The organism is Campylobacter sp. CNRCH_2014_2849 (genome assembly GCF_025772845.1).
In the GTDB taxonomy this organism is placed as follows: Bacteria; Campylobacterota; Campylobacteria; order Campylobacterales; family Campylobacteraceae; genus Campylobacter_D; species Campylobacter_D lari_D.
In genome coordinates, this window is record NZ_JAKMSW010000006.1 from 57,672 (window position 1) to 112,360 (window position 54,689).

73 protein-coding genes and 2 tRNA genes (2 of these 75 cut by a window edge) are annotated in these 54,689 nt (G+C 28.5%); 46 read left to right on the plus strand and 29 right to left on the minus strand.

The window, feature by feature from the left end; translation table 11 throughout:
* On the minus strand, positions 1-198 hold the 5' portion of the coding sequence (locus L8X33_RS05250) for a c-type cytochrome (protein WP_263666734.1). It extends 147 nt beyond the left edge of the window; the window shows 198 of its 345 coding nt (coding positions 1-198); its start codon is at positions 196-198; its stop codon lies off the left edge, out of view.
* Positions 199-279: 81 nt separating this feature from the next.
* Between L8X33_RS05250 and folD the strand changes: the two genes are divergently transcribed.
* From folD to L8X33_RS05275, 5 genes are all read left to right on the plus strand, one after another.
* Positions 280-1,128, plus strand: coding sequence for a bifunctional methylenetetrahydrofolate dehydrogenase/methenyltetrahydrofolate cyclohydrolase FolD (folD, locus tag L8X33_RS05255; RefSeq protein ID WP_263670148.1), 849 nt, complete (start codon positions 280-282; stop codon positions 1,126-1,128).
* Positions 1,125-1,973, plus strand: coding sequence for a signal peptidase I (lepB, locus tag L8X33_RS05260; protein ID WP_220566758.1), 849 nt, complete (start codon positions 1,125-1,127; stop codon positions 1,971-1,973). The genes folD and lepB overlap by 4 nt, the downstream gene beginning before the upstream one ends.
* A 161-nt stretch (positions 1,974-2,134) precedes the next feature.
* Entirely contained in the window at positions 2,135-3,301 is a 1,167-nt protein-coding gene (locus L8X33_RS05265; RefSeq protein WP_263670149.1) for a pyridoxal phosphate-dependent aminotransferase, read from the plus strand.
* An 89-nt stretch (positions 3,302-3,390) separates the two neighbouring features.
* On the plus strand, positions 3,391-4,512 hold the full coding sequence (gene tgt / locus L8X33_RS05270; RefSeq protein WP_263670150.1) for a tRNA guanosine(34) transglycosylase Tgt: 1,122 nt from the start codon (positions 3,391-3,393) through the stop codon (positions 4,510-4,512).
* A complete protein-coding gene (locus L8X33_RS05275) occupies positions 4,506-5,264 on the plus strand; it encodes a CorA family divalent cation transporter (protein WP_133319282.1) in 759 nt (252 codons plus the stop codon). The genes tgt and L8X33_RS05275 overlap by 7 nt, the downstream gene beginning before the upstream one ends.
* A 1-nt stretch (position 5,265) precedes the next feature.
* On the opposite strand, the gene L8X33_RS05280 is transcribed toward L8X33_RS05275, so the two are convergent.
* Positions 5,266-5,342, minus strand: a tRNA-Arg gene (locus L8X33_RS05280).
* A gap of 118 nt (positions 5,343-5,460) precedes the next feature.
* Between L8X33_RS05280 and L8X33_RS05285 the strand changes: the two genes are divergently transcribed.
* From L8X33_RS05285 to L8X33_RS05310, 6 genes are all read left to right on the plus strand, one after another.
* Positions 5,461-6,903, plus strand: a complete 1,443-nt coding sequence (locus tag L8X33_RS05285; RefSeq protein WP_220566761.1) for an acetyl-CoA carboxylase subunit A — start codon at positions 5,461-5,463, stop codon at positions 6,901-6,903.
* The gene (locus L8X33_RS05290) at positions 6,900-7,160 is read left to right on the plus strand and encodes a hypothetical protein (protein WP_012661304.1); all 261 of its coding nucleotides are present in this window, start codon (positions 6,900-6,902) and stop codon (positions 7,158-7,160) included. Before L8X33_RS05285 ends, L8X33_RS05290 begins: the two co-directional genes overlap by 4 nt.
* The gene (locus L8X33_RS05295) at positions 7,160-7,879 is read left to right on the plus strand and encodes an arginyltransferase (protein WP_133319279.1); all 720 of its coding nucleotides are present in this window, start codon (positions 7,160-7,162) and stop codon (positions 7,877-7,879) included. Before L8X33_RS05290 ends, L8X33_RS05295 begins: the two co-directional genes overlap by 1 nt.
* A gap of 18 nt (positions 7,880-7,897) precedes the next feature.
* Positions 7,898-8,704 (plus strand): adenylosuccinate lyase, encoded by an 807-nt coding sequence (locus L8X33_RS05300; RefSeq protein WP_133319278.1) that lies wholly within the window; start codon positions 7,898-7,900, stop codon positions 8,702-8,704.
* 69 nt (positions 8,705-8,773) lie between these two features.
* Complete coding sequence (gene ftsW / locus L8X33_RS05305; RefSeq protein WP_220566762.1) at positions 8,774-9,937, plus strand: putative lipid II flippase FtsW; 1,164 nt, start codon at positions 8,774-8,776, stop codon at positions 9,935-9,937.
* Positions 9,938-10,127: 190 nt separating this feature from the next.
* Positions 10,128-10,886 carry a basic amino acid ABC transporter substrate-binding protein gene (locus L8X33_RS05310; protein ID WP_263666731.1) on the plus strand — a complete coding sequence of 253 codons (759 nt, stop codon included), beginning with the start codon at positions 10,128-10,130 and terminating at the stop codon, positions 10,884-10,886.
* On the opposite strand, the gene L8X33_RS05315 is transcribed toward L8X33_RS05310, so the two are convergent.
* Positions 10,887-12,152: an aminotransferase class V-fold PLP-dependent enzyme gene (locus L8X33_RS05315; protein ID WP_263666730.1), complete on the minus strand. Its 1,266-nt coding sequence runs from the start codon at positions 12,150-12,152 to the stop codon at positions 10,887-10,889.
* A gap of 58 nt (positions 12,153-12,210) precedes the next feature.
* Here L8X33_RS05315 and L8X33_RS05320 point away from each other — a divergent pair, with 58 nt between their 5' ends.
* The 4 genes from L8X33_RS05320 (at position 12,211) to L8X33_RS05335 (ending at position 15,594) form a co-directional block, all read left to right on the plus strand.
* A complete protein-coding gene (locus L8X33_RS05320; RefSeq protein ID WP_263666729.1) occupies positions 12,211-13,062 on the plus strand; it encodes a DUF234 domain-containing protein in 852 nt (283 codons plus the stop codon).
* Between the two features lie 2 nt (positions 13,063-13,064).
* A complete protein-coding gene (locus L8X33_RS05325) occupies positions 13,065-14,081 on the plus strand; it encodes a sensor histidine kinase (RefSeq protein ID WP_263659366.1) in 1,017 nt (338 codons plus the stop codon).
* A gap of 42 nt (positions 14,082-14,123) precedes the next feature.
* A tRNA-Arg gene (locus tag L8X33_RS05330) sits at positions 14,124-14,200 on the plus strand.
* A 182-nt stretch (positions 14,201-14,382) separates the two neighbouring features.
* Positions 14,383-15,594, plus strand: a complete 1,212-nt coding sequence (locus L8X33_RS05335; protein WP_263659367.1) for a tyrosine-type recombinase/integrase — start codon at positions 14,383-14,385, stop codon at positions 15,592-15,594.
* On the opposite strand, the gene L8X33_RS05340 is transcribed toward L8X33_RS05335, so the two are convergent.
* The 14 genes from L8X33_RS05340 to L8X33_RS05405 form a co-directional block, all read right to left on the minus strand.
* Entirely contained in the window at positions 15,587-15,766 is a 180-nt protein-coding gene (locus L8X33_RS05340) for a DNA-binding protein (RefSeq protein ID WP_039625719.1), read from the minus strand. The two genes, L8X33_RS05335 and L8X33_RS05340, sit on opposite strands and share 8 nt — an antisense overlap.
* 10 nt (positions 15,767-15,776) lie before the next feature.
* Positions 15,777-16,436, minus strand: coding sequence for a pentapeptide repeat-containing protein (locus L8X33_RS05345; protein ID WP_263670152.1), 660 nt, complete (start codon positions 16,434-16,436; stop codon positions 15,777-15,779).
* Between the two features lie 44 nt (positions 16,437-16,480).
* The gene (locus L8X33_RS05350; RefSeq protein ID WP_263670154.1) at positions 16,481-16,900 is read right to left on the minus strand and encodes a YopX family protein; all 420 of its coding nucleotides are present in this window, start codon (positions 16,898-16,900) and stop codon (positions 16,481-16,483) included.
* Positions 16,897-17,376, minus strand: a complete 480-nt coding sequence (locus L8X33_RS05355) for a hypothetical protein (RefSeq protein WP_263670155.1) — start codon at positions 17,374-17,376, stop codon at positions 16,897-16,899. The genes L8X33_RS05350 and L8X33_RS05355 overlap by 4 nt, the downstream gene beginning before the upstream one ends.
* A gap of 54 nt (positions 17,377-17,430) precedes the next feature.
* Entirely contained in the window at positions 17,431-17,871 is a 441-nt protein-coding gene (locus L8X33_RS05360) for a hypothetical protein (RefSeq protein ID WP_263661552.1), read from the minus strand.
* 146 nt (positions 17,872-18,017) lie between these two features.
* Positions 18,018-18,248, minus strand: coding sequence for a hypothetical protein (locus L8X33_RS05365; RefSeq protein WP_263670156.1), 231 nt, complete (start codon positions 18,246-18,248; stop codon positions 18,018-18,020).
* 292 nt (positions 18,249-18,540) lie between these two features.
* Entirely contained in the window at positions 18,541-19,218 is a 678-nt protein-coding gene (locus L8X33_RS05370; RefSeq protein WP_263670157.1) for a hypothetical protein, read from the minus strand.
* Positions 19,215-19,397 carry a hypothetical protein gene (locus L8X33_RS05375; protein ID WP_263670158.1) on the minus strand — a complete coding sequence of 61 codons (183 nt, stop codon included), beginning with the start codon at positions 19,395-19,397 and terminating at the stop codon, positions 19,215-19,217. The genes L8X33_RS05370 and L8X33_RS05375 overlap by 4 nt, the downstream gene beginning before the upstream one ends.
* 11 nt (positions 19,398-19,408) lie before the next feature.
* The gene (locus L8X33_RS05380; protein WP_263670159.1) at positions 19,409-20,104 is read right to left on the minus strand and encodes a hypothetical protein; all 696 of its coding nucleotides are present in this window, start codon (positions 20,102-20,104) and stop codon (positions 19,409-19,411) included.
* Positions 20,088-20,804: a hypothetical protein gene (locus tag L8X33_RS05385; protein ID WP_263670160.1), complete on the minus strand. Its 717-nt coding sequence runs from the start codon at positions 20,802-20,804 to the stop codon at positions 20,088-20,090. The genes L8X33_RS05380 and L8X33_RS05385 overlap by 17 nt, the downstream gene beginning before the upstream one ends.
* Before the next feature lies 1 nt (position 20,805).
* Positions 20,806-21,666, minus strand: a complete 861-nt coding sequence (locus L8X33_RS05390) for a lambda-exonuclease family protein (protein ID WP_263670161.1) — start codon at positions 21,664-21,666, stop codon at positions 20,806-20,808.
* The gene (locus tag L8X33_RS05395; protein ID WP_039625727.1) at positions 21,656-21,907 is read right to left on the minus strand and encodes a hypothetical protein; all 252 of its coding nucleotides are present in this window, start codon (positions 21,905-21,907) and stop codon (positions 21,656-21,658) included. The genes L8X33_RS05390 and L8X33_RS05395 overlap by 11 nt, the downstream gene beginning before the upstream one ends.
* The gene (locus L8X33_RS05400; RefSeq protein WP_039625728.1) at positions 21,907-22,110 is read right to left on the minus strand and encodes a hypothetical protein; all 204 of its coding nucleotides are present in this window, start codon (positions 22,108-22,110) and stop codon (positions 21,907-21,909) included. Before L8X33_RS05400 ends, L8X33_RS05395 begins: the two co-directional genes overlap by 1 nt.
* Positions 22,111-22,713: 603 nt before the next feature.
* The gene (locus L8X33_RS05405; RefSeq protein WP_257939477.1) at positions 22,714-22,989 is read right to left on the minus strand and encodes a hypothetical protein; all 276 of its coding nucleotides are present in this window, start codon (positions 22,987-22,989) and stop codon (positions 22,714-22,716) included.
* 50 nt (positions 22,990-23,039) lie between these two features.
* On the opposite strand from L8X33_RS05405, the gene L8X33_RS05410 reads away from it, so the two are divergent.
* The gene (locus L8X33_RS05410; protein ID WP_167348867.1) at positions 23,040-23,189 is read left to right on the plus strand and encodes a hypothetical protein; all 150 of its coding nucleotides are present in this window, start codon (positions 23,040-23,042) and stop codon (positions 23,187-23,189) included.
* Here the strand turns inward: L8X33_RS05410 and L8X33_RS05415 are convergent.
* Positions 23,170-23,361, minus strand: a complete 192-nt coding sequence (locus L8X33_RS05415; RefSeq protein ID WP_066008559.1) for a hypothetical protein — start codon at positions 23,359-23,361, stop codon at positions 23,170-23,172. The two genes, L8X33_RS05410 and L8X33_RS05415, sit on opposite strands and share 20 nt — an antisense overlap.
* Positions 23,362-23,591: 230 nt before the next feature.
* Between L8X33_RS05415 and L8X33_RS05420 the strand changes: the two genes are divergently transcribed.
* Entirely contained in the window at positions 23,592-24,287 is a 696-nt protein-coding gene (locus L8X33_RS05420; protein WP_412175227.1) for a sel1 repeat family protein, read from the plus strand.
* 15 nt (positions 24,288-24,302) lie between these two features.
* Here the strand turns inward: L8X33_RS05420 and L8X33_RS05425 are convergent, their stop codons facing one another.
* The 7 genes from L8X33_RS05425 to L8X33_RS05455 all read right to left on the minus strand — a co-directional run bounded on the left by L8X33_RS05425 (position 24,303) and on the right by L8X33_RS05455 (position 28,154).
* Positions 24,303-24,590 carry a hypothetical protein gene (locus tag L8X33_RS05425; RefSeq protein ID WP_039625734.1) on the minus strand — a complete coding sequence of 96 codons (288 nt, stop codon included), beginning with the start codon at positions 24,588-24,590 and terminating at the stop codon, positions 24,303-24,305.
* Positions 24,581-25,096: a Panacea domain-containing protein gene (locus L8X33_RS05430; protein ID WP_263659379.1), complete on the minus strand. Its 516-nt coding sequence runs from the start codon at positions 25,094-25,096 to the stop codon at positions 24,581-24,583. Before L8X33_RS05430 ends, L8X33_RS05425 begins: the two co-directional genes overlap by 10 nt.
* Before the next feature lie 151 nt (positions 25,097-25,247).
* Positions 25,248-25,922 carry a DNA/RNA non-specific endonuclease gene (locus tag L8X33_RS05435; RefSeq protein ID WP_263670163.1) on the minus strand — a complete coding sequence of 225 codons (675 nt, stop codon included), beginning with the start codon at positions 25,920-25,922 and terminating at the stop codon, positions 25,248-25,250.
* Between the two features lie 6 nt (positions 25,923-25,928).
* Positions 25,929-26,351, minus strand: a complete 423-nt coding sequence (locus L8X33_RS05440) for a protein-export chaperone SecB (protein ID WP_257402316.1) — start codon at positions 26,349-26,351, stop codon at positions 25,929-25,931.
* A gap of 15 nt (positions 26,352-26,366) precedes the next feature.
* Positions 26,367-27,080, minus strand: coding sequence for a hypothetical protein (locus L8X33_RS05445; protein WP_263670165.1), 714 nt, complete (start codon positions 27,078-27,080; stop codon positions 26,367-26,369).
* Positions 27,064-27,444 carry a hypothetical protein gene (locus tag L8X33_RS05450; protein ID WP_257402314.1) on the minus strand — a complete coding sequence of 127 codons (381 nt, stop codon included), beginning with the start codon at positions 27,442-27,444 and terminating at the stop codon, positions 27,064-27,066. Before L8X33_RS05450 ends, L8X33_RS05445 begins: the two co-directional genes overlap by 17 nt.
* Before the next feature lie 8 nt (positions 27,445-27,452).
* Positions 27,453-28,154 carry an XRE family transcriptional regulator gene (locus tag L8X33_RS05455; RefSeq protein WP_257402313.1) on the minus strand — a complete coding sequence of 234 codons (702 nt, stop codon included), beginning with the start codon at positions 28,152-28,154 and terminating at the stop codon, positions 27,453-27,455.
* A gap of 149 nt (positions 28,155-28,303) precedes the next feature.
* On the opposite strand from L8X33_RS05455, the gene L8X33_RS05460 reads away from it, so the two are divergent.
* Together L8X33_RS05460 and L8X33_RS05465 are read left to right on the plus strand one after the other, a co-directional pair.
* Positions 28,304-28,525: a hypothetical protein gene (locus tag L8X33_RS05460; protein ID WP_220701497.1), complete on the plus strand. Its 222-nt coding sequence runs from the start codon at positions 28,304-28,306 to the stop codon at positions 28,523-28,525.
* Complete coding sequence (locus L8X33_RS05465; protein WP_087685558.1) at positions 28,522-28,704, plus strand: hypothetical protein; 183 nt, start codon at positions 28,522-28,524, stop codon at positions 28,702-28,704. The genes L8X33_RS05460 and L8X33_RS05465 overlap by 4 nt, the downstream gene beginning before the upstream one ends.
* Here the strand turns inward: L8X33_RS05465 and L8X33_RS05470 are convergent.
* Together L8X33_RS05470 and L8X33_RS05475 are read right to left on the minus strand one after the other, a co-directional pair.
* Positions 28,701-28,850, minus strand: a complete 150-nt coding sequence (locus L8X33_RS05470; protein ID WP_263659382.1) for a hypothetical protein — start codon at positions 28,848-28,850, stop codon at positions 28,701-28,703. The two genes, L8X33_RS05465 and L8X33_RS05470, sit on opposite strands and share 4 nt — an antisense overlap.
* Before the next feature lie 126 nt (positions 28,851-28,976).
* Positions 28,977-29,318 (minus strand): hypothetical protein, encoded by a 342-nt coding sequence (locus L8X33_RS05475; RefSeq protein WP_250325565.1) that lies wholly within the window; start codon positions 29,316-29,318, stop codon positions 28,977-28,979.
* Between the two features lie 32 nt (positions 29,319-29,350).
* Between L8X33_RS05475 and L8X33_RS05480 the strand changes: the two genes are divergently transcribed.
* From L8X33_RS05480 to L8X33_RS05610, 27 genes are all read left to right on the plus strand, one after another.
* Complete coding sequence (locus tag L8X33_RS05480; protein WP_263670167.1) at positions 29,351-30,337, plus strand: hypothetical protein; 987 nt, start codon at positions 29,351-29,353, stop codon at positions 30,335-30,337.
* 7 nt (positions 30,338-30,344) lie between these two features.
* On the plus strand, positions 30,345-31,010 hold the full coding sequence (locus L8X33_RS05485) for a hypothetical protein (protein WP_263659384.1): 666 nt from the start codon (positions 30,345-30,347) through the stop codon (positions 31,008-31,010).
* The gene (locus L8X33_RS05490) at positions 31,007-31,393 is read left to right on the plus strand and encodes an endodeoxyribonuclease RusA-like protein (RefSeq protein WP_039625747.1); all 387 of its coding nucleotides are present in this window, start codon (positions 31,007-31,009) and stop codon (positions 31,391-31,393) included. The genes L8X33_RS05485 and L8X33_RS05490 overlap by 4 nt, the downstream gene beginning before the upstream one ends.
* Entirely contained in the window at positions 31,383-31,760 is a 378-nt protein-coding gene (locus L8X33_RS05495) for a DNA-packaging protein (protein ID WP_257402309.1), read from the plus strand. The genes L8X33_RS05490 and L8X33_RS05495 overlap by 11 nt, the downstream gene beginning before the upstream one ends.
* Positions 31,751-33,043 (plus strand): terminase large subunit domain-containing protein, encoded by a 1,293-nt coding sequence (locus L8X33_RS05500; protein WP_257402308.1) that lies wholly within the window; start codon positions 31,751-31,753, stop codon positions 33,041-33,043. Before L8X33_RS05495 ends, L8X33_RS05500 begins: the two co-directional genes overlap by 10 nt.
* Positions 33,033-33,296: a hypothetical protein gene (locus L8X33_RS05505; RefSeq protein ID WP_039625751.1), complete on the plus strand. Its 264-nt coding sequence runs from the start codon at positions 33,033-33,035 to the stop codon at positions 33,294-33,296. Before L8X33_RS05500 ends, L8X33_RS05505 begins: the two co-directional genes overlap by 11 nt.
* The gene (locus tag L8X33_RS05510) at positions 33,286-34,782 is read left to right on the plus strand and encodes a hypothetical protein (protein WP_087685564.1); all 1,497 of its coding nucleotides are present in this window, start codon (positions 33,286-33,288) and stop codon (positions 34,780-34,782) included. The genes L8X33_RS05505 and L8X33_RS05510 overlap by 11 nt, the downstream gene beginning before the upstream one ends.
* A complete protein-coding gene (locus L8X33_RS05515) occupies positions 34,779-34,985 on the plus strand; it encodes a hypothetical protein (protein WP_047208152.1) in 207 nt (68 codons plus the stop codon). Before L8X33_RS05510 ends, L8X33_RS05515 begins: the two co-directional genes overlap by 4 nt.
* Complete coding sequence (locus L8X33_RS05520; RefSeq protein ID WP_263670170.1) at positions 34,975-35,616, plus strand: hypothetical protein; 642 nt, start codon at positions 34,975-34,977, stop codon at positions 35,614-35,616. Before L8X33_RS05515 ends, L8X33_RS05520 begins: the two co-directional genes overlap by 11 nt.
* Before the next feature lie 13 nt (positions 35,617-35,629).
* Positions 35,630-35,989: a hypothetical protein gene (locus L8X33_RS05525; RefSeq protein ID WP_263659387.1), complete on the plus strand. Its 360-nt coding sequence runs from the start codon at positions 35,630-35,632 to the stop codon at positions 35,987-35,989.
* 63 nt (positions 35,990-36,052) lie between these two features.
* Entirely contained in the window at positions 36,053-37,171 is a 1,119-nt protein-coding gene (locus tag L8X33_RS05530; protein WP_263659388.1) for a hypothetical protein, read from the plus strand.
* Positions 37,168-41,496, plus strand: coding sequence for a hypothetical protein (locus L8X33_RS05535; RefSeq protein ID WP_263670171.1), 4,329 nt, complete (start codon positions 37,168-37,170; stop codon positions 41,494-41,496). The genes L8X33_RS05530 and L8X33_RS05535 overlap by 4 nt, the downstream gene beginning before the upstream one ends.
* Before the next feature lie 88 nt (positions 41,497-41,584).
* The gene (locus tag L8X33_RS05540) at positions 41,585-42,601 is read left to right on the plus strand and encodes a DUF5309 domain-containing protein (RefSeq protein WP_257941563.1); all 1,017 of its coding nucleotides are present in this window, start codon (positions 41,585-41,587) and stop codon (positions 42,599-42,601) included.
* Positions 42,598-42,996: a hypothetical protein gene (locus L8X33_RS05545; protein ID WP_039625773.1), complete on the plus strand. Its 399-nt coding sequence runs from the start codon at positions 42,598-42,600 to the stop codon at positions 42,994-42,996. Before L8X33_RS05540 ends, L8X33_RS05545 begins: the two co-directional genes overlap by 4 nt.
* Positions 42,983-43,168 (plus strand): hypothetical protein, encoded by a 186-nt coding sequence (locus tag L8X33_RS05550; RefSeq protein ID WP_087685567.1) that lies wholly within the window; start codon positions 42,983-42,985, stop codon positions 43,166-43,168. Before L8X33_RS05545 ends, L8X33_RS05550 begins: the two co-directional genes overlap by 14 nt.
* Before the next feature lies 1 nt (position 43,169).
* Positions 43,170-45,236, plus strand: a complete 2,067-nt coding sequence (locus tag L8X33_RS05555) for a hypothetical protein (protein WP_263670173.1) — start codon at positions 43,170-43,172, stop codon at positions 45,234-45,236.
* A 10-nt stretch (positions 45,237-45,246) separates the two neighbouring features.
* Entirely contained in the window at positions 45,247-45,882 is a 636-nt protein-coding gene (locus tag L8X33_RS05560; protein WP_263670174.1) for a hypothetical protein, read from the plus strand.
* Positions 45,882-47,627 carry a radical SAM/SPASM domain-containing protein gene (locus L8X33_RS05565; RefSeq protein ID WP_263670176.1) on the plus strand — a complete coding sequence of 582 codons (1,746 nt, stop codon included), beginning with the start codon at positions 45,882-45,884 and terminating at the stop codon, positions 47,625-47,627. Before L8X33_RS05560 ends, L8X33_RS05565 begins: the two co-directional genes overlap by 1 nt.
* Before the next feature lies 1 nt (position 47,628).
* Positions 47,629-48,126 carry a hypothetical protein gene (locus tag L8X33_RS05570; protein ID WP_047208161.1) on the plus strand — a complete coding sequence of 166 codons (498 nt, stop codon included), beginning with the start codon at positions 47,629-47,631 and terminating at the stop codon, positions 48,124-48,126.
* Positions 48,107-48,481, plus strand: coding sequence for a DUF1353 domain-containing protein (locus L8X33_RS05575; RefSeq protein ID WP_263670177.1), 375 nt, complete (start codon positions 48,107-48,109; stop codon positions 48,479-48,481). The genes L8X33_RS05570 and L8X33_RS05575 overlap by 20 nt, the downstream gene beginning before the upstream one ends.
* The gene (locus tag L8X33_RS05580) at positions 48,478-49,824 is read left to right on the plus strand and encodes a hypothetical protein (protein ID WP_263670178.1); all 1,347 of its coding nucleotides are present in this window, start codon (positions 48,478-48,480) and stop codon (positions 49,822-49,824) included. The genes L8X33_RS05575 and L8X33_RS05580 overlap by 4 nt, the downstream gene beginning before the upstream one ends.
* Entirely contained in the window at positions 49,825-50,292 is a 468-nt protein-coding gene (locus L8X33_RS05585) for a DUF5675 family protein (protein WP_263666977.1), read from the plus strand.
* Positions 50,293-50,531: 239 nt separating this feature from the next.
* On the plus strand, positions 50,532-50,924 hold the full coding sequence (locus tag L8X33_RS05590; protein WP_263670179.1) for a hypothetical protein: 393 nt from the start codon (positions 50,532-50,534) through the stop codon (positions 50,922-50,924).
* Complete coding sequence (locus tag L8X33_RS05595) at positions 50,908-51,066, plus strand: hypothetical protein (RefSeq protein ID WP_250325510.1); 159 nt, start codon at positions 50,908-50,910, stop codon at positions 51,064-51,066. The genes L8X33_RS05590 and L8X33_RS05595 overlap by 17 nt, the downstream gene beginning before the upstream one ends.
* Positions 51,053-51,526: a hypothetical protein gene (locus L8X33_RS05600; protein WP_039625790.1), complete on the plus strand. Its 474-nt coding sequence runs from the start codon at positions 51,053-51,055 to the stop codon at positions 51,524-51,526. Before L8X33_RS05595 ends, L8X33_RS05600 begins: the two co-directional genes overlap by 14 nt.
* A complete protein-coding gene (locus tag L8X33_RS05605; protein ID WP_263670181.1) occupies positions 51,523-53,160 on the plus strand; it encodes a hypothetical protein in 1,638 nt (545 codons plus the stop codon). Before L8X33_RS05600 ends, L8X33_RS05605 begins: the two co-directional genes overlap by 4 nt.
* 183 nt (positions 53,161-53,343) lie before the next feature.
* Positions 53,344-53,811 (plus strand): tRNA (cytidine(34)-2'-O)-methyltransferase, encoded by a 468-nt coding sequence (locus L8X33_RS05610; RefSeq protein WP_257928077.1) that lies wholly within the window; start codon positions 53,344-53,346, stop codon positions 53,809-53,811.
* Here L8X33_RS05610 and L8X33_RS05615 read toward each other — a convergent pair.
* Positions 53,808-54,536, minus strand: coding sequence for an amino acid ABC transporter ATP-binding protein (locus L8X33_RS05615; RefSeq protein ID WP_133319271.1), 729 nt, complete (start codon positions 54,534-54,536; stop codon positions 53,808-53,810). The two genes, L8X33_RS05610 and L8X33_RS05615, sit on opposite strands and share 4 nt — an antisense overlap.
* A protein-coding gene (locus L8X33_RS05620) for an amino acid ABC transporter permease (protein WP_133319270.1) crosses the window boundary here: on the minus strand, positions 54,529-54,689 show its final stretch. Its footprint extends 592 nt past the window's final position; 161 of the gene's 753 nt are visible here — the last part of the coding sequence; its start codon lies off the right edge, out of view — the gene reads right to left on this strand; its stop codon occupies positions 54,529-54,531. Before L8X33_RS05620 ends, L8X33_RS05615 begins: the two co-directional genes overlap by 8 nt.

The window sequence follows — 54,689 nt, forward strand, 5'->3', positions numbered from 1 at the left end:
ACTTGGCACAATAAAAGGAATTTTTTCTCCATTTTTAGCGTAATAACCTAGTATTTGTTGACCTCCATCGCCATGACATTTAGCACAACTTATGCCTCTTGGATTTTTGTAAAGGGACTCTTGGTATTCTTTAGGAGAGATAAAATCTTCAGCCCAAGCACCATAAATTATAAAAAATAAAAATAATACAATTTTCATTCATTGCCTTTAACAAAAAAAGAAGTTTTGTTATGATACAATTTTTTAAGTTAAAGAAAGCTATAAAATTTAAGGAAAGAAATGACACTTTTAGATGGTAAAAAGCTAAGTGATAAGTTAAAAGAAAATTTAAAACAAGAAGTATTAGAACTTAAAGCTCAAAGTATAGAGCCTTGTTTGGCTGTAATTTTAGTAGGCGAGGATCCTGCTAGTGCTACTTATGTGGGTTCTAAAGCAAAAGCTTGCGAGCAATGTGAAATTAAGTCTTTAGTTTATAAACTTGATGTAAATACAACTCAAAATGAGCTTTTGGCTTTGATTAATACTTTAAATCATGATGATAGTATAGATGGAATTTTAGTTCAACTTCCATTGCCATCGCATATTAATAAAGATATAATCTTAGAAAGTATTAACTTTAATAAAGATGTAGACGGCTTTCACCCCTTTAATGTCGGAAATTTAAATCTTAATTTAAAAGGTGGTTTTTTACCATGTACACCTTTAGGCGTTATGAAAATTTTAGAACATTATGATATAAAATTACAAGGAGCTAGTGTAGTTGTAATAGGAGCTTCAAATATAGTAGGCCGTCCTATGGCTACTCTTTTGTTAAATGCTAATGCTAGTGTGAGTATTTGTCACATTTATACAAAAGATTTAAAAACTTATACAAAAAATGCTGATATTGTTATCGTAGCAGCAGGTTGTCCAAATCTTTTAAAAGAAGATATGGTTAAAGAAGGTGTGGTGGTAATTGATGTTGGGATTAATAGAGTTGATGGAAAAATAGTAGGTGATGTCGATTTTGAAAATGTTAGTAAAAAAGCTAGTTATATCACTCCTGTACCAGGTGGAGTAGGGCCTATGACTATTGCTATGCTTTTAGAAAATACTATAAAATCAGCTAAAAATAGGATAAAAAAATGAAATTTTTGAAGAAAATTTATAAATTTACACAATCTTGGACGGGAACTTTAGTAGTTGTTTTATTGATTATATTTTTCTTTATACAAGCTTTTACTATACCAAGCGGTTCTATGAAAAATACTTTATTAGTAGGGGATTTTTTATTTGTAAAAAAATTTTCTTATGGTATTCCAACCCCGCATATTCCTTGGGTGGAAATTCCTGTTTTACCTGATTTTAATAAAAATGGACATTTAGTAAGTGGTGAAGGTCCTAAAAGAGGGGATATTGTGGTATTTAGATATCCGCATGAGCCAAAAATCCACTATGTAAAAAGATGTGTGGCCAAAGGCGGAGATGAAGTAGTTTTTGCAAATAAAACCTTATATGTGCGTATGGTTGAGGGTGATGAATATATGAAAGATTATTATCCTAATAAAACAAAAATTATAGGCGGAAGACTTTTTGTAAAAGAGCCTTTTGTGGAAAAAGGAATACATTATGATTCTAGAGTGGATATAGACAGTGTATTTTTTCGCTATTTAAATTTGGGGCAATTTGCTATGAAGCCTGCTTCTTTTGATGAATTAGGTGCTAATAATATTTATGGTTTTAATGCTTATTATTATAAAGTACCTGAAAATGAATATTTTATGATGGGCGATAACCGTGATCATTCTAGCGATAGTCGATTTTGGGGAAGTGTAGATTATAAATATATAGTTGGGCAACCTTGGTTTATTTATTTTTCATGGGATGAAAATAAAAAAGTTAGATGGGAAAGAGTAGGGCGTTTAGTTGAAACTATAGAAAAAGATGAACGCTTTATTCATCATAATGAAAGCGACATAGAAGCTTTAGAATAATTACCCAAAGAAACAAATAAAAATAGTTTGTGTAGAAAATGTATAGTTTCTACACAAAATTTTTAAAAATATACAATCTTGATTTTACTCGTAGAATTTTTTAAGCTCCAAGTTGTAACAATTACAAAAATTAAAATTAGTATAAGATAAAAGGATAGAAAATGCTAAGCCAAAGATCTCAAAATTTAGGAGAATCCTTAACTTTAGTAATGACTGATATAGCCAAAACTTTAAAAGCAAATGGTGAGAAAGTTATTAGTTTTTCGGCAGGTGAGCCTGATTTTGATACTCCAGAAATCATTAAAAAAGCAGCAATTGAAGTTATTGAAAAAGGTTGTGGAGCTTATACGCCAGTTGTGGGTATAAAAGAAGTTATAGAGGCTATACAATATAAATTTAAAAATGATAATAGTTTAGATTATAAAACAAGTGAAATCATTACCAATGTTGGTGCTAAACATTCTTTGTTTATGGCGATTGAGTGTTTAGTTGAAGAAGGTGATGAGGTTATCATTCCAAGTCCTTATTGGGTGAGTTATCCTGAAATGGTAAAATTTGCAGGCGCAACTCCTGTGTTTATAGAAGGTGAAGCAAAAAATGGATTTAAAATCACCCCAGAACAATTAAAACAAGCTATTACTTCAAAAACTAAGGTTTTGATGTTTAATTCTCCATCAAATCCTACAGGAGCTATATATTCTAAAGAAGAAATAAGTGCTTTAGCTAAGGTTTTAGAAGGAACTAAAATAGTAGTTTTAAGTGATGAAATTTACGAAAAATTAGTTTATGATGGAGAATTTTGTGCTTTTGCACAAGTTAGTGAAGATGCTTTAAATAGAACTGTAAGTATTAATGGTCTTAGCAAATGTGGTGCTATGCCAGGGTGGCGTTTTGGATACATGGCAAGTAAAATGAGCGAGTTTAATAATGCTGTTAAAAAACTACAAGGGCAAAGTACATCAAATATTTGTTCAATCATCCAACACGCAGCTTTACCAGCCTTACTTGGAAAAGCAGATAATGATATTGAAATGATGAGACAAGCCTTTTTAAAGCGTAGAGAATTAGCTTGTGAAATTTTAGCCAAAAGCGATAAGTTAAAATTAGAACAAATTCCACAAGGAGCTTTTTATTTATTTATATCTTGTAAAGAAGTTGATAATGATTCTATGAGATTTTGTAAAAGACTGCTAGAAGAGCAAAAAGTAGCTTTGGTGCCAGGTATTGGTTTTGGCATGGAAGGGTATTTTAGGCTCTCTTATGCAACTAATGAAAAAGATATTATTGAAGGTTGTGAAAAAATCGTTGAATTTGTAAAAAACTACTAATTTCTTAAGCCTGTTAAAAACAGGCTTTCTTTCAAAAAAACTTATAAGCAAGTCTTTGGTATGATTATGCAAAAAATATAGGAAAAATAATGGAATTTGAGGTTCAATATAAAAGTGCAAATGCTAGAGCTTGTCGTATAAAAACTACACATAGTGAAATTTTAACTCCTATTTTTATGCCCGTTGGAACTTTGGCTGCGATTAAAAGTTTAGATGCTGTTGATATGAGTGAGATTTTAAATGCAAAAATTATTTTAGCAAATACTTATCATTTGTATTTAAGGCCTGGTTCTAAAGTGATTAAGCAAATGGGTGGCCTGCACGGTTTTAGTAAATTTGAAGGCTCTTTTTTAACAGATAGTGGAGGTTTTCAAGCTTTTTCTTTAAGTAAAAATTCAAAACCTGATGAAAAAGGTATTCAATTTAAAAGTCATATCGATGGAAGTTTGCACTATTTTACCCCGCAAAGTGTTTTAGATGCACAATATGATTTTAATTCAGATATTATGATGATTTTAGATGATTTAGTGGCCTTACCTGCAAGTAAAGAAAGGATAGAACTTTCTCTAAAACGCACTATAAAATGGGCAAAAGAAGCTATTGATTATCATAAGTTAAAACAAAGTCAAGGTGTGGGAATAGGGCAAAATATCTTTGGTATTATCCAAGGTGGGACTGATTTTGAAGCTAGAAAAATTTGCTCTCAAGCACTTTGCGAGATGGATTTTGATGGACTTGCTATAGGTGGATTAAGCGTGGGAGAAGAAAATGAGGCTATGTATGATACGGTTGAAGCTATGATGCCTTATGTGGATAACAATCGCCCTAGATATTTAATGGGAGTTGGCACGCCTGAAGATTTAGTAGAAAATGTAGCAAGAGGTGTGGATATGTTTGATTGCGTGATGCCAACAAGAAATGCAAGAAATGGTACCTTATTTACTAGCTTTGGAAAATTTAATATCAAAAAAGCAGAACTTATCACTGATCATGCCCCTATAGACGGCAAATGTTCTTGCTATACATGTAAGAATTTTTCAAGGGCCTATTTAAATCATTTATTTAAAGCCAAAGAATTAACCTTTTTTAGACTTGCAAGTATTCATAATTTACACTATTATTTAAATTTGGTCAAGCAAATGCGTGAAGCTATTATTAAAGATGAATTTGAAAATTTTAGAAAAGAATTTTATAGGCAAAGAATGTGTTAAATGATACTTTAAAACAAATTATTAGCAATATTAATATATCAAATGCTTATTATGAATTTGATGATTTTGATATTTTCACTCTAGATATAACTAAAAATTCTAAAAGTGTATTTGTTTTTAAAGAAAATCAAATTTTTGAGTATAAAGATGAAAATTTGATTTTATTTTCTAATACGGAATTTATAGCTATATTAAAAGAAATTTTGCAAAATGAAAAAGAAAAAAATAATACCATTAACCTTTCTATAGAAAAAAGAGAGGAGTTGATTTTAGAAAATAAAAAAGTAAAGAATTTCTTGACAAAATATTTTATATTAAAAGTTAAGCTTAGTAAAAGTTATAACATGGTTTCTTCTGTTTTAGAAGCTTGTAAAATTTGTCATAGCAAGCATCATTTTATAAAGAAAAGTTTAAAAACAATTATTTTAAATTTAGCTGTTTTGGAAAAAAATATTAAAGAAAATATATCAAGATTAGAAGGGATTTACACTTATATTAATACCGCAAGAAATGAAAAAATAAATAAAAATATTTACTTTTTAAGTATTATGTCTGCAATTTTTTTACCTTTAAATTTAATCGTTGGATTTTTTGGTATGAATACCAAAAATTTATTTTTATCTGAAAATGAATACGGAACTTACTATATTTTAGCTGTGATTTTAACGATATTTTTTATTTTATTTTTATGGTATCAATTTAAAGATAAAAAAGAATTGGATTTGGATGAATTTTCTGTAAAAAAGAAATAAGTGGTACGCCCAAGAGGATTCGAACCTCTGACCTTTTGAACCGCAATCAAATGCTCTATCCAGCTGAGCTATGGGCGCAAAAATAAAGAGTAATTCTATCAAAAAATTCTTAAAATTAGCAAAAATAAATATTTTTATAGAATTTTTATATTTTTATGCTAATCTTCTTTTTAATATTTTAGCTTAAGGCAAAGTCATGATACATAAGATTTTAATAGCCAATAGAGGTGAGATTGCAGTAAGGGTGATCCGTGCTTGTAGAGATTTGCATATACAAAGTGTTGCTGTTTATACTGAACCTGATTATGAGTGTTTGCATGTAAAAGTTGCTGATGAAGCATATAGAATAGGAACTGATGCCATAAGAGGGTATTTAGATGGTAAAAGAATAGTTGAGATTGCTAAAGCTTGTGGAGCTGATGCTATACATCCTGGATATGGTTTTTTAAGTGAAAATTATGAATTTGCAAAAGAATGCGAAGAAGCAGGGATTATCTTTATAGGTCCAAAATCAGATGTTATCCGCAAAATGGGTAATAAAAATATAGCAAGATATTTAATGAAAAAAAATGGAATCCCTGTAGTTCCAGGTACTGAAAAATTAAATCATTGCACATTAGAAGAAATCAAACTTCAAGCTTTAAAAATAGGCTATCCTGTAATTTTAAAAGCTAGTGGTGGTGGTGGCGGTAGAGGCATACGCGTAGTACATAAAGAAGAGGATTTGGAAAAATCTTTTGAAGCATGCAAAAGAGAAGCACTAAGTTTTTTTAAAAATGATGAAGTTTTTATGGAAAAATATGTTATTAATCCAAGGCATATTGAATTTCAAATTTTAGCAGATAATTATGGTAATATCATTCATCTTTGTGAAAGAGATTGCTCAATACAAAGAAGACATCAAAAAATCATTGAAATAGCACCTTGCCCAAGTATTTCAGAAAAACTAAGAAAAACCATAGGAGTTACTGCAGTAGCTGCTGCAAAAGCTGTGGGCTATACGAATGTTGGGACGGTTGAGTTTTTACTTGATGATTATAATAGATTTTATTTTATGGAAATGAATACAAGAATTCAAGTAGAACACCCAATTACTGAAGAAATCACGGGGATTGACCTTATTACAAGACAAATTCGTATAGCAAATGGGGAAATTTTAGATCTTGAGCAAAGCGATATAAAACCAAGAGGTTTTGCGATAGAAGCTAGGATTACAGCAGAAAATGTGTGGAAAAATTTCATTCCAAGTCCAGGTAAAATCACAGAGTATTTTCCAGCTTTAGGGCCATCTGTGAGAGTGGATAGTCATTTATATAAAGACTATACTGTGCCACCTTATTATGATTCTTTACTTGCAAAATTAATTGTTAAGGGCTCAAGTTATGATAGTGCAGTTAATAGACTTGAGAGAGCTTTGAAAGAATTTGTGATTGATGATATTAGAACAACTGTTCCATTTTTGATTGCAATTACCAAAATAAGAGAATTTAGAAGAGGGTATTTTGATACTTCTTTCATAGAAACACATATGGAAGAGCTTTTGGAAAAGACAGAAGATAGACACCAAGAAAATAAAGAAGAAGTAATTGCTGCTATAGCTGCAGCCTTACAAAAGATAAAAGAAAGTAGGCAATCATGAGTTTTTTAGATGAATTAAAAGATATAAAAAAAGCACTCCAAAAAGAACAAGGTCAAACAAAAAAAGAAAAGGTTAAAGCGAGTAAAAGCGGAGTTAGTATGAAAAATACTGACTTAGATGCTATACAAAAAGACTTAGCTAAGCAAAATGAAGATAAAAAGCAAGAACAAGAATTTGAAGATATGTTTTTAAAAGAAGAGCGTTTAGCTAATGAATTTATGGAATTTGTAAAAAATAGTGATATTAAAAAGATCTAATGAATAATATTATTGGTTTTTGTACTTTAGAAGAAGAATGTCCTTATCTTGAAAATAGATATTGTAGAAATGAGTATAATTATATATCTTTTATTAACAAAGCGCAAAATCAAGAATTAGTTTCAAGAGGTTGGCGTCGCTTTGGATCATATTTTTCAAGACCAATATGTAATGATTGTAATGAATGTCAAAATTTGCGTATTTTGGTAGAAAATTTCCATTTTAGTAAAAGCTATCGTAGGGTTTTAAAAAAAAATATAGCTACTAAGATAATCTTACAAAAACCTTCTTTAAGTGATGAGCATTTACTGCTTTATGAAAAATACCACCATTATCAAAAAGATAAAAGAAATTGGAAAATTTATGATTTAAATTTTAGAAAATATTATAATCTTTATGTAGATAATGCAGGTACTTTTGGATATGAACTTGATTTTTATATAGATAATAAGTTAGTTTGTGTTGATTTGATTGATATTTTAGAAGATGGAATTTCTAGTATATATTGTTTTTATGATCCTGATTTTTCACATCTAAGTCTTGGAAAATACTCGCTTTTAACAGAAATCAAGCTTGCACAATTAAAAAAATTAAAATATATTTATTTAGGATATTTTGTAAAAGGGTGTCAATCTTTATCATATAAAGCCGATTATAGTCCAAATGAAATTTTAAAACACACTAGTGCTTTAGATGAACAGGCATTTTTGTGGAGTTAGGTTTATAGAGAGGATTTTATGCAAGTAGTGCAAACTTTAGAATCTGTTAGTGTTAATACTGATGATTTTTTAATGTTTAAATATTTTCAAGATCTTATCCGTAAAAATTTTTCTAAAGTTATAGGTAATAAAAATAAAACCCTATCTTTTTTTGTGGAAAATGAAATTCCTCAAAGAAGATATTTTTTAAAACTTGTTAATCACAAGTATAAAAAAAATACTGGAAACCAAATCGATAATCTTGCTTTTGCGCATTATAAGACCTTTAAATTAAATCTTGCTCAAGCAAATACTTTAAAGCCTGTAATCTTTGCTAAAATAGGTTTTGCACAAAAAAATATCTTAATAACTTTAAGTTCTAATGAAAAAATGTTTGCTGTATATTTAGAGCAATATTTTAAAGATCATAAAAGCATGTATGATGAGAAAAATTGTATTTTTTCAGTAGAATACAAAGATGATAATACTTTAAATCTTTTAGAAATTTTAGCAAGCGTAAATGAGCATTTAAAATATTGTGTGGATTTTACAATCAATGAAACTCAACTTTTAGAATTTAGAAATAAAATGAAAAATAAAGCCAATACTAATTGGAAATTTAATGCTTTGGCTAAACTTTTTGAGAATTATTTCCAAACTTTAGGATGTAATTCTAGTGATGATTTTGCTACTATTAGACAAAATTATCTTAATTTAGTTAAAATTTATCATCCTGATCGCCATCAAGGTAAAAGCAAAATCGAACAGGCTTATTGTCGTGAGGAATTTGAAAAAATTCAGCTTGCTTATGAGAGTTTAAAATCTTTATATAAAAACAACACATAATCTCCAAATAACATCATTTTAAGTTGCAATTTATTAAAATTAATTTTTATAAAATTCTAGGAAGAAATTTTGGTTGCTGATAGAAAATTATTTTTTTTAAGTTGCATTCTAATAACTATAGGGATACTTTTTTCATATTCTTTAAGTGCTTTTACTGTGCTTTATTTAGAATATAATGAATTTCATTTTTTCATCAGACAGCTTTTTTTTGGACTTAGTGGTATAGCTATTATTTATTTTGTTTCAAGATTAAATCCTGATAGTAAAATGGCACATTATTTAATGATAAGTGTTTTGTTAATCTCTTTTTTATTTATACTTATTTTGCCTTTTTTACCGACCTTTCTTGCTACTGCAGCAGGTGGTGCTAAAAGGTGGATCAGGCTTGGTCCTTTATCTATTTCTCCTGTTGAATTTTTTAAGATAGGTTTGATTTATTTCCTTGCTTGGTCTTATACAAGAAGAATTGATGATAGCAAAAAAGCAATCAAACACGAAGTTTTAATTTTAATTCCTTATTTTATTTTAGCTGCTTTTGTTATTGGCTATATTTATATGACACAAAATGATTTAGGCCAAAGTGTTATCTCTTTTTTCTTGGTTTTTGCTTTAGCATTTTTTGCAGGAGCTAGTAAAAGACTTTTTGCTTTTGGCGTGGTTATTGTTGGAATGATTGGGGTTTTGGTGATTTTAAGTAATCAAAGAAGAATTCAGCGTATTTCTGCTTGGTGGGGAAATATCCAAGATGCGTTTTTACCTTTTTTTCCTGATTGGCTAGCAAGTGCTTTAAGAGTAAGCCATAACTCAGAACCTTATCAAATTTCACATAGTTTAAATGCTATAGCTCATGGTGGATTTTTTGGAGAAGGGTTGGGTCTTGGAACTTTTAAATTGGGATTTTTAAGTGAGGTGCATACGGATTTTGTTTTATCAGGGATTACTGAGGAAATAGGATTGTTAGGATTGAGCATTATATGTTTGATTTATTTGATGGTCATACTTAGAATTTTTAGAATTGCTGGGCGCTGTGAAAATAAGGTCCATTTTTTATTTTGTTCAGGTGTAGCTTTACTTTTATTATTTTCATTTTTTATGAATGCTTTTGGAATTATTTCTTTAACTCCATTAAAAGGAGTTGCTGTGCCACTTTTAAGTTATGGTGGCAGTTCTATGTGGTCTATTTGTCTTGGAATAGGTTATGTTTTAATGATTAGTAAGAAGGTAAAAATTTAAACTCATTAATTAAAATATATAAAAATTAACTTAAATAAAAAATATTCTATAACAACTCTTTACAAAAAACTTTTTTCTGCTATAATTATGCTCACATTTATTATAAAGGAGGCGGATATGAAGAAATACAGGCGTTTAAACACATTATAATCATTTATCAATTTTATTTTAATTTTAACAAAGGAAAAAAATGAAAAAAATATTATATGTTGTTTTAGCGTTATTTGGTATATTAGCTTTAGGTGCTTGTTCAAGCGATAAAAATCAAGCTAGTGCTTCTAGTGAAAAAGTTTATAAAGTAGGTATAGCTGCAAATTATCCTCCTTTTGATTTTATTAAAGATGCAAAAATTACCGGCTTTGATGTTGATTTATTGGAAGAAATTGCTAAAAGAGAAAATTTAAAACTTGAATGGGTAAATATGAGTTTTGATGGTTTAATTCCTGCCTTAAAAGCTGGAAAGATTGATATGATAGCTTCTGCTATGAGTTCAACTCCTCAAAGATTAGCAAGTATGGATTTTAGTGATACTTATTTCAATACTAAAAATTTATATTTAAAATTAAAAACAGATTCTAGTATTAGCGATAAACAAAGTTTGGAAGGTAAAAAAATAGGTGTTCAACTTGGAACTATTCAAGAAAGTGCTGCTAAGACTATTCCAAATGCTCAAGTAGTTGCAAGCGAAGAAATGTTAGCAGCAATTTTAGCTTTAAAAGCTGGCAAAGTAGATGCAGTTTTAACGGATAAAGATATTGGTAAAGGTTATTTAAAAACTAATGAAGAGTTAGAAGCATTTTTAGAAGAAAATGATGGAAGTTCAGGGTTTTGTATAGCTTTTGATAAAGGAAAACAAAATGAGCTTGTTCAAAAAATTAATGCAGGTTTAGAAAAAGTTAAAGCTGATGGTACTTACCAAAAAATCGTAGAAAAATACGATTTACAATAATTAACTTAAAGCCTTGATGCTTATATTCAAGGCTTTAAAAAAATATTCTATATCTTCTTTTGTATGCGTATAATGAAAACCCACTCTTAGCCAACCTGGTTTAGATTTTAATTCTTGATTGTCTTTTAGATTGAGTAAATCATGCCCATAAGGTCCTGCACAAGCACAACCTGCTCTTGTTTCTATCTTATAAGTTTTACTTAGTTTATAAGCTAAATCAAAAGGAGAAATTCCTTCTATATTAAAAGCAAAAATAGGTAATCTATTAGTGATATTTTTTGCATATAAGATCATTTTTGGAAAATTTGTACATTGTTTGAAAAAATATTCACAAAGTTCTTTTTCTTTTTTTTCTATATTTTTTAAACCTATTTCATTGCGTATTTTAAAAGCCAAACTTGCTCTAATAAGCTGAATAATTCCAGGTGTGCCACCTTCTTCTAAATTTTCAACTTCGCATAAATATTGTTGAGATGTTCTTGAAACATAGCCCACAGTTCCACCTGCTGCAAAGCTAGGGGTATTGCCACATAGATTTTTTTTGATAGCAAGTAAGCCACAAGATCCTACACCTCCAAGTAGTTTATGAGAGCTAATAAACACTGCATCGTAAAATTTAGGATCTAAATTAGCATAAGGAGCTAAAGTGGAAATATCAAAAGCAACTATACCGTTGTGTTGTTTGACTAAAGTGTAAATTTTTTTATAATCACTTAAAATTCCTGTAACATTAGAAGCTGCATTAAAGCTTGCTATGATTTGTCTGTTTTTGGATTTTTGTAATAATTTTTCTAAAAAATTAAAATCTAATTCTCCATTTTTATCTAAGGGCACTCGAACGCATTCACACAAAGCTTCTCTAAATGAAAGTTCATTAGAATGGTGTTCATAGGGTCCAACTATAACCAAAGGTAAGGTATTTTTGCCTGTATTTTTAAAATATTTTTCTTTAATAAGTGGTGGTATATATAGACCTAAAAGTTCTTGAAATTTTTTTATAGCTGCTGAAGATCCACTCCCACAAGCTATAAGAGCAAAACTATCATCTAATTCAAGGTATTTTTTTAAATTTATTCTTGCGTTTTCATAATGCTGTTGTGTGATAAAAGAATTTAAAGAGCTATCTGAATGTGTATTTGCATAGGTAGTAAGAATTTTTTTAATTTCTTTTTCTATGCTTTTTAGTGCTAAAGCGCTAGCTGTAAAATCAAAATAATATATTCCTTTTTTTAAAATAATATCTTGTTTTAGTTTTTCAATATCCAAAAAAAATCCTCTAATTTTTTGTTAAAATTATAACATACAAAATATTTATTTTAAGGATGTGATTATAAAATTTGGTGATTTTTCAAAACGCTGTGAAACTTTGGAGCTTGAAAGTATTTTTGATTTTTATAGTATTTTTGATGAGTTTGAATTTGATTTGAAATTAAGTTTATATGAAAATATCTTAAATGTTTTTATTTTGAAATCCTTTGATATTTTAGCTTCTTTAAATTTAGATGAGAATGCTTTAAAAGCTTTGAGTGTTTTAAGTAAAAACGATAGAAAACGCTATTCTATTAATAAATCTATTCCGCATTTTCAGGCTCTAGGACTTATTAATAAACTTTTAGAGAAAAATATTTTGATCTTAGAAAAAAGTCAAGAAAAGCCAATTATAAAAAACAAAAGACAGAAAGTTAAAAAAGAATTACGCTCTTATAATATACAAGATAAGGTTGTTTTTAAAAATCAAGGATTAAGATTTTTCTTTTATTTTATATATCCTAAACTTAATTTAATCGCGATGAAAAAATACAATGAATTAATAGAACTTATCCAAGAAAATTTGGAAAAATATCAAAGTTTTACTTTTGAACTTTTATGTAAAGAATTTTTAGCAAAAAAACTTAAAGTGAATCAAGTGTATAGTTTTTGGAATTATTATCATGAAATAGACTTGTATTATCATGAAAACAATTTTTGTGTTTTAGGTGAAGTTAAATTTAAAGAAAGAAAAATATGTAAAAATGTTTTAAATATTTTAAAAAGTAAAGCAAAACAGTTGCAAATTCAACCTAATTTATATGTGCTTTTTTCAAAGAGTGGCTTTAGTAAAGAGCTTATTTTAAATAAGGAGCGTAATTTGCTTTTATATACTTTAGAAGATTTTCAATTTTTAATTAAGGATTAAGTGTGGATGAGAATATTTTAAAAAGTTTAGATTCTAGTGAAAAAGAAAACTTACAACAAGGATTAAAAGCCTTAATAGAGCAAACCTATGTTATAGAAAATGAATATAAGCAACTTAATGAAAACTACACTGCATTAAGACAAATGGTAAGTGAGATTATAGAGGTTTTGCCTATGGCTTTGTGGATTTTAGACGCAAATAAAAATATTATTTTGCAAAACAACCTAGCTACACAAAAGCCAAAGCTTTTAGAATGCATTGATCTTGATAAAACACATTATGAACTTGAGTTTGATCATAAATTTTATCTAATCAAAATCACCTCTCATACTGATAAACTTATAGTAAATGCAACAGATATTAGTGATGAAAAAAGAAATGAAAGGTTAGCTAGCATGGGAACAGTTGCAGCACACCTAGCACATGAAATACGCAATCCTATAGGTTCTATTTCTTTATTAAGCTCTACTTTGTTTGAAAGAAGTGAGTTAAAAAATAAGCATATAGTTTTAGAAATCCAAAAAGCAATTTCAAGAGTAGAGCGTATTGTAAATTCTACTTTACTTTTTACAAAAGGAGTACATGTTAATTTAAATGAGTTTAATTTACAGGAGTTACAAGATGAGTGTGAGCAAGCTATTGGAGCTTATAATTATCTAGCTAATATCGATTTTAAATTTGAATTTTTAGATTTAAAAATCAATGCAGATAAATCTTTACTTGCTTTAGTTTTGCAAAATTTACTTTATAATGCCATAGATGCTATTGAAGAAAGCGAAAATGATGATGGTTATATAAAGGTTAAGTGCGAACAAAAAGAAGATAGGGTTTTTATTAAAGTTTATGATAATGGTGTAAGTATCAAAGATAAAAAAATGGTTTTTGAGGCTTTTAAAACAACTAAATTAAAAGGTAATGGTTTAGGTCTTTCTTTATCAAAACAAATTATTGATGCGCATAATGGAGTTTTAGGTTTTGATGAAAATCCAAAATGTTTTTTTATAGAGCTTAAAATTTAAGCTCTATAAAATAAATTTTTTCTTAAAATAATAAAAATATTTGTCCTCATAGCTCAGCTGGATAGAGCGCAGAATTCCTAATTCTGAGGTCGCAAGTTCAAACCTTGCTGGGGACACCATTATTATTTAAATACATTTCTTACATTTCTTTAAACCTCTATTTTTAGGCATTTGTAGTATTTTATTTATTTCTTTTATTTCATTTATTTGATATAATTTCAATACCCATTTTATACCCAGCGTTATTTTTTATAGGTATTGGGTATATTTTTGGTATTTTTTGGGTATAAAGGGGCGAAAAATGGCACTCTCTCAAAGTGATATAGAAGCATTAGAAATAAAGGAAAAACAATACTTAGTTCCGCTCGGTGAGCCAAAAGAGCTTTATTTAAAAATTCATCCTACAGGTAGAAAAGTTTTTCAACTTAGAGAGCAAAAATTAAAAAAATATATAACCATAGGAGAGTTTAGAAAAGGATTGTTAAGTCTTGCAGAAGCTAGAAAGGAAGCGATTAAGATTTTACAACAATTAAGAAGCGGGGATTTTATCGATAACAAGAATAAAAAATTTACATTAAATATGGCAAATGATCATTATATAGAAACTATAGGAAAAAAACTTTCATATTTTACTATCAAAAAGGAGCAGGGGACTTTTGTAAAATACATACAGCCTATGCTAGGAGAAAAGCCTATTAATTTGCTAGAAAAGAAAGACTTTCTTCCTATTTATGATCATATGAATTCAAAAAATATTTATTCAACTTTAAATAAAAGTATTGCTTTTATTTGCAGAATTTTAGAACTTGCAAGACAAAGAGGAGAATTAAAAACTAGCATTATTGCAGATTTGAAAGATTTACAAAAGTACTATAGATTAATCAATGATGATTGCAATGTGAAGCATTTTAAAGCTTTGGTAGAAGAAAAAGAGGTTAAGTTTATGCTCGAATGTATGAAAGAATACAGACAAAGAGCTAGGGTTAATGTGAATATTATAAATGCAATTTATTTTACGCTTTTGACAGCGCAAAGAAGTAAAAACATACGATTTGCTAAATGGAGTGAGATAGATTTTGATAATAATCTTTGGGTTATACAAGCTGAAGATATGAAGGTAAAAAGTAATGGTGAAAATATTATCCCATTGAATGAATATGCATTAAAAATATTACAAATGCAAAAGATGTTTAATGTAAACAAAGAATATGTGTTTTTTAATTTTGATAAATGCATTAGCGATAACTTTGCAAGCAAGTTTTTCAAAATGTATGATTTGAAACATACAATACATGGATTTAGAAGTACTTTTAGGAGTATATGTACAGAAAAAAGCAACGAGCTTATAAAACTTGGCATAGGCAAAGATATCGCTGAGATGATATTGCACCATGTAAATGGAAGTGAAGTTGAAAGAGCTTATAATAGAAGTAAGGCCATTGATTTAAGGAAACAGCTTATGAGTTGGTATGGCGAATACTTAAATTCCTTGTGTCCATTTGATTTTAAATGATAACTTTTTTAGATTTAAACCAATGATCTAGTTCTGTTTTTTTGTACCTGATTGTTTTAACATCAATCTTGTAGTGTGGCATGCCATTGCTTCTTGCTCTAAATTGTTGTAAAGGGTTTAATCCATACATTTGCTCTACTTGCTTTGGTGTTAAAAATTCTATATTTGACATGGGGTTTCCTTTAAATATTGTATTTTATATTGATGATTTTAAACAAAATGTCTTTGTATGCATTCCATACTTGCGTATAATCTTCACGACCATCGTTTAACTCTTCATTTTTTACATTTTTCCACCATGATATGCTTTCTTGTTTGCAACCTATGGCTATATCTTGAGAATTAAAGGATATGGAAAATTTTTCTACTTGTAATGAGCATATGTTTTCCATATCTCCTATGGTATTTGAAATTAAAGTATTTTTAAAAAATGGATTTGTAATTCTTGTTTTTAAGAAATTGTTTTCTCTTAAATCAGCCCCGCTAAAATCACAATCTATAAATCTAGCAGAATTTGAAAAAATGTTTTGTAGCGAGCAATTTTTAAAATTAGTTTCATTTGCAATTACATCTTGCATATAAGCGTTTTTTAAAACAGCATTTGTAAAAACAGCATTTGATATAATGCTTGATTGAAAATCGCAATATTGTAAAATGGCATTAGTGAAATCAGCCCCGATTAGATCTAAACTATTAAAATCTACGCCTGTTAAATTTTGCTCTTTAAAATTAGCATTTTTTAAAGATATTTTTTGCTTTCTGCAAAAATCAAGTAGTTCGCTCAAACTAAATTCAGTTTTTTCTATAATAATATTTCCATTTTTGTCATAAATTGTAGCCATTTTATTTCCTCTTGTTTTAGAATTAATATTGTTTTTTTGTGGGTTTAGATGTGGTTCTCGTGGATATTGCCGATTATTTCAACATCACTATAAAAAGTAAAATCTAATACATCTTTATTGCTAGTTATTAGTTCAAACCTAGCTTCTTCTTTATCATAAACAACACGACCTGCTATAATTTCTCCAGTGGCAAAAAACTCTAAAATATCACCTTCAAAAATCTTTTTGCCATTTCTATCACGTAAGCCTGTCCAAAGTTCTATTTCAATATCATTGGAATTATAAGACTTAAGCCCATAGAATTCATTATTCTTAGGATTTTTGTTATCAAAACAATCCATTACTTTTAAATAATTTTCTTTGTTTCTTTCATTATTAAAAATAAAGCTCATCTGGCACTGATAGTTTATAAATGTTTTTCTTTTGTAATCCCAAGCTCTAAAATCAAAATCTTTTAATTTCATTCTTCAATCCTTTGCTTGTATAGTTTTAGATATTTTTCTATATTTTCTTTATCAAATAATTGATAAAGAAAGTCAAAATAGTTTAAATCAATCAAGTAATCAAATAAATTTTTAATATCTTCTGTCATTTTAATATCATAATGTGGGTGTGATGATATTGCATTAATAGTCTGCCAACCATATCTATATAAGCTCATAATTTTTAACTTTTTATCTAAGTCATCGCCATTGTATTTTAGTAATTCTAATTCCATAAAATCATTAAATATTTCGCTGGCGAATATAGGTATGTGATTATATTTTTCATAATCACTTTTTCTAAGTTTATATAGCTCTATCTTACAATCAAGATAAAATCTAAATTTTTCAATTATATTACTAAAATCATAACTTGACTTATCTATCACAGTTTCCAAATAAGAACTAAAATCATAAATATATTCTGATGTATGTAAATCAATATTTTCTTTTTTCAATTGTTAATCCTTTAAGCTGTATTGTTTTTTAAAGTTAACTTTTTTATTAGTTCTTTATTGGTTTTGCAAACTTAAGTTTAAAAACTCTCCAGTAAATATAAAAATTCTTCTCCTTACAATATTTTCTAAAAATTCATATGAGACACAATTAGGTATATTTACATACATTTTCATAGGTAAGAAATATCTAGACATATCAAATATAATAGCATTCTTAGCTTTATTTTCTAAAGCTTTTGTGCTATCAGACATATCTTTATTAAGTGTTATAGAGAATATAACTTCACTATTATTCATATAAACATTATAACTGCTAGAAATATTATTAAATCTACCCCTCATTAAATCTATAATCACATCTTTATTTGTATTAATATATGATTTAATTTCCTTAATGGCTAAATTTTTCTTTAAAATCTTTCTTGTGGAACTTACTTTACCATCTACATAATAAATACTATGCTCTCCATCTTTTATTAAATCTCGTATCTTCATTTACAAACCTTTTTTAATTATTTAAACCCTAATCATGCCATTTACATCAATACTTTGATTAGTGTTAAAATTTTCTAATTCTTTCCCATACAAAGCATAAGCTACTGCATAACTAATTTTAATTTGTATCATTTTTTTAACCTTTTCTATAATTTATGAAATTGTGTAAAATTGATATTTTCTGTATTGAATTTTTCTTTTATATGATTAACTACATATCTATACGTAATATTTGGGTCAGATGTTTCCCAAAAATATCTTTTGTCTGTAGATATACAGCTTCCTTTAATTCTTTCTCCATCGTTTATCGTTGCCTCGTAAGCGCAAAAATAATGAGTTTGAATTTTTAAAAAGTTAAGTATTTTTTCTGTATTCATATTAATCCTTAGTAACCAAATAAACAACCCAAGCTATTAAGGCTATTATTGATAATAAAAATATTGTTGAATGTATATAAAGCAAAGTAATCATATTAGTCCTTGTTTTATTTTTTAAATTTAAAAATCCTTTTACATTTTTTAAGATTATCTTTTGAGAAAATTTCAAGAATAAATAATCCTATGACAATTGCACAAATCCCAAGAAATGCAAAAGTTAAAGCTAATATTGAGATAATAATATTAAAAGCTTTTGAGAGAGCATTTAAAGCAAATCTTATTATTTTTGTAATCATAGCTTGCAACCCTCATAATCAGCTTTATACCATTTGATAAAATTTAATTCCATATCACCACCTAATGCGCTTTTGTATTTAAAAGTCCACATTATGTTATTTTCTTTGTGTAATTTAGGTTTAGTTTTTCCATTTAAACTTGGTTCATTTGATTCGCGATAAAACGCTAATTTGTATGCCTCATCTAAGGTATAAGCACCGGGCATTTGATAAAACTTATTTTCATATTCACAGTAATTGCCTATATTTTTACTTTCAATTTCTTTAATTGTTTCAATCATACATTTATAGAAATCAAAACCTAAGTTTTTAACTAAAATCTCTATCTCAACAATTAATAAATATTCAAAATCTTCATCTTTGTTATTATTATAAACTGTCTTATTGTTGTGTTCTATAAAATAGCTTGTAAAATGGTCAATCAAATGAATCATACTTGCTCTTTTTATATTTGAAAATGCTCCAAGTTTTAAATCAAAAGCATTAAAACAAAATACTGCAATATCACAAAGTGCTTTTACTTTTTCTAAGTCATCTTTTGCTTTAAAATATTCACTAACTTTTTCAAAAGCATTACCTAAAAACTCTGCTTGTTGATTTTCATATGTTAAATGCCTTATTTCTCTATATTTAGCTAATCTTTCTTTGATTTCGTTAAATTGTTCTCTTGTCATTTTTCGCCTTTCAATAATTCTTTTGCTTTTATCAAGAGTTTTTTTAAGTCATCTAGGTTAGATCTTAAATCATCCTCATCGCACTCTTCCATATAGCCAATTAAATCTAAGCATTCTTTGTTAATTAAAGCCAAAGCTCTTGCGTGTTCTATGGCTGTGTTAATTTTTTCTTTTAACATTTTTACTTACTTTAAAATGGAAGCTCACCATCATCTTCTAAAGTGGCATCTAAAGTATGAATTTGTTGAGGTTTTTGATTAAAATTTTGTGCATATGGATTAAATGAAATGCTTTGAGCTTGAAACTCATTTTGCTCTTGTGGTAATTTTTTGTGTCTGGCTTTAAAGTTTTTATATGCAACTGGCTCTTTTTGGTTTTTAAATTCATCAAGACTTTGTAGTTTTGAGTTAAAAATTCTACTAAGTACTATTTTATTTTCAACTTGATTGTTTTTATTTAAAAACTCTTCTGTGTCAAAACCCAAAAGCAAAGTTTTATTTGTTAGCTCATCAAGACTTGTAGCTTCTGTTTCTTTTCCGTAGATATTTGCTTTTGTTTTTTTGCTAAGATCAAGTTCTTCTATACCTAAAAATAGCATTATTGCGTTAAGTTGTCTAAAGCCTAAGTAGCTTTCCTTTTCGCCTTTTGAAGTTGTGTATGTAAAATCTCCATTCTTTGCAATAAATAAATTAAAATCAGCTAATTTATTGTGTTTTCGGCATACAAATTCACATTTTACAAAAGTATTTGTATGGCCTGTGTTGCCGATAGTATCATATAAGAATATTTTTCTAAAATAGCCACTATATAAACCACCTTCGTTTAAATATTCAAGTAGTGGCTGATAATTTGCCACTTCATAATTTGCTTTAAATGTTGGTATCATTTTTTAGTCCTTGTTTAAGTTCGAATATTTTATTTTTATCATCTAACAATTCTTTTATTTTCTCTCTTGTAAAGATATTGTTGTTTTTGATAAATGCATTTTGTTCTTCTTTATTTAAATCCATATCCTCTAAGGTTTTTCTTAGTTCAAGCCCAAGTTTTTTTAGCTCATTTGCTTCATCTTTTATTAGCGTTGCTTTAGTATTGTTATAGTCTTTGATAGTATCTAATTCACTCTCATCTAACATTCCAAGACCGCAAATACTTAAAGTAACGCGCCTTTTAGCTTTAGTTATGGCTTTCATTAAAGCATTTGCTAGGTTATCTCCGCCCAAATTTTTAATATTTAAAGCTCCTGTGTCGCAATCTGTTCTACCATCTGGAGTGCTAGCATAAACCGTAACCATATAAATATCTCCAATTTGATTAGCTTCTGTTTTAGTGATAGATACTTTATGGATTTGTCTTAACTGATCTGTTGCTGTTTTTGTTGCATAAAGAGTTAATTTGCCATTAATTTCAATGTACTCAAAAGGCTTAGTTAGCATATTGATGCCTAAACTATCGCAAATACTTTTTACATAAGAAGTTCTTTCTTCATCACTTAATTTTGATAAATCTCCTTTAACTAGTGCTAATTCATATGGATTAAAGTTAAAATTATTTTTTTGTGTTTTTTCAGCTACTACTAATTCACTCATTTTATGCTCCTTTTTTGATTTTTAAACACATTGAGATACTTTGTTTTATATATTCTTTTGGGATTTCTAATTTAGTAAAATCTAAAAAGCCTTTATAATCAATCGTTGTTCTATTTTGCGGATAAACACTAATATCCAAGCATTTAACTTTCTCACCATTTGCTAGCTCTATAAATTCTTTTTTAAGAGCTTCTAGTTTTTCTTTTATAGGCTTCATTGTGCTTTCAAGTCTAATTATTTCTAAGGCTAATTCTTTTGCATGAGTATCATCAAGTTCTTTGTAGTCGCTTTTTTGATTAACGAGATAATCTTTTATAAACTCATCTATTTTTCTAAGCATAAAATCTTGATATTCCTTATCGCTTTTAACCACACAATAAGTCAAATCATCATTCTCATTTAAGACTGCAAAAACACATTTTTCAAAACCACCTACAAAAAGTTGAAATTGGACTTGAGCGTAGTATTTTGGGCTAGGTTTTTTAAATTTTAACACTTGCTCGTATTCTTCGTTGTTAGTTGAGTATTTAAACTCGTATATTGTTTTTTCATCATCTATACCATCTAAAGAAGCCATAAAAAGATCATTTTCTAAGCTTTGAATAACAATAGGAGTTATATCTTTTCCTATCATAAATTCCATTTTTGCTCTGATTAATTCCTCATACTCTCTACCTTTTTGCATGGCTTTATTGGTATATGGCTCAAAAAGTCCTTGTATAAGTTCTTTTGCCTTTTCTTTGCTTAAAAAAGCACCTTTTTCACCAATGCAAGAAGCGACTATACTAGCTGTGATTTTTCCTTTTCTAAACTCAAGCCATTCTTTAGAGCCTTGTTCTAATTCTATGATTTTATATTTCATTTGTTTTCTCCTTTAGTGTTTTTATTTTTTTAATTGCTAATTCTTCAGCGTTATCCATAGCTATAAGTCCTAACTCATCAAGTATTTTTATTTTAAAAGAGTGAAGTTTTCTAAGCTCTTTTTCTTTTTCTTCTAAAGCCAATAAGCTTTGATTTATTGCTTTGTTTTTAAGTCTTATGTGGTTTTGGGCTTTGAAAAGCTTTATTTTTAAATCATCATCTTTTTTGAAAAATAACAACATCAAAGCTCCTTTGTTAATAAGCTTAATAGTTTAATGTTTTCAACTTCTATAGCCATTCTTAAGTTATTTTCACTTTTAAATAAGTCTTTAGCTTCTTTTAGTTTTTCTTCTAATAAAACTATTTTCTTTTTATATTCGCTGACTTCATTTGCATAATCATCAAAACGAACGTATGCCTTTTTGTTTATTACTTCTGCTCTCATTGGTATTCCTTTCAAAATCTTTATACTCAAAAGAGCGCAAAGCAAAAAGGAAAAAATATGTCTTATTGTTTATAATTAAGGAGTAATCGCAATGAAAAAAACTTAATGAATGTGATGTAAAATCAAAACAAAAATCTTTGCGCTCATTTGAGTATAAAAAAGGGGTTTAAGAAAGCCGAAAGCCACGCTCTCTTTCGGTTATTGTGTTATAATTGTATTAAGCTTAGACTAAGCGTGGATATATATAATATGCTCTAAGGATTTTAGATGAGATAATTAACGAGCTTAATTATCTCTTTTATTAATTCTAAAATAAGAATTATAAAATCAATTATCTTGCTCACCAATAACCCCCTTTCTAAAAAACCGAAAGAGTAGCCATACTTAATACAATTGTTATTATACAAAATTATTTCTTAACCCTTAGTTTTCTGTCATTTTTAAAGTGCAAGAAAACATAAAATAGCACTATAAACATTTATACTAAGCCAAGTTTTTGGATAACTTGCTAACCCTTCTGCTATAAGAACTATCAACGCGATAGTAAAGCTTAATTTCCAAGCAGTCAAAAGCTTAATCAAGTCTTTTTAGTAAAAGACTTTGTTAAGCTTTAATAGCATTTAAAGTTTTTTGCGTTTCCTTTACTTTGGATATTAAATCCCAAATCTCAAACTCAACATTTTCTTTGTAAGTTTCTAAAGAAGTTGAAAACTCCCAATCTTCCATTTTGCACTCAAGATCTGTTATAAAATCTTCTATCAAATCTTTAAGATAAAAAAGATTTTTACCACTCATACTCTCATCATACATAAGCTCTTTAGCTAGAGTATCAGCTTCTCTTTCTCTTTTTTCTAAATCAAGGTAGCAACTATCTAACATTTTAAATCCTTATATTTGTTATAATCCATTTCACTCTAGAAAGGCGAATTATGGAAGAATTACAAAGCTTAAAAGCTCAACTAAACAAACTTATTTTAAGAATTGACGAACTAGAAAGTAAAGTCACAATTCTTGAAAAAAGACTAAACGATAAAGACTTAGAAGAACTCACTGACACTCCTAATCTTTTAGAGAAATAACAAACCCTTTGTTCTCTAACGCTTCTTTGGTGATTAAGTTCTTAACTGAATGCTCTAGAAGAGTAGCCAAAAACTCTTCCAAAGAAGCGTAATGTTTTGAATAATTTCTTTCAAAAGCTACCTCTAGCATTTTTTCTAAATCTTCTCTTAGATCTAATCTAATCACTAACATTTTAAATCCTTTTTTGTTTCTTAGGTTTCATTTGTTTCGATGAAGAAAGAATACAAAAAGTATGCTTAAATAATTATTAAAAAGAACACAAAATGTATTTTATTTTTTATGATATAATTTTGAGTATAAAATAGAGGCAAAATAAAGGGTTGTTGTTGAAAAAATTACTGATTTTATTTGTATGTATATATGCTTTTGGGTTTGATGTGTGTGAGCGAAGAGAGATTGAAATGTCTGCGTATATAGAAAAACATGCTGTTGGTTATAAAAGCAAAAATTTTAATCTTTCAGAAGAAAAACTATACAAAAAATCTTTTAGCGATTGCTATGATAAAAAGAATAAAGAAGCTTGTTTATATATTTATAATAATTTTGCTATAGATGGAAATTTTAAAGTTGAGAGCAATATATTTAATTTGATTGAAATAATGGCTTATGTTGGTTTAATTCTTGATATGGACAAAGATAAAAAGTATAAAGAAATTAATCGCTTGATAGCTTTAGATAGTTGGAAAAAATTATCAGAATTGATAGATTTTGCTTTAAATAAAACTAATGATACAAAAGCTATAGAGGCATTAAAGCTACTAAAAAAGATGAGTGATTTTGAAGTTAATCGGGCTTATGCGTGTCCTTTGTATTATAATGATAAATTACAATCTGATATAATAGACATGCCCTGTGCCTGTAAAAAAAATACTGCACTTTTAATAAAACCAGATACTATAAGACGAGCTTTTTTAAATTTAAAACTTTTATGTGATAAATATAAAGATAGTGTAAGCTGTGGAGCTGTTGGTGGTCTTTATGAAAATGGAAAAGGTATAAGGATAGATTTTAAACAAGCAAAAAAATACTATGGCTTAGCTTGTGATGGCGGTTATCAACTTGGCTGTGATGGATATAAAAGGTTGATGTGGTATTGAGAGAATAGTTTAGTGTTAATAGAAAGTAGAATTAAATTTTTTCCAATGATCTCTTAAGATAATAAAAACACTTTTACAGAAATCTTTTTGTTTTTCATTGTCTGTTAAACCAATACAAATAAAGTAGTCTTGCTCTATATTATTTAAAGCTTTAAAACACTTATCTTTTTCAAAAACACTACTATCTCCTAGATGAGATAAGTATTTAAGTAATTCGTTTTTGTGTTCAAGTAAAATTTCTATATCTATATCAGTCATATTAGAAAGAAGAATTAAGAAATATCTAAAATTAATTAAGGCCATAATTCATTAATTTCCATATCATTTTTTTGTAATTCTTTTAGTCTTAATGCTTCTTTTTTATTTTCTTCCTTAAAAAAAGTAGCTATTGTATCTTGTGTAATTTCATTTCCAAGACTCGCAACATAAGAACTTTTCCAAGGATATTCTTCGTGGGTTTTTTCTCTAAGCTCCCAAGCCCCCATAGAACCGTATTTGTCAAAAATAAGAACTAAAAGCTCATGGGCATCTTTATTGTTAGCAATACAATCTGTATCAAAATCTTCAAGTTCATCAAAAGAGATAGAATTTGATCCATATTTTTTAAATTGCTCATACACTGCTTTAACCACTGGTCCATGCGGCCACGCTTCTATTCTATCATCAAAGAGTGGTTTTTCAAATACGGCAAGCATATACCCTTGTGCATAATAAAGCATCTTTTGTATTTTTAAATTTGATAGCGTGTCACCAGCTTCTTTACTTCTTGCTAAGAATAAAAAGTATTTTGCAACATCTAATGCTTTCATAGTTTTTACCTTATTTTAAAATATAAAATATATTATCTTATATTATCTTATATTATCTTATATTATCTTATATTATCTTATATTATCTTATATTATCTTATATTATCTTATATTATCTTATATTATCTTATAGTTTAAACTAAAAAATCGTTTAAGACTGATGATTATTGCTAGTTAAAACACCACAATTAAACTTATATCTTTTTATACTTAAATTATCGACTTCATAATTTGGAACTTTATAGCATTCTTTAAAATTACTACCTTTTATAATCTTGATATAAGAGTTTGGAATAGCAATTTGATTTTTTATTCTTTGTGGGTTGCTATCATAATTAACTAAATTTAAAACTTCAATTTCTCCAAGCTTTAAAGCTATTTGCCTTTCTCTTTTTTCAATCTTATTCCATACTTTTTGATTAATTTGTGGATTTTGCGGAGTAATATTACTCATTAAGAATGTACTTCTTTGAGCTTGAGTAGTTTTTCTCATAGAGGCATTAGAAAGGGTATGTCCTCTATCATAACCACTATTTTTATAATCACTCCAAGTGGTACGATATTTTTTAGGTATATTTGTATCATCTTCAAAGCGCGGGCGTTTTTTGATTTGTTCGCCTTTTAGATTATCTGCTTCTAATTTATAAGCTATTGCTTTAGTGCCTTTGTAGTTATAATCATAGCAATTAATATAATAAAATTTATCTAAAACCTGAGAGCAGTTTTGTTTAGTAAAATACTTTGCAAAATCTTCACTCGGTTTATATTGTGTGTAATTAGCTAAGGCTAGAGTTGTTAATAGTGGTAAAATTATAAGTTTTTTCATTTGTTGTTATTTTTCATTTATAATTTTAACTTTAAATTCCTCAAAGCTAACAGGTTGTAGGTGATAAGGCGGGAAGCCAGATAGCATTGTTATTTGGGCTATCATTGGTCTTAAATATGAAAACATTATTGCAACGGCATTGTTTAGAAGAATTTTATTTTGTTCATCTTTAGTTTCAAAAGCAATTAATGATAGTATTGTTGTTGATATATTATAAACACTTTCACTACCGCTATCTGCTTGAATATCTAAATCTAATCGGATTAAAAATATATCTTTTTTCTTGTCATCTTTTTGATGTGCAATGACACCTATGTTGTTTTTACAATTGATAGTGCCAGAATCATCTAGCACTCCATTTTGTTCAAAATTAAATTTTTTTATTTCTATTGATAAAATTTGAAATACCCCCGATTTTATCTCATTCATTATAACTCCTTATTTCTAAGCTACTTTGCTAAAATTACTGTTAATTTTAAGCTCATCATTTTTATATTTAGTTTTGTTAATTTTAAGCTCATCATTTTTATATTTAGTTTTGTTAATTTTAAAGTATTGTTGGTTTTTGGTTGATTTTACTTTATTTTCAAGATTATTCAACATTTCAAAACATTCTTTAAAACTAATTTGCGTTTCAGAAAAATCTTTAAAACTAATTTGCGTTTCAGAAAAATCTTTAAAACTAATTTGCGTTTCAGAAAAATCTTTAGAATCAAGTGCAAAATTGTATTCTAAAATTTTTAAGTGTTTTGCAAAATTTTTAGCTTTTTTTTCATGTAAATCAATTGTTTTTAGATTATATTTTGGTGGATATTGAAAATAAATACTACTTAAAAAATTTTGAAATATATGTCCCAACTGCTCATAAACTTCTTTCTTGTCTTTATATTCTATAGTAATATTGTTACCGTCAAAAATTGATTTCGAATTGTATTTTTTTAGTTTCATATTTCTCTTTAAAACAATGTTAAATTTTTTACATATAGTATCAATGTTTAATGAGGAATTCTCATTCTTTACGATATCAATAACTCTCGTTGCATCCATTGGTCGCTTATTTGATTCTGGGATAATTTTCCAAAGTTTATTAGCAAGATTTTTATTTTCTAAAAATATCTTCTGCTCTCTCTTATTGAGTAATTTAAAAATATTTTTCATTGTTTTGTATTTCTTTCTTTATGAAATAATTTTCATTTTCTCTTGGACTGTATATTATATTGTTATTTTCTTTATAAACATAAACAATCCTTTCTTTTTTCTCTAAAATAGTTTGCAAATAAGCAAAATCTTCATAATTTATTTTTTTCATATCAACTTCTTTGATTTTTATTCCTCCGCTTTCAAGTACTATTTGATCCACTTCTAGTTTAAAACAACTTTTAACATCTTTATTTTTTGTGAATATTTCACAATTTTCTGTTCGATAAATTTTGTTTATTTTATTATACTTTAATTCTCTTGCATATAAAATACTATTGAAATCTTTAAGACCTATTTTTTCTAATTCATTATCTTTTTTCATATTTACTCTTATCTTACAAACTCTATAAAATTTTTAAAGGTTTCAACTGTCATTTTTGATACAACCACCCCTATAATTTCACACTGCGCAAAATCGCTAATTTTAACTTCTTTGTAGTCCTTGTTTTCAGATACTAAATAAATAAAATCGCAAAAAGCTTCTTTTTTAATTTTTTTACAATATAGATCTTCGCCTTGTCTAAAAATAACTATATCAGCACTTGATATAGTACCAAGAGTATTTTTGCTTCTATCAATAACAACAAAATCTCCATGTGTTAAAAGTGGCTCCATGCTATCGCCATTTATTTTTATAATATCGTAGCTTTTTTTTATAGGAATGTCTAAAATCTCTTTTAGAAAACTTCCATCAACACAAATACTAGTATAATTTATATCTTGTGCTAAAACTCCATATCCAGCTGAAGCAGAAATATCAGGATAGTATTTAAATTCGATTTGATTGTGGTTTTTATTTGTTGAGGTAAAGGATAACAACTCTTCAATTGGAACATTTAAAATCTCTGCTATTATAGGTAACTTATTAATACTCGGGCTTCTTGTGCCTTGCAGATTATTATTAAACCATGATTTTACCGTAGATAGTGAAGGGTTGTATCCTTTTTTAGAACATGCTTGTATAAAGTCTTGATAGTTGGAAAATTTGGAGTATAGTAAGTCTTGTAATTTTTTAGTATCTACATTTTTCATATCTTTACCCAATCTATAAAATTAAAACAAAAATATCGACAATAAGTATTATTTTTTATACAAATTGTATCATATTTTGTAAATACAAAAAGCATACTTATCCTTAATATTTAAAATAATTTTAAGATTACATAATGTATTCTTACGATATGAAAAAAATCGATTATTACAAAATAACAAAAATTTTAAAAAAGCATTATTCTGAAAGCATGACTCGAGATATAAAAATAAATAAGAGAAGAGTATCTTTTAAAAAACAAATAGAGTTTAAAAGGTTATATGGAATTCCACATGAGTTTTGGGTAGATGTGCGTTCTAATCTTACAAATATACCAAAAAGAGGAAGAAAACCAAAAAAGGAGTGTGAGTGAAAGAGCTTAATTTAAAAATTAAAATTAAAGATGAGCATTATAAGGTGCTTGAAACACTTTCTAGCCAAGATAATAAAAGTGTTGATGAATATATTTTTTCGACTTTAAATAAATTCATCTCTCTTGATATTAGCTTGGCTTTAAGGGTTGAAAACGCTTTGATACTTAATAAGGATTAATCTTTGTCGCTAATTAAATCTGGAGTGTCAAGACTAAAGTGTTGCGAAGTGTTTTTATCCTTTTCCAATGAAGCCACTTTGCTTTCTAATGCTTCAACTCTTAGTTTTAAATCTAAAATGATTTTTTCTAATTGTTGGATTTCCATTTTAATCCTCCTTTCTTTAAAGATGGGGAATTTTAACTAAAAAGGAGTGCGGATGAAAAGGATGTTTTATGAGTGTGATTAACTACTTGCTTTCGGGTCTTAGTATAGGATTTTTAATCGGAGTTTTTATTTATTCTTTGTCTCATTTTTTACATCAAAAGTTCGGAGGTAAAGGCAAGTGACTTTTGTTTTAGCACAAATGCCATCTTTTCTTAAAAAATCGCATTTTGGAGCTTGCTCTATTCCATCTTTATATACCAAAGTGATGGGTATTTTAACTCTTAAAATAGCGTTGCATGTGCTTTGGAATGTGGTTATTTGCGTTTTGTTTTGCGCTTTTGTAAAAAAACGCCCAAGTAAAAAACCTATGATAAGTCCATATATAAAAATGGCTTGTTTTTCACCTAGTATCTGCGCTAAAGAGTTAAGTAGATCCATTTTAGGCCTTTTTGCGTTTGATTTTATCATATTAAAAATGAGAAATAAATTAAGGAAAAATGATGAGTATACCGCATTTTAAAGCTAGTTTAGAGGTGACTTTAGGAGCTAAAAAGCCACTTAGAGCTAGAAGAGGTTTCACAAAAGTAGCTAATACGATTTTTTATGGTGGCTTAAGTATGGATGCTTTGGCACTTTATTTACAGCTTAAGAGAATGAGTGAAAAAACTTTAGTAAGTGAAATTTACTTAAGAGAACTTATTTTAATCAAAAAAGATACAAGAATAAGCTTGCAAAGATTAAGACTTGCTAAAGATGAATTAATCAATTTTAATCTACTTCAAATTAAAAAAACAAATCATCATAGATTTAATTATGAGTGGATTTTAAAAGATGAAAACAATGAAATAATTAAGCATTTTAACAAAACTGAATATAAGCTTAAAAGTGCTGATAAAAAACCAAGCAAAATATTTAAAAATAATACTTCTTCCGTAGTCGGAAATTTGAATACGGAAAAAGAAAAAAATGAAAATTCCCTATATATAGAAACACGCACGCACGCGTATAAAGAAAATAATATAAGTATAAATAATAATAAATTTATAAATTTAGAAAATTTAGAAAATAAAGAGAATACAAATAAAAATAATAACGCTACGCGAACTTTTTTTGTTGTTGATTTTGGAGCTTTAAAAACACAGGAGTTTAGCATGGGTAAATTTAAAAAACCTAGTGTAGATGATCTAATGGAGCAGATTAATACCTTTAATCAAAAACACAATACTTGCTTTGATGAGAGTTTGGCTGAAGATTTTATAGAGTATTGGGATGTTAGACAGTGGAAGAGAGGCAACAAAAAAATGGCTTCTGTTGCTGGTAGCTTACATACTTGGCTTAAATATGCAAAGGAAAATGCATTAAGAAAAAATGCTTTTAAAGTTAGAAAAAAAGAGGCTGAAGCTTGTGTGGTGAGCTCTTTGATGGATTATTATGGATTTGAAGATAGTCAAGAACAAAAATGTATTGATGTAGTAAGTATTAGTTGAGGGTGAAATGAAAGAAAAAGTTAAAATTTTAATGAATTTGTTAGAGCTTAATGAAGCTCAAGCGGTGGATATAGTTGGTAGATATTTAAAAGATGTCAAAGATATACATGTTTTTTTAGATTATTATTTTGAGACATGTATGAGTGAAAAAATCATCGGTTCTACTTATGAAAAACTTAGAATTGTTTGCAAGATAGCACAACTTGAGTTTAAAGAACGATTTGAGAATAAAGAAAGTTTTTTAAAATGGATTTTTAGAAATTACAAGTCAAGAGCTTTTTTTAGATTATATAAAAATGATTTTACATATGAATATTTTGCTTATGATAGTCTCAAAAATAAAGTAAAACTTAAAAATAGTTCAAATGATTGTTTAATATGTATAAATGGCTTTAAAGAATTAACATATCACGATGGGTCTTTGGTAGAAGATGGGTATTTTAAAGAGGCGCTTATAGACTTCATGTTTAAAAACCAGCATAGAGTTGGTAAAGATTTGAGCTTGGATATTCAAAAGATAGAATTAAAAACAGAACTTTGCCATCAAAAAACAAAAGAAGAAGAAAAAATATTGCACTTGCAAAATTTGGAAAAGTTTTCTCAAAAACTAAAAGAAAAAACCGACACCAATTTTAATTATTTAAGCAAAAACAAAGAAAAGGTAATACGATGAGCTATTCTTTAAAATTAGAGCTTAAAAATAACCCTGTGCCTTATAAAAGAACAACTCAAAGAGCCAAGTTTGTTTGCAAGGATTATCTTAAGTATTTAGATTTTAAAAAACTCTTGCAAATTGAGTTTAGAAAGCAAAATGGAATAAGCCCTAATCAAGCTTTTGACTCTAAAAAGCAATACGAGTTTTCTTTAAAAATAGGTTTTAACAATAAAAAGCATGGTGATGCAGATAATATCGTAAAAGCCGTATTGGATGCGCTGTTTGAAAATGATAAGAACGTGTTAAAAGGGAAATATGAAATTGTTGCTTTTAAAAAGGCTTTTTTGGATTTAGAAATTAGCCAATATGATTTTAAGGAAGGATTATCTTATGAGCAATAAAGTATTAACAAAAGATGAGTTAGAGCAAAAAGTTGATGAGTTTTTTGCTACAAATACACCACTTGCTGAAACAAAAGAAAAAACTATTTATGCGCCAAAGACAATAGAAAGTCTAGCTGTATTTTTAGGTGTTACGACAAAAACTCTTAGTATTTGGGAGAAAGATGCAGAATTTGGAGAAATAATTCAAATAGCTAAACAAAGATGCGCTAGCTCTATAATAGATCATTCTTTGATAGGCACTTACACTCCTAGCATAAGCATGTTTTTGCTTAAAAACAATCATGGTTATGTAGATAAACAAGAAGTGGTTAGTGATAGTGTTCAAAAAATAGAAATCATAAGAAGTGAAGTTAAATGCAATTAAAACTTGATTTTTCTTACACTCCGGCACAACTTAAAGTTTTTGATGATAAAAATCCACGCTTCATAACTGTAGCAAAGGGGAGAAGATTGGGTTTTACAAGAGGAAGTGCAAAATATGTAATAGAAAATCTTTTAATGGGGTTAAATGTTCTTTGGGTTGACACGGTTCAAAGCAACTTACAGAATTATTTCGAGCTTTACTTTATGCCTGAGCTAAAAAAACTCCCAAAAGAATTTTATTCTTGGAGCGTTCAAGATAAAAAACTCATTTTAAATAATGCTGTGCTTCATATGAGAAGTGCTGAAAGACCTGAAAATATAGAAGGCTTTGGCTATGATTTGGTAATTTTAAACGAAGCAGGAATTATCTTAAAAGGCTCTAAAGGGGAGTATCTTTGGTACAACGCCATACGCCCTATGTTGCTTGATAATCCTAAATCAAGAGCGATTATAGGTGGAGTTCCTAAAGGAAAAAATCTTTTTTATGAGCTTTGTAAAAAAGAATTAAGTGATGAAAATTGGAAACATTTTCAGTTCTCAAGTTATGATAATCCTTTTTTGAGTAAAGATCAAATCAAAGAGCTAATCGAAGAAGTAGGCGGAGAAGATAGCGAAGTAGTTAAACAAGAAATTTATGGAGACTTTATAGATAACTCTAGTGCAGAACTTTTTGCTTTAAGTGATATTGAAAAAAGTATGAATGTTGTTAGTTTTGATATGCAAAAAATGCAAGGAGACAATATATGGGGACTTGATGTAGCAAGATATGGAGATGATAAGAGCGTTTTGGTCAAAAGAAAAGGTTTTGTTGTAGATGAAATTAAAAAATATAGTGGGCTTAGTATTAGTGCTTTAGCAAATGTTGTTTTAGCAGAATTTAATAAAGACAAGGAAAAGCCACGAGGTATTTTTATAGATACTTGTGGGCTTGGAGTTGGTGTATATGATATATTGAGTGATTATGGCTTGCCTGTATTTGAGGCAAATTCTGCAAATTCTGCAACTAGCAATGAATACTTAAACAAAAGAGCACAAATGTATTTTACTTTGGCTAAAAACATAAAACATATGCAAATTATCAAAGATGATGAGCTAAAAAAAGATTTACGGATGATTGAATATGAGTATTCTGATAAGGGGCTTTTAAAGATAAAGGCAAAAGAACAGATAAAAAAAGATTACGGAAAAAGCCCTGATACTAGTGATGCTTTAGCTTTAACTTTCTTTGAAAAATTGCACCCAAAAAACAATACTAGTGAAGATTGGAGTTATGATGGCTGGTGAGTTTTTAATGGTATATGAGAATATAGATCCGCTTAAAATTAAAGAGTTAGCTAAGAAAGAAGATGATGTTATAAAAATAATTTTGGCTAAGTGGATATTAGATCTTTTTGGGGGTTTTAGAAATATTTCTAAAAAGCAATACAAGAGAGAAATGGTGAAAATTTTAAAAGAAAAAGGTGTGAGTGATGATGATATTGCTAAGCTAACAAAGCTTAGTAAAGTTACCATATGGAGAATTAATAATGAGAAATAAAGAAGAAAAAATTACGTATTTAGTAAAACTTATAAGTGAAAGTAAAAATGCTTATGAAAAATACAAGCCTTATTTTTCTGCCTTGCAAGATGCATATTTATTAAAAAATGAAAAAAAAGAAATTTATGAAAAAAGAAACAAATCTTGCATCTTTATACCAAAGATTAATGCAAAAATTAAATATTTAATAACTGCTTTAAATGATGTGTATTTTAACAGTGAGAGAATGGCAGATATTGAAAGTTATATTAATTCAGATGAGCAAATTATAGCTATGTGGCAAAGAGCTTTAGATTTTTATACAGGAGAAATTAATTTGTTTAAGCTCTTTCAGCCTTTATTTTTAGATGTTTTAACAACAGGAACATCAATAGCAAAAGTAACTTGGCACAAGGGTATGCCTCGTATTGAAAGAGTTGGTATAGATGAGGTTTATTTTGATCCAAATGCTTTAAATAATGATGATATTAGTTTTATCGTAAATGAGATTTATCTTTCACATGCACAAATTAAGCAAAGGCAAAAATTAGGATTTTATCAAAAGACAAATATAGATGTGCATTTTGACAAAAATGAAGAGTTTAAAAAGGTTAAGTTATATGATATTTATGTGAAAAAAGATGATGATAAATGGGTTGTTTCAACACTTTTAGAAGAGGAATTGTTGCGCGATGATGTGGTTTTAGAAGATGGACAGCCTTTTGTTTGGGGGTCAATGCTTCCACAATTAAAAACAATAGACAATGAAGAATATGTGTGTGCTTATGGCGAACCTGTTATGTCAAGTGCATTGTCTTTGCAAAAGGAAATAAATATCACAAGAAATCTTTTAATAGATGCAATGAGAAGTGCATTAAACCCAAAAATAATACTTCAAAAATCTGCCGGAGTTTCAAGAGAAGACTTAGAGACTGTTGGCAAGCCAATATATCTTACAGAGCCTTCAAGTGTTGGTTTTTTGCCAACACCGAATATAAGTAGCTCGGGGGTTAATTTAGAACTCTTAGAGAGTGAAATCACAGAGGTTACTGGTGTTAGCCCACAAAATAACGGTGCGCAAACTGCACAAAATGAAACTGCTACTGAGATTAGCATAAAAGCACAAGAAGGTGGTCGAAGAAGTGCAGATTATATTAGATCATATAATGAGACTTTTGTAGAGCCTTTGTTTGATAGATTTGCAAAACTAGTATTTAAGTATGGAAATGATGAATTTTTTAATGGGTTTACAAGAGAGGATATACCTAGTTTTAGATTTAATATACAAACAGGTACTGGAGCTATGAATAAAGAAGTTAGAAGAGCAGGACTTCAAGCAAGTATGCAAGTATTTTCACAACTTTATCAAATGTATATGAGTATAGGGGATATGCAAAGTGCATATGGAATTGTTAAAGCTAATGAAGAGTTAGTTAAAGAACTTTTACCTATTTTGGGGATAAAAAATGTCAATTCTTTATTTGCTTTCAACAAGGATATGCAATGAAGATTTTATTGGATTTAAATTTTGATATACAACAAACAAAAGGAGGTAAGAGGCTAGTTGATTTTATAGATAAAAAATACCAAGAATGTTTTGCAATGGCAAAAAACCAACAACAAACAGCAGAGTATAGGCTAAAAGCTTTAGAGCAAATGGCTTTTTTAGACACGATAATAAATTTACTAAAGGAAGAAGATGATGAATGAACAAATGAATGAAAATGATGCTTTAAATGAACTTTTAAACTCACTTAATGACAATGAAGAAACCATTCAAAACAAAGAGGAAGGACAAGAAGTAGAGCAAGTAGAACAAGATGAACAAAATAATCAAGATTTATCTAAACTTTTAAAAGAGCAAGCAAATGAAATTAAAACTTTAAAAGAAAGCTTAGCACTGCTTAATAATAAAAATAAGCCAAGTAAAGAAGAAGAAGAAAGGAAAGAGTATTTAAAGCAATTAGGGCTTGATGGAATTGATGAAAGGCTTAAAAAACTAGATGAATTAGAAGCAAAAGCTAAGCAAAAAGATGAGGAAGAAAGCTTGCGTTCTAAATACATGGAGGTTGAAAGAACAATTAGAAAAGAGTATCCAAATGCTGACTTAAAAACTATGGGAGAATTAGCAAACAAACTTGGTGGATTAGCAAGTGGAGATTTACAAAGCTGGAGAACACTTTTGGCTATGGTTTATAAAAAAGATATTGGTAAAAAGGCAGATGAGAGCCTACCTAGATCAAATTACGCAGGTGGCGAGAGTGATTTTAACTCAAAAATAAAAAAAGGTGATGATATTTCTAATATTGATTTAGGTAAAGAATTATTATCTTTAGTTTAAAGAGGGGTATTTAGTGAATTACGCAGCATTAATGAATAATGGTTTTGATTTTTCAAAAAACTTAGTTAAAGCTCAGGCTCCAAAGGTTGATAGTTTTTCATTTACTGATTTTCTAAGCAAAGGTTTTGATAATTTTAGTAAATGGGGGAATAAAGAAACAGCAAAAAATGGAGCAAGAACTAATTTTGATAGGCTTATAGACCTTGGTGGGCTTGCCGGAGGACTTTGGGGTGGATATGAAGAGCAGAAAATGGCAAAAAAGAATTTTGAGCTTCAAAAAGATGCTTACAATTTTAACAAATACTTAGCACAAGAGGAGCTTAGAAGAAGACAAAATAGAGAAAATAACTTAAAAGAAGTTTGGGCTAGTTAAAGTTTATGGATTTAAGGGGTTACCTTAAATCCTTTATTTTAGATATTAAATAAAGGTAGAAAAATGGCATATTATAACCCACAGCAAGTAGTATTTAACCCAAGTCTTGGTGTAATCCAAAATGCAGGAAAAGTAGGTGGAGTTTTATACAATAGTATGAAACAATATAGAGAAGAAGAAAACAAAAGAAGACTTTTGGCGCAAAGAGATGAAGAATTAAAAGCTCGACAAGAACAAAATGAGATTAATAATGCTTTTTTAAATAATAATTTATTGCAAAAGGAAAGAGCTTTTGAGTATGCTATGGAGCAAGATAGAATAAAGAGTAATTTAACTTTGCAAGATTTGCTTTTAAAAAAATCAAAAATAGATTTAGAGCAAACAAAAAGACAAAGAGAATATGATTTTTTAGCAAAGCAAGCAATGATTAATTTACCAAGTTACACAAAGTCAAATCCTGAGATAAAAGCAATAGAAGAAAGATTTAATACTATAAAAAAAGGTGGTGGTGATTCTTATTATGATGGGCAGGGGCTTTTGGGAGGAACATGGCAAAATATAAAAGGACTTTTTGGTGCAAATAATATAAATAACGAACAAGATAATTTGTTTAAATTTATGAGTGATAGTATTTATAATGAAAAAGTTAGAAGAGATACAACCTATAATAGAACAAGGCATGATGAAATTTATAAAGAGCCTTCAGCTTGGAAACCACAAACTATAAATGCTAAAGAATTTGAAAGAATAACAAGAGATTATATAGCTGTTAATGAGGCTAAGATTAATGCTTACTATGATGAGCAAATGGCAAAGATTTCTAATTTAAAAAATCCTTACATTAATCATCTTTATGAAGAGCAAAGACAAAAAGATTTAAAAGATTTTAGAGAGGGTTTAGCACAAGAGCTTAAGGTTTATTATATTAAAGATGGAAAGTATGACAAACCTAGCAAAAAAGCAATTACAGTAGAAAACCAAAAAACAAAAGAGGCTCCGCAAAATTCTCATAACTTATTAGCGTTTGCTAATAATCAAAAATTTTATGATGTGAATTTAGGAGGCTTTGAGGCACAAATTTCTGAACCTGATTCTAATGGAAATGTTATTTTAATCAACAGCGTAGGAAAAAGAAAACAAGTAAGCTTGGAAGAACTAAGAAAAGAGGGGTTAGTAAAATGAGCATAAGAGAATTTTTAAAAGAAAAACCAAGAGAAAGTGATATTTTGGCTTTTTTGCAGCAGGATAATAAAGATAAGAATGATTATTTAGATGAGTTAAGAAATGACATAGATAAAGCAATTACACAAAATAGAAATAATATCTCAATATATAACATACAAGACCAAAATCTAACAAATCCATTCGGTCATATTAGTCAATACAAGCGAGATTTGTATGATTATGAAAATAATCAGGAAATGAATGCTGATGATTTAAGTGATTATATTTTAGATAAACAATCTCAATTTAATGCTTCTAAACCTATTTTTGCTGATGATAACGAAGTGGCGAGAAAAAGCAATCAATTTATGAAAGATTTAGGAGATGAGCTTCAAAAATCCGGAAGAGGAAAACTTTTACAAGATAGCGATGGTTCATATTGGGTTAAAGATGTAAAAGGTAATTATGCTAAGGTTCAAGGAAGCCTAATAGGTGACTTATATCGCGGGATTAGAGATAATGGTGCTAGTGTAGCACTAGGAACAGCAGGTGCAATTGGCGGTGGTATGTTAGGTGGCGGAGTTGGTATGGTTGCTGGGGGTGCATTAGGTGCATCTTTAGGAGCTGGATATGATTATTATGGGAACACAAAAGATACAAATCAGGAAGCAAATTTAAAAGAAGCTCTTATGCTTATGGGGGAAAATGCTGGACTTTCTTTAGTTGGAGATGCAGCTTTCGCCGGAGTAGCTAAAGGTGCAAGAGCTTTAAAAAATACATACGCTATGGCAAAAGCAGGGTCAGCTGTTGGCAAAGATATGATAGATGGGATAGCCCTTAAGGGAAATAATCTAAAAGAAAACATAGGGGATAGGTTTAGAAGTGCAATGCCTACTTTTGTAAACGATGCTCTCTCAAGTGGTTTAGATACAACAAAGAATTATGTTAAAGAAATATTAGATGAGAAGCAAACTGGACTTTATAATAATTTAAAAAATGATACTTATTTAAATCCTATAGAAGTTAATCAAGGCAATGTGTATGCAGATCTTTTAGCCAAAAAAGCTCAAAACATAGCCGATATGTCAAAAAATAATCTTGTAAAAAATATTTCTCAAAAAACTGCAGATATTTCAACCGCAATAAGCAAAAATATAGGCTCAAAAGAAACAGCACTTAGCCACCAAGAACTTTTAAATATGTCTTTTATGGATAATGATTTAGCTAATGTATTAGCACAAAATGTAAAAGACAATCCTCAACTTGCAAATAAACTTTTAAATGCCTTATCATCTAGCGACAAGGCTCTTTTAGATGAGCTAGGCATAAGTGATGATATTGGTGCAAAAATTTTATATGATTTAAAAGAGAGTAGGGCTAAAAGAGCTTATGATGAATTTGGTACAGGCTTAGATAAGCTTGAAAAATTAAACCCAAATGGAGTAGAAATTGATAAACAAATATTTAGAGAATTAGCTGATAATGCAGGGGTTTATAGTGAGGCAACTCCGACTATTGTTAGAAGTTTTTTAAAAAGATTAGATAATGGAGAACTAGATGGAAAAAGTGTTAAGCAAATTTATGATGAAGTTAGTGCAATTAGTGACAAACTAAAAGGTGAGCAATCTTATAATTATAAAGAATTTTTAAATAGTGTTAAAGATGAACTTTTAAACTCTTTGGTTAAAAATTCAAGCGACCCTAAACTTGCAAAAGAAATTTTAGAAAAAACAAGATCTGACTATGCTAAATTCAAAAAATATTATGATAGTGAAATTGGTAAAAAGCTAGATGGTAGCGAAGAGGATATAAGCAAAAAATTAAACAAACTCATCAACAATACAAATGATAATAAAAATTATGAAGCTATAACTAAAGGCTTAAATCCGCAAGAAATAGCGGTAATTGATGAAGAATTTATCAAAAGAAACATTGCAAAATACACAAAAGAGTTTGATGGCAAAAAAGTTTTAGATTATGAAAGCTTTTTAGAAAGTACTAAGCATTTTAATCCAAAGAGTGAAACTGGGAAAATCAAAATGGAAACCTTAAAAGCTATGGGGCGACTTAGAAAAAATATGAAACCAATATACCAGTCTTTAGCTACAACAAAAATGGAAAAACAAGGCAAAAGCATAGCTACAACTATAGATGGCAGGGCTATGATGATGTTTATTAATCAATTTAGTGATTATATAGCTTTTTATTTTGGGAGAATGTTTGGGCTTGGAAAACAAGCAGGAATGAGAATACAATATCGCCGTATGGTAAATAACATTAATAACTTTCAAGATTTTAAAACACAAACAAAAGAGTTTATCAATAGCATAAAGGATAAGTATATTAAGGAGCAGGCTCAAAAGTTAGATGCCGAATTTAAAGCTAAAGTTAAAGATTTAATCAAAGGCGATAATTTTTATATGGACAAGCCTAATCCTAGGTATGCTAAAAGTGATTTAAATATAAAAATGAGTGTCTCTCCAAATGTTAGAAATTTAGCAAAGCTTACGAATGATGAGATTGTAGCTGACTTAGAATATTTAGCTAGCAAACATAAAGAGATGTTTAAAAAGCCTAGTGATGTATTTAAACTTATAAAAGAAATTAAAGAAAATCCTACATTTTTTTATAAAAACAATAGAATGGATATAGCTTTAATAGCAAAAAGATTAAATGATAATAAACTAGGAAAGCTTGGTATAAACAAAGATACTGGAGAAGTTAGACATGTGACAAAAGTTAAAGAAAAAGATTTAACAAGACTTGAAAAAGTTAGTAAAAAAAATACTAAGGAAAATGTTGGCATTATCCAAACTTTCATCCAACCAGGTAGCAAAAATGATAATACATTGAATGGGCTACCAAATATTTTTAATTCTACCCAAGATAAGCCTAAAGAAAACTTAATTGAGAAATTAAAGGACAATAAGAACAGGCAAAAAAAATCTATACATGATTTTTTTGCTAGTAAAAATGGTAAAAAGTTTGATATTTTTGATTTATATACAAGCAAAACAGATTTATTAGATATCAAAAGACTACAAGATAAATTAGAAATTTTTAAAGCTCAAAAGCCAAAAGAAATAAACTATAAAAGCATAAAAAAAGGATATATATTAGATGATTTGCTCAATGTAGATGAAGATGTTGTTTTTGCCGTAGTAAACAAAAAAGACCTTAAAACATCATTAACGAGAAGTTTAAACCAGTTTAGAAATAGACACTCTAATTCAACTATAAACAACATAAGAGAACAATTTAACGAAAGAGAGCATTTTAAGGAAAGCTCTAATTTTGATGGCTTACCTACTATTACTAAAGATGGTCTGGTTATAGCAGGAAATCATAGAAGCACTGCTATAAAAGATTTAAATGGTGATAACTTAAATAGATACATAAATCAAGCTAAAAAAGTTTTTGGAAGAGATGTTTTTAGTGGTTTTGATGAGAAAAATGCCATGATAGTTAGAATTTTAGACAAGAGTGATGATGAAACCATCATAAGGCTTTCTAAATTGTCTAATGATGGAAGGCTTAGTGATGAAAGTGAAAAATTGCAAGCTTTAGGAGCAAAATATAAAGATAAATTAAAAAATATAGAAAAAGCAAAGATAAATAGTGATAAAGAATTAATGTTATTTTTGGGTTCAAAAGATGTCTTGGAAAGTAAGAGGGCGTTATTAGACTATATGATGCCTGATATTTCTAATGCTTTGCTAGCTTGGGAGAGAAGAAGTGGCGGAGATAGCGAATTTAGTAGAATATTGAATAGCAACGCATTAAATTTATTGCACTTGAAGCAGTCTCTTAACGAAAACAAAATATTGAATAACAATGAAGATTTTTTTAGTCTTTTTAAAAGAGCCATAGAGAGTATGAACCAAAGTAATGCATATAAAAGTTCTAGTGAGCTTTATGAAATCTTATCAAAATATGCCCAACCTAGTCTTAAACTTGAGGATAGTTTTATACCAACACACAAGGACTTACAAGCTGATATTTTGGGCTTTATTATAAAATATAATGATACTTTAAGTAATCCTAGTGAAGCATTTGAAATAAAAATAAAAAATGCGATTGAATTTATAAATGAAAATAATACACACTCTTTATTTGAGGATGTAAAATTGAGTAATTATGATATTATAAATAATATGCTAAATACAAATATATCAAATTCGGTCAAATATCAAGAAATGTTGTCTAAGGCAATAGATACTATATCAAAGCAAACATCTAATCATAAAAAAAGTATACTTGTTCAGTTGAAAGAGGATAAAGAAGCTAGGAAGGAGTTTATGGATAAATATACTAAAAAGCTTAAAAATAATATGAAAAAATAAAATATTTTTTAATTTATTTCAAAATATACTAGTTTTGAAATAGCCATTTTTGTCAAAATCTCCAAAAAATATCAAAGGAGATTTTAAAATGGCTTTGTCATCTATGGACTTTACCCCACCAGCAACACAAAATGTTAAATTAAAACCTAGCGTATATGAAAAGATTATACAAATAGGTGCAAGCGAGACACCACTTTTAAACAAAATAGGCACATCAAGTGTTACAAGCCCACTGTTGCATTCTTGGCTTACAGACACATTAGCAGACCCAAAGAAGAATGCTAATTTGGAATTAAGTAAATTTAATGGCGAAACAAAAAACACAACTCAAAAAACATCTAATGCAACACAAATTTTTATTACAGAAGTTTCAGTTACCACGGCTTTAATGAAAGCTAAACAATATGGTGGCAATGAGATGGAATATCAAGTTGGTAAAAAGACAAAAGAGCATAAAAGAGATATAGAATATGCTTTATTTGGATTGGGTCGTGATAGTGATGTTAAAAAATCAGTGTTTAAAGAGCATATTCAAGCGCAAAATGGTGTAAGTGGAGAAATGGCAGGATTGTTTCACTATATAGCAAAAGGAGAAACAAGCTTTAGTGGTGGAAAAAGAGGCAATGTATTAGCATTTGATGAAGCAAAAGATTGGAGCGGAACTCCTAGCTTGCTTACTGAAGATAAATTAAGTCAAATTTTACAAAGCATTTGGGATAGTGGTGCTACACCTAAAGATGTATTTTTAGGAGCTAGTTTAAAACCGGCTATTAATAAACTCGCTACTAGGATTTTTGGAAATGAGAAAAATCTAGTTGGAAATGTTATGAGCCTTGAGACAGATTTTGGAACAATCAATTTTCACTTACATAGACTATTAAGCCCTAAATATGGATTAGGTGATGTTTTAATAGCAGGTGATTTTGAGTTTATGAAACACGGGCTTTACATTCCTACTTTTATTGAAGATGTACCTACTGATGCAACAGCAAAAGCAAAAAGATTTTATACTCAAAGCACATTAGAAGTAAGAAATGCTGATGCATTTGCTATAGGTGTTGGGCTTAGTGGCGTAGAAGGTGAAGCTTTAAAGCTTAAAAAATGAAAAGTGTATTAGTTAGGGATATTATCTTAAAGAAAATGTCCAAAGAAAGAACTAGTGTTGATGATAAATTTATAAAAGCCTATATTATGGAGGCTTTTTATTATATTTGTGGCAAATGTGAGCCTAGCGTACTCACTAAAACCATAAGAGAAGATGATCAAGTGGTCTTAAGAAACACTAGAAACAATGCATTTTTGATAGTCCCTGATGAGCCAAATTTTGAAGATGAACAAGAACATTTAATGATAGATGAAAGCCTTTGCTACGCTGTTATTAATTATGTATGTTTTTTGATGAGCAAAGGCGAAAATGTGATGTATTTAAAGCTTTGCAATGAAATTATCAATGATTATATTAGTAACGATGGAAAGGAGCTTGAAAATGCACACTTGTGATACATATAAAAAATTTATCAGAGCAAAGAGTTATGATGATTATGAAAAAAGTATTACAAACTTAGATTTTATAGCTTATTTGGATACTAAAAAATGGCTTGAAGCAATGGATGATTTGTTGTTATTTTGCCAAAGAAGAATAAAAGATAGCGATTTTTATACAGGGGAGTAAAATGGTAAGTTTAGCTGAATTGAAAACAGGTAAAGAAAAGCTAGAATTAATTAATCAAATTTTATTAAGAATTGATACTATAGCTAGAGCTTTAGACAATACAAGACTTGATGAAATTGTCGGTTTAAAAGAGAGTGTAAATTCTTTACATGAACAAACACTAGAACTAAAACAAGAAGTTTCAACAATGTATACTAGTTTTAGCGAAAATAAAAAAGATTTTGATACTAAATTTTCTAGTGTTAATGAAAAATTTAGCATTATGCAAGAGCGTTTTAGTTTTATAGAGCAAGCTTATAATGATTTTTCAAGTTCTAAAGAAGAACTTGAGCTTATAAAAGGCTTTATAGAAGAAAATAAACCTGTATTTGAAAGCTTAAAAGATGATTTATCTAAATATGAAAGTATGAAGATAGATCTAGAAGCCATTATCACAGAAGCTACAAATAATACAAAATTATCAAAAGAATATTTTGAATTAAGCTCAAAAATAAAAGATGATATTTTAAGAGAATTAGAACATTGCAAAGATTTGGTGCAAGAGTTAAACTATAGTGCTGATGAGCTTAGGGGACTAAAGCCAGAGCTTTTGCAGATAAAAAAAGAAGTAAACGAGCTTTCATCGCAAGCTAGTAAAGTAGTTTTAGATGCAAGCGAAATTATAAAAAATAAAATAAATACTATCTTTTTTGAAAATCAAAGATTAAATCAAGAAATGATAGATAGTGTCAAAAAATTGGAGGAAATAAAATATGATGTTGGCATAAAGTATAAAGAAATAATACAAGCTTATAATCTTTTACTAGAAACCAAAGAGAGTTTAGAAGAGTTAAAAGAAGTTATTGCTTTATACAAAGAATTTGAAAACGACATTAAATCATATTCAGAGCTTATAAAAAATTTCAAAGAACAAATTGCGAATTTAGAAAGTGATTTAGAAAATAAAGCACAAGGTTTACACGAAGCTTTAGAAGCAAAAGGTAAACAAGTAATCTCATCCATAGAAACAGCAAAAAATGGAGCTATTGTTAAATTTGATGAGCTTGTTGCAAAATGTGAAGGATATAAAATACATTTTGAGCAAAGTTATGATAGGTTCAATCAAAGAGCTTTAATAGCTAATGAAGATTTGGGGAGACTAGCCGAAGTTGCTAAAAAAGAGCTAGGCAATGACAAGTTAATCTATGAGACAGAATTAAAAGCTTTGCGTGATAGCACTATCGAAGCTATGAATGATATTTATCAAAAAATGTGCGATGATGCAACAGGTATAGTTTCCAATATAGAAGAAAGAGAAAATAATTTTAGGGAATATATAGAAACATCAAAAGCTTTGATTGATAATTTAACTCAAATTTTTATCACTACTTATCAAGGGTATAAAAATGAATTTGATGTTTTTGTAAATAATCATTTGCAAAATTTACATACTCAAAAAGAAGAATATAAACAAGAACTTGATGTAAAAAAAGAAGAATGTAAAGTCGAACTTGATGCAAAAAAAGATGAGTGTTTGGAAGAGATAGATGCAAAGGCTATTGATTATGATATAGTGAGTATAAAAGAAGATGTTGTAAATTTGAAACCTAGGGTTGAGGCTTTAGAGCTTGACAAGATAAACAAAGATGCTAAGATTGATATACTAGAAAATGCTATTAATACTAATACTCAAAAAATAGAACAAACAAAAGAAGAGCTTTTAGAAAATGTAGAAACTAAAGAAAACAGCGGCGTAGCATCTTCTTTAGATGCTAAATTAAAACAAGAATTAACAACACTTATTAATAAAAAAGAAAACACAGGAGTAGCAAAATCACTAACAGATGCATTAAAAACAGAACTTACTAATTTGATTAATGCTAAAGAAGCAAAAGGCACTGCTGCTAATTTAGATAAAGCTTTAGAAACCAAGCTTACTAACCTAATTGGCACTAAAGAAGCAAAATTAACTTTAAGTACAAAAACAAATCGTTATTACAAAACAACAACTTTTTATATAAATGGAAAATCTTGTGGATCAATAACTTATTCTACTTACGCTCCATCATCTAGTGGCAATAACTTTTAAAGGAAATATTATGTTTTATAATATAAATGCAAATGATTTTTTAGAACTTGAAACTACTATAGCTAGAATAGAACAAAAGCTTTTAGCACTAGATGGTGCTAGTGATCAAAAAAGTATTAACAAAGCTAAACATTTAAATGAAAGTAAGGCTTCATTGCAAAAATGCTTAGAAAAAAAAGATGATGATAAATATGATTTTTTCTTGCATCAAATTTATACTTTAACTTGGGGGCATAAACCCATAGAAGAAATGAATGAAGATGAAATCTTACCTTGCTACACAAAGGTAGATAAAGAACAAGTTAATATCCCTAATTTAAAAGAAATAGCACAAAGTATTTTAAAAGAAGAAGTTGATGCACTCATTAACAATCATCCTTTAATGCAAGAAAGAATGAGTGATTATGATGAAAAAGGAGTGCCAAGAAAGATAAGTATAAGACAAGCTAAATTAGCGCTTTTAGAAGTAGAACTTTTAGAGACAATAGAAACTATGATGCAAAGTGCTCCTAAGGCAACTCAAATAAGCTGGGAATATGCAACAGAATTTGAAAGAAATAACGAGCTTATTTTGTTTTTTCAACAACAAGCAAAATTAAGTGATGATGAAGTAGATGAACTTTTTAAGAAAGCAAAGGGTTTTTAATGATAGGAAAAAGTTTAACTTTTGTGCCAAATTCATATTGTAATTTTGCATGTAGTTATTGCTATCTTGGAAAATTAACAGAGCAAAAAGAAAAAACAAGTGATATGGCAGAGCAATTTAAAAAAATAGCTAAAAAATTAAAAGATGATGGAGTGATTATCACAGAAGTGTTTTTACATGGGGCTGAATTTAGTACTTGCTCATTAAAAGATAGTGAAGATTTATTAAGTGCGATTGATGATTATTTTAAAGAAAATAAGCATTATATTAAACTTTTTGAAAAAGAAAAAACAATCAATCATTTAGTGCATTTAAAAACTAATCTTTACAATCTAGATAAATTCTATGAGCTTTTTAAAAAATATCAAGTTGGCATTAGTGCTAGCGTGGATTTACCTTTAAGAATGCATGAAAAATATAGAGTATTGAAAAATGGAAAAAGCACTTTAGAGAAAACCTTAAAAATGATAGAACTTTTAAGCACTTATCCATATTTTAAGCAAATTTCAGCGACCATGACTAGTGAGCATTTAAATGTAGATGAGTTTATAAAAGATATTTATATGCTTGAGGGCTTAGGTTTTGATATGGCAAATGATTTTTATATTATGTTTGCTTATCAAAGTGCTAATGCAAATAAAGAATTTGCTATGGCAAATGATGAAGCTATGCTAAATTTTTATAAAAGCTTAAGAGAAAAACTAAAAGATACTAAATATGCTTTTGCACTAGAACATTTTTGGTTTAAAGAGTTTTTGGGTGGATATTGCAACAATAGTATAAACTGCTCTAATCATCTTTTAATTCAAAAAAATGGCGATAGTTTCATTTGTCATAGATCGCAAGCTTTGAAAGAATTAAAAAGTGGAAATATTTTAAATCAAAGTTTTAAAGAAATAGAGTTTAATGCTTATAAAAATATTCAATTATTAGAAAATTCTTTAGAACTTAGTAAAGATTGTTTAGAATGTGATTATTTTCATTATTGCAAAGCAAGTTGCGTGATAGAAAGAAAAGATACAGGACTTAAAAAATCCTACACTTGTGCTTTACAAAAAGAAATTTATAAAAACAATCCTGATTTTTTCAAAGCTGATAAACAAAAAGCTAAAACTGAAATAGATACTTTTTTAAGAGCTAATCAAATATATAAACATCTTGATAAAAGACTTCCAACATTAAGTTCTGAAATGTATGAAAGAAAAAATTCTTTAGAAAATATCATAGCAAGAGATGAAATTTTAAAACAAGTCTATGATAAAAGCAATTTTTATCTAAGCATTAATGATAAATTACTTGAGCTTGATTTAGAGCTTGATGATATTTGCTCTTTAAAAAAACTTAATAAAAATGATGAAATCAAACTTTTCATCAAAAAAGATGCATTTTTTATTAATTCTAAAGAAGCAATTGATAATTTTGTATGGATGGCCTTAATTGGCGGAGATAAACAAAGATATGGCGAAGAACAAAGATTAAAAATACCACACATTGCTACTGAGTATGTTTATTGGAATAAGTTAACACAAGAAGCTAAAGAATTAGAAGGATATTTTATTTATGATATTTCTTATTTTCTAAGAGCTAATGTAAAAAATTACAAAAAAGATGAAAGAAATTTTATCTTTTTTACCACAAAAGCTATGCGTGAATATCACTATGAAAAACACGCAAAGAATGCTTTTTATCACATACAAGCTATTAACTTACCTTTTTTAAGACTTGAATTTATTTGGGAGGATTAATATGTCGCATTTAGAAAATTCAGCCAATATAGCTTTATTTGGAGGTTCTTTTATCTTAGCTTTTTTCTTTCAGTTTTTAGCATATACTGGTATTAAAGAAGCTCAAGCTTTTACTTTGTTTATTATTTTTATATTTTCAGCAATAGTAGGTTTTTGCAGAACTTTAGCTTTAAATGAGAGTGTTAAGGCTTATACCTTTTCTGATCTTTTGTCAAAGTTTTTAATGCTAGGAATACCTTTTATGTTTGCTTTGGGTGCAAAGCAAATAGATGCTTTATATTATTTTGTAGATTATAGTTTTAGCTTTTTGATTTTAGGAGAAATACTTTCTGTGATGATTAATATTCAATGTATCAAAACAAGAAAAGCAATAGCTGAAGTAGATATTTACAATATTGCAGTTGAGAAAATAAAGAATTTTTCAAGCGGTTTTTTAAAAACAAATACTTATATAAAAGAAGAAGAAAAGGGTAGGCAAGATGATAAAAAAAACACTTAAAAGGGTTATAGTTAAACCTTTTGGTAAAGATAGATTTGAAGTTGTAAAAGAATTTGAAGTTAGTTTGTGTGGTTTAAATTTTATCGTGCCAAAAGGCTTTGTTAGTGATGGTGCTTCAGTGCCACGCATTTTTTGGAGTATTTATCCTCCATATAAAAGTGAGTATTTTAGTGCAGCAATTGTGCATGATTATTTATGCCAAAAAGCATATTCAAAAGATGATTATAAGCTAGCAGATAAAGTTTTAAAAGAAGCTATGAGTGAGCTTGGTTGCTCTAAAGTAAAGACTTTTATTTTTTATCATGCGTGCAATACATTCCATGTGGTTAAATGTTTTTTGAAAGGAATAAAATGAGTTTAGAACAAGTTATTCAAACACAAAATGAAAGCTTAAATGAGCTTAAAAACAAAATGGAAAAATTGGTGCAATTTTATGAAAATGGTAAGATAGATAAAGAAGAATTGATAAAAATCATAAATGAAGAGCTAGATAAGATAAATCTAGATGATAGTATAAAAGATGGTATTTTATCTTATATTACAGAAAATCAAGCTAGTTTAAAAGGCGAAAAAGGCGATGCGTTTACTTATGAAGATTTTACGCCTGAGCAACTTCAAAGTTTAAAAGGCGATAGTGGAGCCAAAGGAGAAGATGGAAAAAGTGCTTATGAAATTTGGCTTAACAAAGAAGGTAATGCGGGAAAAAGTGAAGATGAGTTTTTAGCTTCTTTGAAAGGTGAAGGTGTTTCTAAAGAAGAATTACAACCTATAGTGGAAGAAATTGTAAGTAATTTACCACAAAAAGATGCAGGTTTTATCACTTCTTATGAGTTGCCAAACCCTGATATAAAAGCTGAAGTTGGAACACTAATAAATTATGTTAATGAGGAAGCTTCTACTATTTATTTATGCATAAGAAATCAAGGAAAAGGTTCAGTATGGCTTGATTTGTTTTCTAAGAAAAAGTTAGCCAATGAAGAATATACAAAAATAAAATTTAAAGTCCGAACCTTATCAGGGCAATATGGTGGCTGTTTGAGTGATGTATTGTTTGCTTTTTCTAACGGCTTTGCTCATACTGTAAAGCTTGATGAGAGTTTAAGCACAAATTATGATGAAGGTAATTTTATTATACAAAAAAGTGGTTTAGGTGGAACTTCTAATGCCGTACAACCACAAAGAATAGATTGTCTTTCTCAAGTATTAACTAAAGATGAAGTTTTAGGAAAAATTAAAACAACTGGTATTTATAGATCTACTCATAATATCCATCAATCTTTAATGCGTTATTTTAATTTTGACAATACTGCTGCAAGTGGTCAATCTTGGACAACTTGTAGCTTATGGAATTCAAATGGAGAGTATGAGGTAGAAATCATACTTTTTAACGATGAAGTTCCTAATAAATTTTTTGCAAGAGGCACTGGGTATTATGGACAAGTTTATATACATAGTTTAAGTGTTGAAAAGATTATCGCAAAAGCTGATGTAATTAAAGAGATTATTCCTTATGAAGTTCAAGTTTTACCACCTTTTGGCACTACCAAAGAAAATGAAAATCACGCTGGATATATTTTTGAAAATGCAACTCAAGCTGAGTTCAATAATCAAACAAATACAAACAATGATAAAAACAATCTTTATAAAGATTATGGGAGATATGCAAATTTGTTTTTAATTACACCAAAAGGAGAATAAATGAAACTAAAATTAACTAGAAAGTATTTAAGAAATACTTGTGTCATAGGAGAGTTTAAAGTCTTAGATGAAAAAGAAAATATTCTTTTTGAGTGTTTTTCTTTGGAAGAAGATAAAGAAGGGATTGAAAGAGAAAAAGACTTAAGAGTTCCTGCTGGAGTTTATAATCTAAAAAGACATACGCTATCTAGTTTTAATGATAAAGGCAAAAGGGTAGTAGCAGGAGTTAAAGTTTTAAATGATGATGATAGTGTTGTAAATATCTACAACGATGATGTGCCTTTTGATAGACACATTTTGTTGCATTGGGGAAACACTGACAAAGATACAGAAGGTTGTATTTTGCTAGGTTTAACTAAGAGTGATGAAAGTATAGGTCAAAGTAGACAAGCTTGTAAAAAATTATATGACTTGTTATATCAGCAAGATTTATCAAATATAAAATTAGAAATTACAAATAAATTTTAGAAAGGAGATAAAAGTTTAAGTAGGCCAAAGGTGGTATTCTAGCTCCCCTTTTTAAAGGGGAAATCAAAGCTAATAAGCCTTGACTATAATTATACAAAGTAGTATAATTATTACTAGAATTTTATGGTTCAATTTAATCACCACCTAACTGAGTGTTGATTAACACCAAAGGCGGCCACCTTTGGTGTTCCACCCTTTGAAATTATACTCAAATCTTACTTAAACTTCTAAAATAAGAAATGATAAATCTTTTATTTAAAAATACAAAGCTTTATATCGCTTTAGCTCTAATGGCAATTTTAGCAGGATATTTTTATCTAAGACTTGATGGTACTCAAGCAAAATTAGAAAAAAGTCAAAGTGATTTAAATTTAGCTTTGAGTGTAAATAATGAACTCACAAGGATTACTCAAGAGCTTAAAATAAGACACGAGCAAGAGCTAAAAGCACTCTTTCATGCAAATACTCAAAAAAATCAAATCAAAACAAGGGTTAATGATGTTAAAAACTATATATCCAAAAGCAATGAAACTAATACCATTAAGCTTTTTAATGTTATGCTTGATAGGCTGTGGGAGCAAAACACAAGTATTAACCAAAATACAAATTCAAAAAGTGCAAATACCAAATGAGCTTTTAGAATTTGATAGAGCGCATAAACCTATAGTGCAAGATGAAAAAGATATATTAAAAGCTTATAGTGAGCTTTTTTATCACTATAAGCAATGTGAGATCAATATAGATAAAATTAAGGAGTTGAATGATGAATTATGAGCAAAGATTAAATCAATTTAAAAAAATATATCCCGAAATTTTAGAGTTAAGCTTGGCGGAAAAATCCCCATTTGGAGAATTAAAAAAGATATTAGATGATAGCATAAAAAATGATGTTATTAAAAACGAAGAGCAGTTTAAAACTTTAGCAAATGCGCTATCTTTAGTAGGACAAAGTATAGTAGCACAAAGTCAAACGACAGCATTGGGGATGATTTTGCAAGGCGATGAAAACGAACTTAATAGCGAGAAAATAAAACTTATACAAGCACAAATAGAAACTGAAAAGAAAAAACCCGCACTCATAGATAGACAACGAGAACAAATAGATGATATGTTAAGAATAGAAGCGGCAAAAGTTGCACAAGGATATAGTTTTGGGCTAAGCGCAGGTGGGCTTGAAATACCAAAAGAGTTGGAATCTTGGGTAAAAGAAAAAATTGAAAATATAGATAAATGATTGATAAAAAATATAGAACTCCAAAATATTTTTTAAGAGCTAAATATCCACAGAATGCAAATGACATAGGATATGTAGAATGCTATCAAGCTTGGTTTTTATACGGAACTACCTTTGTACATAAATATGTAGAGCTTTTGCATAAACAATTAATAAGAAAAGGTAGGGCTGTAAAAACAAGAATTTATCACCCGCTCTTCCCAAATTCCTATGGAATTGATTTTTATGATATTAAAAGTCCTTCTAGAGCTCCATATAATTACCATAATAGTGGGGATTTGGGGTTAAATCAGTTTTTTGTAGGTCAAAACCCTTATGAGTGGTATAGAGGAGACCCTGGAGATAAAAGTGGAATATATCATGATACTTGTCAAATTATAAGGAAAAGACAAAATTTAAGCTTGTTTAGTTTTGATTTTCATGGAAAAAATGTTGTTACAAACCCTAGCTATCTTTTAAAATACAAAGAAGAGTTAAAGAATTTTTATTATTTATATAATAGAATAACTTTTGATAAGTTGCACGGTTTTTATAATGCTTTATTGCTTGTTGGTAAAGTTTATGACAAAGATGCTGGAAAATATATATTAATATTTGAGAAGCCAAAATATATTTTTGTAAAATCTAATATAGTTAATAATGAGCTTGTAAAACCTAATTTTATTTTACCGGATAAAGACAAATTTAAGCCAAGTTTAGTAGAGAGTGAAGATGGTAGATATTACAATTTAAGACCATATTATGATGAGTTCTTGAGATTAAATAAAAATGTATTTATTGTACCTGAAAAAATATCTAATATTGATTTTTTAAGTGCATTTAACAATAACATCAATGTTTCTAAATTAGGCGATATATTTCACCCTCTAGCATTTCTTTCTAATTTAAATAATATAGCTTATCAAGAGCCTGTTGTTTTGAGAAGTCGGAGTAGTTTTTTTTATAAAAATATCTCATTGATGCCTTGTTATAATAATGAAAGCAATATGCCTTATGGAAGAAAAGATAGATGGTTTATTTTATGGGATAGTATGTATGATCTTTATGTGAAAGAAGATAAGGAATGGTGGGAGTTTATAATAGCTCCTGTTGTTTCTGCTGTGATTGTTTTTATTAGTTTTTATACAGGTGGAGTTATAGGTGGGGCTTTAGGTGGTATGATAGGCGGAGCTTCGGCTACAATTATAACAAATATAACAATCGCACTTAGTACGCTTGGAGGTGTTATAGACGCATTAAGTTTTTTAGGCATAGTAGATAATGGAAGTTCTTTAGCTAAAATAAATAAAGTTTTAAAATTGGTTTTAGCTGTTGCAGGATTGGTAAGTGCTGGATATAAAATAGGAGTTGATATTAATAGTGCAATTTCTAATCAAACCCCTATAGTTGATGTTTTAATTAATAAAGATGCTACATCTTCAGATATTATAGGTTATATTAGTGATATATTTTTAAGCTCTAATTTAAAAGAAGCTAGTTTGCCTTTAGATGAAAATAGTGATATTGATGAGCATGTTTTTTTTGGAGAGGCTTCAAAGGAAGATGTTGAAATGGTAACTAAAAATCTACTAAATGAAAACTGGTATAGTTTTGACACCTTAGATATTTTAAATGAAAAAGATGTTGAGATATAATTTAGATAATTAAGTTTTGTCTAATATATTTTAAAGTATCTTTTGGAAAATAAAAAATATATGTTCTTAGCAAATTATACCCATTTTATACCTATTTGTGAATTTTTGGTATAAAATATCTATAAATAAGCTATTTTATAGCATAGTTCAAACCTTGCTGGGGACACCATTTCAAGGAAAAAGATGTTTCATATAGTCTTAGTTGAGCCTCGCATACCACAAAATACAGGAAGTATAGGTAGAATGTGTTTTAATGCAGGTTTTGCTTTACATATTATCAATCCACTTTTTAGTATTGATGAAAAGGCAGTTAAAAGAGCAGGACTTGATTATTGGAAAAAATTAAATCCTTTTTTATGGGATAATTTAGAAGATTTTTTAAAAGAGTATGAAAAATTTCAAGATAGATTTTTCTTTGCGACAACTAAAACTACTCAAGCTTATTTTGATGTAAATTATCAAAAAGGTGATTTTTTATTTTTTGGAAGTGAAAGTTTTGGCTTACCTATGGATTTAATGCAAAAAAAATGGGAAAATGCCATTACTATACCGATGAAAGATTGTGGTAGAAGTTTAAATTTAGCTACAAGTGTAGGCATAGTGAGTTATGAAGCTTTGAGGCAAAATTTTGCCTCTTTTGAAAAATTTTAATGATTTAAAACTTGATTTAAAAATTCTTTCAATCTTTCATTTTTTGGGTTTTCAAAAGCTATTTTAGGACATTCATCTACTGCTATAATGCCTTTATCCATAAAGAAAATTCGATTAGCTACATTTCTTGCAAATCCCATTTCATGTGTAACTACAAGCATGGTTAGACCTTCTTTAGCTACTTCTTTCATGATATTTAAAACTTCACCTATCATTTCAGGATCTAAAGCTGAAGTTGGCTCATCAAATAAAATCACATCAGGATTCATCATTAATGATCTTGCTATGGCAATACGCTGTTTTTGTCCACCTGAAAGCTTATGAGGAAAATAATTTTCTTTATCACTTAGGCCAACTTTTTTGAGTAATTCTCGTGCTTTTTTTACTGCTTCATCTTTACCCATGATTTTTGTTTGTACTGGCACTAGGCATAAATTTTCCAAAACATTTTTATTATTAAAAAGATTAAAATGTTGAAATACCATGCTTACTTTTTGTCGAATTTTATTGATATCTGTTTTTTTATCAAGTATATTAATGTTATTGATATAAATATTACCACTATCTGGTGTTTCAAGTTTATTTAAACAGCGTAAAAAAGTACTTTTTCCACCTCCGCTAGGCCCTATAATAGCAATAATATCACCTTTATGTACTTCAATGCTAATATCTTTTAAAACTTCTAAATCTCCATATTTTTTAATCAAATTTTCTATTTTAATCATGTTTATTTAATCTCATTTCTATAAATCTTGCAATCAGTGTTAAAATTTTAACGCTTACATAATATACAAGCCCTGTAAAAATAATAGGTTTAGGGTTGTAATAAATTGCTTGTAAGCTTTTACTTTGCATGGTAATATCCATAACGCTAATAT

Excerpts from the sequence above, each read along its gene's own strand:
- folD (WP_263670148.1), top strand. The coding sequence starts at position 280 with ATGACACTTTTAGATGGTAAAAAGCTAAGTGATAAGTTAAAAGAAAAT.
- lepB (WP_220566758.1), top strand. The coding sequence starts at position 1,125 with ATGAAATTTTTGAAGAAAATTTATAAATTTACACAATCTTGGACGGGA.
- L8X33_RS05265 (WP_263670149.1), top strand. The coding sequence starts at position 2,135 with ATGCTAAGCCAAAGATCTCAAAATTTAGGAGAATCCTTAACTTTAGTA.
- tgt (WP_263670150.1), top strand. The coding sequence starts at position 3,391 with ATGGAATTTGAGGTTCAATATAAAAGTGCAAATGCTAGAGCTTGTCGT.
- L8X33_RS05285 (WP_220566761.1), top strand. The coding sequence starts at position 5,461 with ATGATACATAAGATTTTAATAGCCAATAGAGGTGAGATTGCAGTAAGG.
- L8X33_RS05290 (WP_012661304.1), top strand. The coding sequence starts at position 6,900 with ATGAGTTTTTTAGATGAATTAAAAGATATAAAAAAAGCACTCCAAAAA.
- L8X33_RS05295 (WP_133319279.1), top strand. The coding sequence starts at position 7,160 with ATGAATAATATTATTGGTTTTTGTACTTTAGAAGAAGAATGTCCTTAT.
- L8X33_RS05300 (WP_133319278.1), top strand. The coding sequence starts at position 7,898 with ATGCAAGTAGTGCAAACTTTAGAATCTGTTAGTGTTAATACTGATGAT.
- L8X33_RS05310 (WP_263666731.1), top strand. The coding sequence starts at position 10,128 with ATGAAAAAAATATTATATGTTGTTTTAGCGTTATTTGGTATATTAGCT.
- L8X33_RS05335 (WP_263659367.1), top strand. The coding sequence starts at position 14,383 with ATGGCACTCTCTCAAAGTGATATAGAAGCATTAGAAATAAAGGAAAAA.
- L8X33_RS05340 (WP_039625719.1), bottom strand. The coding sequence starts at position 15,766 with ATGTCAAATATAGAATTTTTAACACCAAAGCAAGTAGAGCAAATGTAT.
- L8X33_RS05345 (WP_263670152.1), bottom strand. The coding sequence starts at position 16,436 with ATGGCTACAATTTATGACAAAAATGGAAATATTATTATAGAAAAAACT.
- L8X33_RS05350 (WP_263670154.1), bottom strand. The coding sequence starts at position 16,900 with ATGAAATTAAAAGATTTTGATTTTAGAGCTTGGGATTACAAAAGAAAA.
- L8X33_RS05360 (WP_263661552.1), bottom strand. The coding sequence starts at position 17,871 with ATGAAGATACGAGATTTAATAAAAGATGGAGAGCATAGTATTTATTAT.
- L8X33_RS05365 (WP_263670156.1), bottom strand. The coding sequence starts at position 18,248 with ATGAATACAGAAAAAATACTTAACTTTTTAAAAATTCAAACTCATTAT.
- L8X33_RS05370 (WP_263670157.1), bottom strand. The coding sequence starts at position 19,218 with ATGACAAGAGAACAATTTAACGAAATCAAAGAAAGATTAGCTAAATAT.
- L8X33_RS05375 (WP_263670158.1), bottom strand. The coding sequence starts at position 19,397 with ATGTTAAAAGAAAAAATTAACACAGCCATAGAACACGCAAGAGCTTTG.
- L8X33_RS05380 (WP_263670159.1), bottom strand. The coding sequence starts at position 20,104 with ATGATACCAACATTTAAAGCAAATTATGAAGTGGCAAATTATCAGCCA.
- L8X33_RS05385 (WP_263670160.1), bottom strand. The coding sequence starts at position 20,804 with ATGAGTGAATTAGTAGTAGCTGAAAAAACACAAAAAAATAATTTTAAC.
- L8X33_RS05390 (WP_263670161.1), bottom strand. The coding sequence starts at position 21,666 with ATGAAATATAAAATCATAGAATTAGAACAAGGCTCTAAAGAATGGCTT.
- L8X33_RS05395 (WP_039625727.1), bottom strand. The coding sequence starts at position 21,907 with ATGTTGTTATTTTTCAAAAAAGATGATGATTTAAAAATAAAGCTTTTC.
- L8X33_RS05400 (WP_039625728.1), bottom strand. The coding sequence starts at position 22,110 with ATGAGAGCAGAAGTAATAAACAAAAAGGCATACGTTCGTTTTGATGAT.
- L8X33_RS05405 (WP_257939477.1), bottom strand. The coding sequence starts at position 22,989 with ATGTTAGATAGTTGCTACCTTGATTTAGAAAAAAGAGAAAGAGAAGCT.
- L8X33_RS05410 (WP_167348867.1), top strand. The coding sequence starts at position 23,040 with ATGGAAGAATTACAAAGCTTAAAAGCTCAACTAAACAAACTTATTTTA.
- L8X33_RS05415 (WP_066008559.1), bottom strand. The coding sequence starts at position 23,361 with ATGTTAGTGATTAGATTAGATCTAAGAGAAGATTTAGAAAAAATGCTA.
- L8X33_RS05420 (WP_412175227.1), top strand. The coding sequence starts at position 23,592 with ATGTCTGCGTATATAGAAAAACATGCTGTTGGTTATAAAAGCAAAAAT.
- L8X33_RS05425 (WP_039625734.1), bottom strand. The coding sequence starts at position 24,590 with ATGGCCTTAATTAATTTTAGATATTTCTTAATTCTTCTTTCTAATATG.
- L8X33_RS05430 (WP_263659379.1), bottom strand. The coding sequence starts at position 25,096 with ATGAAAGCATTAGATGTTGCAAAATACTTTTTATTCTTAGCAAGAAGT.
- L8X33_RS05435 (WP_263670163.1), bottom strand. The coding sequence starts at position 25,922 with ATGAAAAAACTTATAATTTTACCACTATTAACAACTCTAGCCTTAGCT.
- L8X33_RS05440 (WP_257402316.1), bottom strand. The coding sequence starts at position 26,351 with ATGAATGAGATAAAATCGGGGGTATTTCAAATTTTATCAATAGAAATA.
- L8X33_RS05445 (WP_263670165.1), bottom strand. The coding sequence starts at position 27,080 with ATGAAAAATATTTTTAAATTACTCAATAAGAGAGAGCAGAAGATATTT.
- L8X33_RS05450 (WP_257402314.1), bottom strand. The coding sequence starts at position 27,444 with ATGAAAAAAGATAATGAATTAGAAAAAATAGGTCTTAAAGATTTCAAT.
- L8X33_RS05455 (WP_257402313.1), bottom strand. The coding sequence starts at position 28,154 with ATGAAAAATGTAGATACTAAAAAATTACAAGACTTACTATACTCCAAA.
- L8X33_RS05460 (WP_220701497.1), top strand. The coding sequence starts at position 28,304 with ATGAAAAAAATCGATTATTACAAAATAACAAAAATTTTAAAAAAGCAT.
- L8X33_RS05470 (WP_263659382.1), bottom strand. The coding sequence starts at position 28,850 with ATGGAAATCCAACAATTAGAAAAAATCATTTTAGATTTAAAACTAAGA.
- L8X33_RS05475 (WP_250325565.1), bottom strand. The coding sequence starts at position 29,318 with ATGATAAAATCAAACGCAAAAAGGCCTAAAATGGATCTACTTAACTCT.
- L8X33_RS05480 (WP_263670167.1), top strand. The coding sequence starts at position 29,351 with ATGAGTATACCGCATTTTAAAGCTAGTTTAGAGGTGACTTTAGGAGCT.
- L8X33_RS05485 (WP_263659384.1), top strand. The coding sequence starts at position 30,345 with ATGAAAGAAAAAGTTAAAATTTTAATGAATTTGTTAGAGCTTAATGAA.
- L8X33_RS05490 (WP_039625747.1), top strand. The coding sequence starts at position 31,007 with ATGAGCTATTCTTTAAAATTAGAGCTTAAAAATAACCCTGTGCCTTAT.
- L8X33_RS05495 (WP_257402309.1), top strand. The coding sequence starts at position 31,383 with ATGAGCAATAAAGTATTAACAAAAGATGAGTTAGAGCAAAAAGTTGAT.
- L8X33_RS05500 (WP_257402308.1), top strand. The coding sequence starts at position 31,751 with ATGCAATTAAAACTTGATTTTTCTTACACTCCGGCACAACTTAAAGTT.
- L8X33_RS05505 (WP_039625751.1), top strand. The coding sequence starts at position 33,033 with ATGGCTGGTGAGTTTTTAATGGTATATGAGAATATAGATCCGCTTAAA.
- L8X33_RS05510 (WP_087685564.1), top strand. The coding sequence starts at position 33,286 with ATGAGAAATAAAGAAGAAAAAATTACGTATTTAGTAAAACTTATAAGT.
- L8X33_RS05515 (WP_047208152.1), top strand. The coding sequence starts at position 34,779 with ATGAAGATTTTATTGGATTTAAATTTTGATATACAACAAACAAAAGGA.
- L8X33_RS05520 (WP_263670170.1), top strand. The coding sequence starts at position 34,975 with ATGATGAATGAACAAATGAATGAAAATGATGCTTTAAATGAACTTTTA.
- L8X33_RS05530 (WP_263659388.1), top strand. The coding sequence starts at position 36,053 with ATGGCATATTATAACCCACAGCAAGTAGTATTTAACCCAAGTCTTGGT.
- L8X33_RS05535 (WP_263670171.1), top strand. The coding sequence starts at position 37,168 with ATGAGCATAAGAGAATTTTTAAAAGAAAAACCAAGAGAAAGTGATATT.
- L8X33_RS05540 (WP_257941563.1), top strand. The coding sequence starts at position 41,585 with ATGGCTTTGTCATCTATGGACTTTACCCCACCAGCAACACAAAATGTT.
- L8X33_RS05545 (WP_039625773.1), top strand. The coding sequence starts at position 42,598 with ATGAAAAGTGTATTAGTTAGGGATATTATCTTAAAGAAAATGTCCAAA.
- L8X33_RS05550 (WP_087685567.1), top strand. The coding sequence starts at position 42,983 with ATGCACACTTGTGATACATATAAAAAATTTATCAGAGCAAAGAGTTAT.
- L8X33_RS05555 (WP_263670173.1), top strand. The coding sequence starts at position 43,170 with ATGGTAAGTTTAGCTGAATTGAAAACAGGTAAAGAAAAGCTAGAATTA.
- L8X33_RS05560 (WP_263670174.1), top strand. The coding sequence starts at position 45,247 with ATGTTTTATAATATAAATGCAAATGATTTTTTAGAACTTGAAACTACT.
- L8X33_RS05565 (WP_263670176.1), top strand. The coding sequence starts at position 45,882 with ATGATAGGAAAAAGTTTAACTTTTGTGCCAAATTCATATTGTAATTTT.
- L8X33_RS05570 (WP_047208161.1), top strand. The coding sequence starts at position 47,629 with ATGTCGCATTTAGAAAATTCAGCCAATATAGCTTTATTTGGAGGTTCT.
- L8X33_RS05575 (WP_263670177.1), top strand. The coding sequence starts at position 48,107 with ATGATAAAAAAAACACTTAAAAGGGTTATAGTTAAACCTTTTGGTAAA.
- L8X33_RS05580 (WP_263670178.1), top strand. The coding sequence starts at position 48,478 with ATGAGTTTAGAACAAGTTATTCAAACACAAAATGAAAGCTTAAATGAG.
- L8X33_RS05585 (WP_263666977.1), top strand. The coding sequence starts at position 49,825 with ATGAAACTAAAATTAACTAGAAAGTATTTAAGAAATACTTGTGTCATA.
- L8X33_RS05590 (WP_263670179.1), top strand. The coding sequence starts at position 50,532 with ATGATAAATCTTTTATTTAAAAATACAAAGCTTTATATCGCTTTAGCT.
- L8X33_RS05600 (WP_039625790.1), top strand. The coding sequence starts at position 51,053 with ATGATGAATTATGAGCAAAGATTAAATCAATTTAAAAAAATATATCCC.
- L8X33_RS05605 (WP_263670181.1), top strand. The coding sequence starts at position 51,523 with ATGATTGATAAAAAATATAGAACTCCAAAATATTTTTTAAGAGCTAAA.
- L8X33_RS05610 (WP_257928077.1), top strand. The coding sequence starts at position 53,344 with ATGTTTCATATAGTCTTAGTTGAGCCTCGCATACCACAAAATACAGGA.
- L8X33_RS05615 (WP_133319271.1), bottom strand. The coding sequence starts at position 54,536 with ATGATTAAAATAGAAAATTTGATTAAAAAATATGGAGATTTAGAAGTT.